Below are 57,671 nucleotides of genomic sequence, written 5' to 3'. Positions count from 1 at the left end.
CTTCCCGGATGGCGCTGCTGCTGCGGGCTAAAGCGGCTTGCAGGCTGTAGCGCTCTAAATACCTGTCTCTGGCTACGCTTAATTCTACGTTTTTTTCTACCCGGTAAATATGGCCTCCGGCTTCAAACTGAGTAGTGGCTCGGGGGTCAAGAATGACCGGGTAAAGGGCCTGATCTTCTTCGGGCTGTTGCGTGTTCGTGTCCATGGGTACTGTGCTGTTTAGTTGGTGGGTGTCTGTGCTGCTGCTGAGGGTGCCTGCGTTGCGGTTTCAGCGGCCAATTGGCTGAAGTGGGTCAGGTCTTCACGCTCCGGCGCAATCCGGCCACGGCCGCGGCTGGTGGGTGTCTGCCACTGAAAGCGCGGGTTCTTATACAGGTGGTCAGCATCTACGCTCCCGTAGCCGGACCTGCCCGCTGCCAGGGTTAGCCGGAACGCTGACCAGGGGCAAAGCAGCCGGAAAAAGCGCGGGTAGACTCTGATCCGGATCACCGTATCAAGCGGCTGATCGGATAGGTTGTGAAAGGAGAAGAAGTAGCGGAACTTGCCCGGTGCTACCTTCTTGACAATAGTTGAGGTAATCAGGATGTCCCGCTGAGAAGCGGCTTTTTGGTCCCGATGGGGGACCGGATTGGATGTTGCCATACCTTGTTTTGGGGTTTTGGTTTCGGTACCGCGTTTGCAGTACGGCTCTTGCCCGTTGCGGCTGGGCTTGCCAAAATTCCCGGTACGGCTGGGAGGCCAAAGATTGGAAGGGGGTACGGCTGGCCGGTAGGGTTAGCCATTATTGATAATCTGGTTCTGGGCGTTGTTGACCTGAAGGGTTAGCTTCAAGTTACGCACTTTAGCCAGGGTTCCCAACGCACGGCTATAGCGTTTGCCGGCCAGGGTTACGCGTTTCTCCCAGTAGATTCCAACGGCTATATCATGGGGCTGCGAAAGGGCATTGCTATAGCTTAGCTCTGTCAGGTGAAGATTCAGCCAGCAAAGAACAATTTGTTCGATAGCCAGGCGCTCCAGCGGATTACCGGCCAGGTAGCCTAGTTCCTCCTTTAGCTGAATACACTTGAATAACAGCATCTCTCTCATAAAATCAGCCTGGGTGTAAAGGTTTATCCGCTGATTCAGGGCCATATCGTATAGCCCATCCATCTGCTTCATTACCTCCTTAGCCATACCCTCTCTGCTGATTAGTCGGTTCAGTTCTTCGCGGGCCTGAGGATCGGGTTTTTCTGGATTGCCACATCGTCGCATCAGGTCGGATAGCTGTTCTCTAACCTTTCGCTCATCAGTCTGAACCGGCGTGTTTACCGCTTGCGTTTTTTTCTCCATTGTCGTTTCGGTTGGTGATAGCCATTGGCTAAGGCTACGGTGGTAAATAACTCCTTTAAAGTGCGCTCCAGGCTTATTAATTCCTGATCGGCTTTACGGTCGGCTTCTCGCTGCCGCTGTAGCCTTTCCCGCCGGGTTTGGTTTTCGGCCTGGTCTGCCTCATCCATTACGGCGGCATATTCGGCAACAAAGCCGCTGCCTACATACTCAGAGGTGCTTTTACCGTCTCTTCGGACCTTGCGGTAATAATAGGGTCGGCTGTTTCTAATTTCCAGTCCCATCGTGTTACGGTCGGTTTTTGTGCTACATCAATTGTAATGCCCCACTTTATCGGCATTTTCCTTGTTGGTCAATCGGGCGGTTTATCAAGTTAGCAAATAGTTTATCTGCTCAGTTGATATTAGCAGAGCGGTATAACCCGCTCCGGATCGGGTCTGACTGGCTGCCATCGCAATATGACGGGCTGAGGGCTGGTCTTTCTGGTCCCATTCAGCCGGGTAGGTGTCGGGTACCTCCACTGCTGAGCGGCTGGCTACTGGTCGGCTGATGGGTGCGGAGTGTACAGTTAGCGGTAAGGTATCCTGATAGCTGATACCGGCTTGCTGGCAGTAGTGAAAGAAAGTACCCAGCGTAGCCCTTGAATCCCATTTCAGGCAGTGCGTGAATTGAGCGTCAGGACTGATCCGCTGCGTTCCTTCGTAGACGCTGCTAAGCTGTAGAAAGTATTCCCGGCCGGACTCTCCGAACGCCTTAGCCAGGCTGCATCCAATTTGGAACCAGTCATCATAACCGGGGGCAATGTTGGTGCTCCGGCTGATAATTTCACCAATGCAGTATTCGACCCTTGCTCGTTCCTGATCGGCATCAGGTGTAAACGTGAACGTTCGGACGGGCGCTGGTTTAGGTTCATCGTATTGATGGAAGATAACGGCCTGCTCATTGAAATACCCTTCCGGATCGTACGAGTAACCGCGTAGGCTGGCCACGTTGCTAGGGGCATCATCAATGTTGATCTTTAACCTGCTAAATGCTTTTTGCAAAGCGTTAAAGTGCTGTTTATGCCGTTCAGGGTGTGCAATCCGAACTAAACCCCAATAGCCCGTACCGGATACAGACAGGCCGCAATACACCACACAGGTAATGTTACAAATGTGCTGCTTTAGTTGGCCATAGTTGCCAATGTGCTTATTCTCTTTCCAGTCGATATCAAATTGAAGAAAGCCGGAATGCCGTATCAGGTCTTTTTCGGCCCGGTAGGCAAACAAGCCACTCGGAGTAATAGCCGGTAGTTTCCCCTTGAGTGCGTCCCGCTGGTCTTTGTCGCTGATCTGCCTGATCTGCTCTACCTGTTGCCAATATTTAGCGGAGGTAAGCCAGGTAAGCAGTTTGACCGGCCTGGGATTGTCGGTTATGTTATACCCGGCAAAGCAGGAAACCTCAACATCTAATAGGCTGCTCATGGCACATCTAACAGGGTTGGCCGAAAGGGTTGTTTTTTCCATGCTGCTAACTGCTAAACAATGGTGCTAAGATGTTTTTAGCAGGGTTGTTTTGATGGTGCTAACTGCTAAATGCCTTATAGGGGGTCTTAGCAGTTAGCAGGATAAAATCACCCAATTGGGACCAGGCGGTAAAATTGGTTCTTGCCCTGGTTGTAGTCGGCTAATCGAACGGCGCGGCCCTCCTCATCGTACATCTCCGGCGGGTCAGTCATTATCGCTTTCAGACGGTTTCGGATCGTTGCGTTCTTTGCTTTGAACTCAGACTCCAAGATGGTCCATACTTCGCCCTTTGGCATTGCTCCCTCGGATAGCAGGCTAATCAGGCGGTCGGCAACGTCTTCGGTATCGGCTTTGTGCTTTCGGTAGTTGACCTGAGCGGCTATCTGTTCAGCATCTGCCAGGGCTAAGCCCTTTGCCTCTTCGGAGTATTGCAGGTAAACGGGTTCTGGACGCTTGCCCCGCCGTAGCTTCAAAAACTTCAGCCTGATCATATCGGTATCATTACCGCTGGTGTCTTTCTCAAAACCAATCTGCATAACCGTATTGGCTTTGTTAGCGGCCTCGGTTCCGGTGTGACCTCTGGCTTTGTCGGTTCCTGGGTTCTGGTGAATAACCAGTAAGAACGTAGCGTTGTAGTGGTCGCACAGGTTGCCGATAAAGTCATACAAACGCATAGATTCTTTAGCGTCGTTAAAGTCCCCTACGGCATCGGTAACGACATCAATCAGGCAGAAGAGGTGTAAGGCGGTTTGCTCTCGAACGTGGCTGATAAATGCTTCAATGGCTTCAAATCGATCCTTTCGCTCAACACTTTTTATAGATGTAACCCGAAAATCAGCGGGTATATCCTCCAAGCTGTAACCGGCTCTGGTTTTGATACCCTGAATGGCAAAAGGCAATTCCTCTCCCTGATTTCGTTCGGTGTCAATGTAGCAGACGCAAAAGCGTTCCAGGGCTATCCGTTTGAACTCCAGGAATTGCGGATCATCGGTGCTGTTGGTTGTCAGCATCAGCGCGGCCAATAATTCAGCCATTCGGGACTTATGCGACCCGTATGCACCCTGAATGATGTTTAGAGTAGAACGACCAATAATACCGACATCCCCTCTGCTGATAATGGGCTGGCTAAATACAACGGGCTTTGTAGCGGCTTCACAAAGGACCTGTTCCCGCTCCAAAAGCTTTGCAAGTAGCTTTTCTTTCAGGTTGTCAACCGGCTTTTTCTTCGAAGCGCCCCGCTTAGGCTGCGATTCTTTTTTTACCGGCTGAGGCTGGGTTGAATCCTCGTTGACAGTAGCGGCTACTTCGTTCAGGTCGGTACCAGGGGCAATGTGAACGGTAACAGATGTTTTCGTATCTTCGCTCTGTTCCAACGCTCCAGGGGGGTCGTTCAGTGGGTAATTTCGGTTGCTCATTGGGCGGCCTCTTCTTTTTGGGTTACGGGGGTCTGATCCGGAGCTCGCTGCCGGTCGAGCGCGGCAAGCTGCCGCCGGAGCCGGGTGGCCTGAGCCGGTGGTACGCGGGGGTCACTGGCCAGGATGCGAAGGGCATCAGCGGGCAAGTGCCAACGCCGGTCGGCAGGATCCCAGCGGCTGTAGCAATTCAGAATCTCCCGGAAGTCGCTGTCTGACCACGTGGGTAATGGTTGTAGTTCAGCCAGGCGCTTAGCCTGAATACCGGCAAAGCGTTCCAGACCGGCGGGCGTGGGATTGATCGGTAGTGGCAGGGTTTTCACGGCCGGCCTCCTTTCCGTTTGAAGCCGCTGCCGTGGGTGGCTCGAAATTCGAACTTTGGGCGGGGCGCTGGTTTGGCCTGGGCCTTTAGGACCTGATCTCCAATATCGGCATACTCTGGATAGGTTTCGTACGCACGGATAAGCAGGCATTTGGCGAAGTGCCGGTCATCCGGCGTTGGCTGCTCAAAGGCCAGGCGAAACAGTACGCTGTAAAGTTCTATGGTTTCAGCGTGGGAAAACTGAATGCCGTTGGCATCGATGAAGGTTAGGGGCTTGCTCATGCTACCTTGCCCTCTCCAGCGTTGAGGTATTCCAGTAGTTCAGATTTGAAGAAGAACAAGCGGCCGAACCGCTTCCGGTGCGGGATCTTATCAATGTTCTGATAAACCGTCTGAGGGGCAATACCTAGAAATTCGGCGGCTTCTTTGACCGATAGCGGGCGTTCGTCGGCATCAGGATTGGCCGGATTGGCTGAGGTGTTAGCCAGTAATTGTTTTAGTTCGCTTACCTCCTGTCGGAGAAGGTAAACGGCGGCCGGTAAGGCATCATGGGTAATTGGTACGTTTTCCATCGTGTCTTGTGATGTTTGACACGAAGGTGATAAGGAGAAGAGGCAGTATCCGGGTATACCCGGATACCAATTTTATAACTTTTTGATTTTTGCTGCTTTTAAGTCTACCTCTGCTGTGTCTTTAGCGCTGCCTGTCAGCGTAGGAATAACTTTCAATATGTCCTTCACTGCATCTCGGCCGCAACTGGTGCGTTGTTCTGAAGTTTCCAATCCTTTATAATGGTCTAAAAGTTTGTTGCCGCTCTTCTTGCCTGTGAATCCTGCATTTCGGGCTATCTCTTCTTTCTTAAGCTCATTGATTACCTTGCCTTCGTAGCGGTACTTATAAGCTATTTGGCGCAAACTTAGTTGTACTTGTCCATCAGTGTTTATATGCTGATCTCTCTTACCACTATTCTCATCACTGGCTGCCAATGCCGGCGGCTCCAGCGGGCCGGTAATCTGTCTAGTGGGTAACGGTATTTGCAGATGTTTGCCGGTTTCGTAAGCTACCAACCAATCTTTCAGGTGTGCTTCATATTCTACGATGTCCCAATCTTCAGCTAGATTGCAGACTTTTACGTGTGGTTGGTACTCATTAAGGAATGCAAAGTCGTAAGGGTGGTTTGTCTCCCAATGGTAGCGTAATTCCCCAATTTCGGCCGTTGGCCCTGCGATACCGCTATCAATATCGTGTGTGATTTTCTTCAGTTCAGCGCGTAGTAGATCAACCGGGCGCGTTGCCGTGGACAGTCTGATTTCTAGCCCTGCCTTACGGCCATCGAAAAGTTTTACAAAGCCCTTCTCTGCACATTCAATCCGGTGAAAGTCCAACGTAGCGCGGTAAAGCAATCGCCGGTCATCAACGGTTTTCGGGGTTAGTTCAAAACGAAAACTCCCATTTGGCCCGCCTTTAAAAACAGTAGGATCAATTATGATTACCTGCGGGGCCAATGGGTAATGACCTATGTGCTCTGTCCAATACTGTAGCTTTTCGGAGAAGGTATCCAGTTTTTGAAACTGCTGAAAATGGTGCCAGGCGGCATCAACCTGTTTTTCGTATGGCTCTGACTTCATATCGGCTAATCTCTTTTGGTATTCCATCGCTCCAGATGTTTAAGCCGGTACTGTTCCAGGGTACCAGCGGGGGTAAAAAAGGTATGACCAATAACAGGTTTTACAAGGCACTCAAGAAAGCCTTAGCTTCCTCATCATCAAATGAGCCTAAGTAACTCTCCGTAGTTTTCAGGTTAGTATGACCTAACGACTTGGAGATAAAGGCAAGCGGGGCTTTGCTCTTTAGCAGGCTGGTGGCGAAACTATGCCGGGCGCTATAGGTGTCGGTGTCTCCCTCAATGCCTAATGTTTCGGCAATCTTGCTCATCCATTTGTTGGTCAGCTTGACAACCTGCTTAACGGTTAGCTTCTTTCGGCGTTCAGTCATATCGGCGCTGAGGAACGGGAAAACGTAGCTATTCGGCCGTTTGTCGGCGGTTCCCCACCGCTGAATGATAGCGGTCGTTTCGGGCCTGAGGTGTGCCACAATAGGCGTTTGATTCTGCTTTTTACTACGGGCGGTCTTTTGCCGTATAAAGGTAATCTTGCCCTCTTTCAAATCGACCTGATTCCAGGTCAAGCGGCAAATGTCGGTCATGTTGGCTCCGTTGCAGAAGTACGAGAACAGCCATAAATCATGGCTCCGCTGCTCAGTAGTTCCCGGCGTTGGCTCGTAGGCTTTGATCTTGTCAATGTCGGCTTTAGGCAGCGCCTTCTTTACATTGGCTCCGGCGGGTATAACGTACTTGGTACGGCCGAACGGGTAAGCATCGCGGCTCATCAAACCGTTTTCAATGGCATCATTGACCACAGAGCGAACGTGCCGTAGGTAAATGCCGACGGTGGTCAGCGTGGCTCCGGTCGGCTGCTTTTTCTCGGTCTTTGGCAGTTTGCCAAAGTGTTGCATCCATTGTTCATAGGTGGTCAGAAACTCCGGTGTAAGGTGTTCGTAGCGCAAAGTAGCAGCGGGGCGCGGCTGGCTGGTCCGGCGGGGTATCGGTATATTCAGAAACTCCTTACGCTCTTCATCAGAGAACGAGTCGACAAACCGGCGCAATGACTTTGCAGCCAGTTCGTAGTTAAGCGCGTTACCAATGCGTCCGGCGCTGTCCATGCTGGCCGCTTTAGCCAGTAGAGCCGCCAATAGGTCGGTTTGTTCGGCCGGCTTTTCGGGCTGCTTTCCATAGCCGGCCAGGGCCTCAGCAAAGCCTTCAAAGGTGAACTTGTCGGCTAGCTGGTCGACAATGACCTGAGCCCGCCTGAGGTAGCCGTCCTGCTTTTTGCCTGATCCGTCCCGGTACTGGCCATACACCCGCTGCCAGAGCTGCCGGCGCTGCTCATCCTTGACCGTACCAGGCAAGCCGCCTTTGGTGCGTTCCAGGAATTTCCATTCGTCCGGCGTTATCTTTTCGCCGGTAGAAAACAGCCGCTGCCGGCGCTCATGGTAGACCGACAGCCGGATAAACGATAAATTGCCGGACACCCGGCGCGTATCGTAAAACAGGGTAACGGTTGCGGGTTGCATAATCAGGCGTTGGCTTTGGTGGCTACCCAGTTAATAAGGCTTTCTGCCTGCCTGAGTCCGGCCTGGGCAACGTCGGCACTTGGGTTGCCATCGTAGGACATGGATAGGTGAAGCGTATCATAAGCCGCCACAAATTGCCCTAACTGCTTGCGGTCAACTCCGGCCAACTGCTGTTTATACCAGTCCACATCTTTACGGCCTTTGCCTTTCTTGCCGAACAAACCATCTAACGCAACCAGTATGCCCGTGTAGGCGGCATGACCGGCTAGCTTGACATACTTGGTATCCTGATAGATTCCGTCCTCTTTACCCGCTTTCTCGCTCAGGAGTTGACGGGCGTTTTCTACGTAGCGTTTGGCTTCTTCTATATGGTTCATTGTGCATTGCACATTGCCGGTATGTGCAATGCAATGTGCAATGCGAATATACAAAATCAACGCATAAGAGCAATAAAGACCGATAAAAGAGTATCAGATAACTATCTGATTTACAGAGCTATTAATAAGAAAATAAAGTAGGCCGATAAATAGCAAAAAGGGGGTGGGGTATGACTACGGATCAGGAGGTTTGGGGTTCGAATCCCTACGGGTCCGCTTTCATTATCAGCCACTTACAGTAAAATGTGAGTGGCTTTTTTGTTGAGGTTGCATTGAATATGGTGGAAATGTTCAATGAAGTGTGTCAGATACGAGTAATTCATCACCTCGTTGAGAAACCGAAAGCCATCAAGCAAAAGCATTTCCGCATTCCGAAAGCATGATTAAGCGAATAACGCTGCAAAACGATTTTGCCGATTCGTATCTGAAACTATACCTCACTCAAACACTACCGGCAGCAGCAGCCAGCAGAAGAGGGTAATCAGGATGACGGAGATAATGTTCATGACAAAGCCCACGCGGGTCATGTCTTTGAGCTTGATGTAGCCGCTGGAAAACGCAATGGCGTTGGGCGGGGTGCCCATGGGTAACATGCTGGCGCAGGAGGCCGCCAGCGTCATGGGTATACCGAGGAGTAAGGGATTCATGTGCATGGCTTCGGCCAGACCCGTCACCACCGGAGCAAACACAATCACCTGCGCTACATTGCTCATCACCTCTGAAATAAACAGCGATACCAGCGTTACCAGAAAGATCAGCAGCAGTGGGTTGAGGCCGAAGCCGGCAAACCACTGGCCCAGTTGCTCGATCAGGCCGGCTTTTTCCAGCGCCCCGGCCAGGGCAATGCCGCCCCCAAACAGCAGCAAAATACCCCAGGCCATGTTTTTGGTGTCGGCCCAGTCCAGCAGGGGCTTATCGGCCTGGCCGCTGGGGATAATGAATAAACTGGTGCCGGCCAGAATGGCAATCATGTTGTCGTCCAGCTTCACCAGGCCCAGCCGGTTCACCAGATCTTTGGTCATCCACAGGGTTGCCGTGCAGAGAAAAACCGCAAACACCCGTTTTTCGGGTGTGGTATAGGCCCCCAGTGCCGTAATCTCCCGGTTGATAACGCCCTGGGTGGTTTCGTCGCTCTTCATCCCGTTCGGATACAGCCATTTCACCATCACCAGATACAAGAAGTACAGCAGTAAACCTGACAGGGGCGCACAGACCAGAAACCAGTCGGCAAACGGAATAGTGGTGCCGTATTTTTTATTGATGAACCCGGCATAAGCTACGTTGGGCGGGGTACCAATCAGCGTAGCGATGCCGCCAAAATTGGAAGCCAGGGCTATGGCGATCATGATAGACATGGCAAAGTGGCTCACCCCCTGTTTATTCGAATGGTTCTCTCCGATCACCTTCACCACCGACAGCGCAATCGGAAACATCATCATGGTGGTGGCGGTATTGCTGAGCCACATACTGATGAGGCCCGTGGCAATAATAAAGCCCAGAATAATGCGGTCGCCACTGGTGCCGGTTGCCCGCACAATGTTCAGCGCGATCCGGCGGTGCAGGTTCCATTTCTCAATGGCCAGGCCCAGCATAAAGCCGCCCATGAAAAGAAAAACTACCGGATTGGCGTACGACGAAGCCGTGACATCGATAGGGGCTACCCCAACCAGCGGAAACAGCACCAGCGGCAGCAGCGCCACCGCCGGCATGGGCATGGCTTCGGTAACCCAAAGGCCGATCATGAGCACCGCAATGGCAATCACTTTGGCGGCTTCGGGCTTTATCCCCAGCGGATTCAGGAAGAAAGTGGCCAGTGCCAGCGCCACGCAGATAAGGGCAACAAGCTGTTTGGAGAGCTGTATGTTCTTCAAGGTCTGTTCAACTAAGCTACGGATACGATCGGTCTCAAATGCGATTCCTACGGAAGGAGCGTCGGGCATAATCGCGCCAGACCGGAGCTGGCCCTACGTACACAAACATACAAAATTCAGCTTCGTATGAAACAGCCTTGATGCAGGAATATATTCAGGCCCTCCGGCAAGGCAACGAATCGCGGTACGGGAACGTTAGAACCGCCCGGTTTGGTCCTTATAGTACTGAGCACAGTATTAGACATTAGATTTTAGACTTTGGACGTTAGACACAATACATTACCGTAGAGACGTATAGCCTCAACGGCGGACCGTGTCCAATGTCTAGTATCTAATGTCCAGTACTGAGAGTGCTGTGTACGTTTCCCTCTGGCCTGTAATGCATAAAAACACGCTTCGCCTGGTTACCCGCTACCTGTTTATCGCCCTGCTGGCGGGGTGCGCCCTGCTGCCGTCAGCCGCCTGTGGCACCGAAAAGCCGGGCATCGGCAAAACCGAGTTGCGGATAGCGCACGATGAGCAGGCCGGTACGATTTCGGTATACCGCACGGGTGAAAAAGAACCGATTCTGACCCAGCACGCCCGGCCCGATACCCGGCCGTATATCCACCCCATTGTGGCCCCCGACGGCAAAGGCGTTCTCACGGAATACCGGCCGAAACACCATCTGCACCAGACCGGGCTGTACTGGGGGCTGAAAGAGGTAAACGGCCGCGACTATTTTATGAACTGGCAGGGCGATTACTGGCGACGCGTTTCGGCAACGGTAACTCGGAAAAAAGGGCAGGCCGTCAACTGGCAGACCGTGTACGACCTGATCGACGCGCAGGGCAATACCATCCTGACCGAAACCCAGAACTGGTCTATGCAGGAGCAGGCCGGTAAATACCTGCTGGATCTGGAATGGAACGGGAACGCCAAAACTACCGTCAACCTGGGCAAATTCTACGTCGGCGGACTGTTTATCCGGATGCCCTGGCAGCCGGGCGTCAATGGCGAGGTGGTCAATGCCGTCGGGCAAACGAATAAGCAGGCCGAGGGGCAACGCGCCATCTGGACGGATGTGGGTATACAGGTCGAAGGGCGAAATGACCTGGCACATATTGCCATCTTCGATCATCCGGATAACCGGGCGTTTCCTACCCCCTGGCGGGTGGATAATGAACTGGGCGTGGGGCCGTCTGTCCAGATCCTGGGCAACTGGCGCATTGAGCCCGGCCAAACGGAAGTGATCCGCTACCGATTGCTGGCGTATACCGGCGACCTGAAAAATGCCGTTCTTACCCAGCACTGGAAAGAATTTATCCGGACGTACTGATAACCGCCGGCACCCGGCCTATTGCAAATCAGCCTATTACTTATGAAAGCATTGGCGTACCTCGTTTTGGTTGTTCCCGTTCTGTACGTATCTTCCCATCAGGCACCGGCACCTACGACGTTGGCGTTTGAACGGGATTCAATTCCGAAAAGCCGGCAAACAGACAGGTACGACAACTTTACCGACTGGGCTATCTACCGGGGTGATAAAAAAGCCAATCAGTACGCCGAGCTGGCGCAGATCAATGCCACCAATGTACACCAGCTCCGGAAAGTCTGGGAATACCATACCGGCGATCCCAAGGGGCCGTCTATGTACAGCAATCCCATTATCGTGAACGGCCTGCTGTATTTTACCACGCCCAGGCTTCATGCCGTGGCCCTGAACGCCGTTACAGGTAAGCAGGTTTGGGTGTTTGACCCGGCCCGGTATAGTGCAGATAAGAAAGAGTTCCGGGGGCGTAGCCGGGGAGTGACGTATTGGGAAGACGCCGGCGGCAAAAAGCAGCGGATCTTTACCTTCGTGAAGGACCGGGTATATGCGCTGGATGCCGGAACCGGGGCGCTGATCGAGTCGTTCGGGGAGAAGGGCTTTATCGATTTACGGAAGAATCTCCCGGTTGATCCGGCCAAGGCAGACATTGAGGTTACCACGCCGGGAATCGTATACAAAAACTTCCTGATTGTCGGCTCGCGGGTGCCCGAAGGCGAAGACTCGACCCCAGGCGACATCCGGGCCTACGACACCGAAACCGGGGCCTTCAGGTGGATCTTTCATACCGTACCGCAGAAAGGAGAGTTCGGGTATGATACCTGGAAACGGGTAGAGGGGGTAACCTACGGCGGGGCTAACCCCTGGGGAGGGTTTTCGCTGGACGAAGAACGCGGGTGGGTTTTCTGCGCTACCGGTTCACCGGCCGCCGATTTCATCTACGGCGGAGACCGCCAGGGCACTAATCTGTTCGGCAACTGTGTGCTGGCCCTTGATGCAACCACCGGTAAGCGCAAGTGGCATTACCAGACCATTCACCACGACATTTTTGACTACGACAATCCGCCGGCCCCCATGCTGACCACCATCACCGCCAACGGAAAATCCAGCGATGCGGTGGTCCAGTTTACCAAAATGGGACTGACCTTCGTGCTGGACCGGGACACGGGTAAGCCCCTGTTTCCGGTGGTCGAAATGCCCGTGCCACCTTCGGAAGTACCAGGTGAAACTGCCTGGCCTACGCAGCCGTTTCCGCTGAAGCCGGCCCCGCTCAACCGCCTGATCCTGACGGAGGCCGATCTGACCAACATCACCCCGGAATCCCGTGCGTCGGCCCTGAAGCAATTCCGGAAATACAAAACCGGCTATCTGTACACTCCCGCTTCTCAGCAGGGCACCATCACGCTGCCCGGTCACCAGGGCGGTATGGAATGGGGTGGCGGCTCGTATGATCCTTATGCCGGCGTGGTCTACGTTAACGTGAACGAAGCGCCCACCATCAATCAACTGGTTCCCTACCAGGATAAGGGGGACCTCGCCCTGGCGACTGCCGCCGAGCGGGGGGCCATGCTCTACAACAGAAACTGCACGTCGTGCCACGGGGCTAACCGGCAGGGAAATCCACCAGCGTTTCCGGCGCTTACCAACCTCAAGCTGAGCAGCGCCGAAATCCGCACCGTGTTGCATGCCGGTCGGGGTATGATGCCGGCGTTTTCGCAGTTTACCAACCAACAGGTAAACGACCTGGTCGCTTTTCTGGAGAGCCGCCCGCAGGAGGTAAAGCCGGAAAAAGTTGTCTCTTCGCGGGTACGGTACGCCAACGAAGCCCCCTTTTTTGTAGACCCCTACGGCTATCCGGCCATTGCCCCGCCCTGGGGCACACTCAACGCCGTTGACCTGACCACGGGCGACATCCGCTGGAAAGTGCCCCTGGGCGAATACCCCGAACTGGTTGCCAAAGGTATCCGCAACACCGGCTCCAAGAGTTTCGGCGGACCGGTTGCCACGGCCGGCGATGTGATCTTTATGGCCGGTACCCCCGACGAAAAGATTCGGGCCTTCAGTAAACATACCGGCGAGGGACTGTGGGAGTACCAGTTGCCGGCGGGAGGCTACGCTACCCCAAGCGTTTACATGATCGACGGCAAACAATACGTGGTGATTGCCGCCGGGGGGGGCGGTAAAAACGGCACCAGATACGGCGACTCCATCCTTGCCTTTGCCCTGCCCGACGCCGATGACCGGCCCTCGAACCAAACAAAAACCGGAACCGACTGGATCGACCTTTTCGATGGTGCTACCCTAAATGGCTGGGTGCAGCTCAACGGTGCCCATACCTATGCGGTGGAAGATGGCGCTATCGTTGGGCGGACCCAAGAAGGCAGCCCCAACTCGTTTCTCTGCACAAAGCAAACGTTTGATGATTTCGAGCTGGAACTCGACGTCACGGTCGACAGCGTAACCAACTCAGGTATTCAGATCCGCTCCAGGGCCAGGCCCGTGACGGTCGGCAAAGGCCATGATCTGCGGGCCGGACGGGTATATGGCCCGCAGGTAGAAATGCAGCGCAACCACCGGCCGGGTACGCCCACCACGGGTCTCATTTATGGCGAAGCGCTCGGCACAGGCTGGCTCTCCTCGCCCGATAAAATCCAGAACGGCCACCATCTGCTGAACAACGAGGGCTGGAACCGGCTGCGCATCGTTGCCAAAGGGCCGCGCATTCAGACTTGGCTCAATGGCCAACCAATTGAAGATCTCACACATGAAGGCGTTTACAAGTCGAACCCCAGCGGGTTTATCGGCCTGCAAATGCACGGCATCAACGGCAAAGGCCCCTACGTTATGCGCTGGAAGAATATCCGACTCCGGCGGCTTTGATTAGTGGTATGGTTTTGACTAATCCAAAGCCTTGATGGATTGACCATGAATAAAGGATAATACAGCTATACCTGAAACTTACGCCGACCCACAGCAACCAGCGAGCGTAAAACATAGGGCGGGTTTGCCAGAACAGCAGCACCACCCCGGCCATGTAAAACGCCGACAAGGTGGCCTGGTGCACATCAAAGGCCGTGGCCGACATAAATCCACGCCAGTCGGCAGGCGGAGGAAATCCGGCCAGGAACTGACCACTGCAATGGGCCACAATAATCCCGATGAGGGAAAAACCCCGGAGGGAGTCAATGACCTCCAGCCGCTCTTCCTGCCTGCGAGTACCAGTTTCCATACTAGATGAGGTTTGATGGATTGACCCAGGCAAGGCACTAACCCACTGGCAACTCGCCTACTGATTTTGGGTAATCGGTCGCTTCTGCTGCGTAGCCAGCCGAACGTTTTAAGTGAACGAAAAAATGAGCGCTTTAGCAGCCATTCCACTTGATAAAAAATTAATTTTTTATCAACTTTTAATCTGCTGCCTGAAAAGCATTTAACTTATACCCAATTTGCGACCCTTAATGCTTCCCCCAATCATGAAACACTTTACTTACTCACCTCCCCCATTCCGACTACAATGGAGTCTTTTTTTGCTTTTTGCGCTGTGGATTACCAGGCTTCCGGTAAACGCCCAGTCAAAGCTGCTGGCTTCGGCCGGTAAGATGCCACCTGCGGCCAGTAGCCCCCGGCAAATAGCTCCGGCCGAGCTGACCGTAAAGGGACGTGTACTGGATGGCGTTACCAAAGAACCCCTCACCGGTTGCACGGTCGTTATTAAAGGCACCATGAAAGGCACCAGTACCGATGCCAACGGCGCCTATACTATTGTAGTGCCAGACGGCAACGCCGTGCTGGTCTTTGGCTTCATTGGCTACGAAAAGGCAGAGGTACCCGTCAACGGGCGAACCAACCTTGATGTCACACTCAAAGCCCTGGCATCTGAGCTGGATCAGGTCGTTGTGATCGGCTACGGTACTACCACTAAAAAAGACGCCACCGGGGCGCTGAAGACCGTCAAAAGTTCTGAATTCAACCGGGGTATCATCAACTCGCCGGAGCAACTGCTGCAGGGGCGCGTGGCCGGGGTCAACGTGACCTCAGCGAGTGGAGAGCCAGGTGGCCGGCAAAACATCACCATTCGCGGACCGGGTGGGGTTCGTACGGGCAGTACGCCCCTGTTTGTCCTCGACGGTATTCCGCTGGACAACTCCAGTTCGAACGGGGCCACCTCCAACCCGCTGAACTTCCTGAATCCGCAGGACATCGAAGCCATCGACGTGCTGAAAGATGCCTCGGCCACAGCAATCTACGGTGCCCGGGGTGCTAATGGGGTTATTCTGATCACCACCAAGAAAGGGAAGGCAGGCGCAGGAAACCTGACCGTGTCGGCCAACGTGGGTATCTCCAACGTAGCCCGGCCGCTGCCGCTTTTCTCCGCCGACGAGTATCGGCGGCAGGTAGTAGCCGTGGGCGGGGTGGTGGAAGACCAGCGGGCCAATACCGACTGGCAGCGCGAAATCAGCCGGACAGCCATCACCCAGGATTATAACGTAGCCTTCAGCGGAGGTGCCGAGAAACTGACGTATTACGGCTCAATTGGTATGCAAAACCAGGAGGGCGTGCTGAAAAACAGCAAACTCAACCGCTACACCGGCCGTTTCAACGCGTCTCAGAGGTTTATGGAAGACCGGCTGACGCTGGATGTCAACCTGACGGCTTCGCAGACCGTCAACGAGCGCCCACCCATCGACGGTGTTCTGGGTGCGGCCCTTTCGGCTAACCCCACCTTCCCCGCCTACGATCCCGCTACAGGTACCCCGGCACGATACCAGGCCTTTACCAATCCGCTGATTACACTGGCCCTGCAAAAAGACCTGATGACCATTAACCGGGTAGTGGCCAGCATTTCACCGTCTTTCAAGGTCACGAAAGACCTCGTTTACAAGCTGAACCTGGGCGTCGACAATGCCAGTTCGACCCGCGATCTGCAGTCGCTGGCCAGTGCCGTGCCGCAGCAGGATGGCCGGCTCGAAAGCATTTACGGTACCAACCAGAACGTGCTGATCGAAAACTACTTTACCCACACGCTGGCGCTGAACGACCATAATCTGACATCGCTGGTAGGTCATTCCTATCAGAAATTTGTAATTCGGGGCCGGAACTGGAGCATCAACCGCTTCCCGATTACGCCCATTGAGCCGATCAACAATCCGAGTCTGGGTCAGGAACTGGCACTGGCTACCAACCGGCCGGGGGGCTTTGCCATCGAAAATGAATTGCAGTCGTTCTTTGCCCGAGCCAATTACCAGTACAAGAACCGCTACCTCCTCACGGCCACGGTACGGGCCGACGGATCGAGCAAGTTCGGAGCCAATAACAAGTATGGGGTGTTCCCTTCTTTCTCGGCCGGCTGGCGGTTGTCTGAAGAAGCCTTTATGCAATCGGGTCCCTTCTCGGATCTGAAACTCCGGGCCGGCTGGGGGCAGACGGGTAACCAGGAGATCCCGTCCAAAATCACCCAGGCGCTGTTTACCTCGAGTACCTCGGCAACAACCAGTTACCCGCTCGACAACTCGACCAATTACCCGGCCGGTACCACCTACACCCGCCTGGCCAACCCGGATATTCAGTGGGAGGTATCAACTCAAACCGACATTGGGCTGGATTTTGGTCTGTTCAATGGGGCGTTGACCGGGGCGGTTGATTATTTTCGGAAGGTGTCGGGCAAAATTCTGCTTGAAGTCATTCCCGCCGATCCCATTCAGCCGGCCGCTACTTACTGGACCAACGTGCCGGACATGACCATCACCAACCAGGGTCTGGAGCTGGATTTGAACTACCGCTATGTCAGTCAGGGAGGTCTCCGGCTCGATGTGGGCGGAAATGTGACGTTCATCAAAAACGTAGTGAACAACTCGCCGTACACGGTGATCACGTCGGGTTCGGCGCAGGGTCCGGGGCTTACCTCCGCTACCGTCAACGGCTACGTGAACGGTCAGCCCATTGGTACGTTCTTCCTGCGCGAGTACATCGGCATCGACGAAAAAGGCGTGAGCAAATACCGCGACATAGACGGCGACGGCATCGGCGGAACCGACAAAGACCGGATTGCCGCCGGCAGTGCCTTACCCACGCGGCAGTTTAACGTCAACACCAGCGTTGGCTACAAGGGCTTTGACCTATTGGCCAATTTCAACGGGGTGTCGGGCAACAAACTATACGACAACACAGCCAACGCCTTTTTTTACAGAGCGCGGCTGGTAAAAGGGCTGAATGGTACGCCCGAGGCTATCGGCGAGGCCAACGAGTCGATCAACAACGCGGCTCCGGTATCGACCCGCTTCCTGAAGGATGGGGCTTTCTTCCGGCTGAACAACCTCACGCTGGGCTATACCCTCAATCCCCGCCTGATCGGCATGAACCGGTGGATCAACAACATCCGGCTCTCGGCTACTGGCCAGAACCTGTTCGTGATTACGAAATACAACGGCTTCGATCCGGAGGTAAACACCGACCGGACCGTCAACGGCATCTCTTCGTACGGCATCGATTACCTGAGCTACCCCAGAGCGCGTTCGTTTGTATTCGGCATAAATATGACGTTCTAAAATGTTCCAGGTTTCAAGTTCCAGATTGCTGACGCAGTTAACATGAAACCTGAAACTTGAAACCTGGAACCTGACACTTAAAAACATGAAAAAGACCTATATAACCTCCCTCATTCTGACCGGGCTGATTAGTGTAACCAGTTGTACGAACCTGGTCGAGAACGTGCTGGACGAAGCGTCGGTAAGCGGACAGACCGACAAACAGATTGCCGACGGCAACATTGCTCCGGTATACGCCCGCCTGCCGGACATCTTCCTGCACACCAATTATTTTGCCATTCAGGAGATCTCCAGCGATGAGGCCATTCTGCCGTACCGGGGTGGTACCGACTGGGGCGACAATGGTATTTACATTGCCCTGCACCAGCATACATCTACCAGTACAGACCCCAACCTGCGCAACACCTGGAATCTGCTGACGCAGAGCATTTCGCGCTCCGTATCGGCCCTGAGTGCGCTGCCGACCGTAAACGACCCCAACGTAAAAACCTATATGGCCGAAGCACGGGGTATGCGGGCGTACTACAACATGTTGCTGCTCGACCTGTTCGGGCTGGTCTTTGTCAAGGAAAGTCCGCAGGCCATCTCGGAGATCCGCCGGGGTGAGCAGGCGCTGGAGTACGTAAGAAGCGAGTTTCTGGCCGCCGAGCCGGACCTGCTGACCACCGTTGGTCCCGGTCGCCTGACCAAGGCCGCCGTGTGGGGTCTGCTGGCCCGGCTGCACCTGAACGCGGCCGTCTACCGGGATCGATACGCCACACAGTTTACGTTTAAGCCCGAGGACATGGATAAGGTGCTTGAATACACCGACAAGATCATCAGCTCCGGTCAGTACCAGTTGGCGCGGGATTATTTCTCGATCTTCAACTCCGACAACCATGATAACAAGGAGTTGATCTTTGCCGTTGACCAGCGTGCCGAACTGAACGGACATAACCGGATGGCCTACTTCTCGCTCTCGGGCGACCAGTTTCCGCTACCGGCTTTTCCGGCCGCCAACGGTACCGACGGTCCGGGCATCACGCCTGATTATTACCAGACCTGGACAGCCGCCTACACCGACCCGACCGTTGATCCGCGTTTTTACAAGCAGAACATGGTCATCCCGGCCGACTCCTGCGTATCGGCCGACAATTTCAACATGAACCGGGGTATTTTGCGGGGGCAGCAATATGGTCTGCTTCGGCCAACCGGCACGTTTATCCGGTGCGGCAACAACTACCGGATCGGGCGGCTGACAAACGTGACCCGCAACCGGCCTACCCTGCCGGTAAACTTCACCGAGCGGATTGATTTTACCGTACCGGGCAGCGATTATAACACCGGCTACCGGGTGCTGAAGTACGAGTTCAGCAAAAAGTCATCGTCGGGCCGGAACCTGGGCGATGCCGATATTTCGATTTTGCGACTGGCCGATGTGTACCTGATGCGGGCCGAAGCCAAACTGCGCAAGAGCAATGATGCCGCCGGTGCCCTGGCCGACGTAAACACTATACGGGCCGCCCGGACCGCCACCACACCCGCCCCGACGCTAACCAGCATGAACCTTGACCTGCTGTATCGCGAGCGTGGTTTTGAACTGTACTGGGAAAACCTGCGCCGGACCGACCAGATCCGGTTTGGTAAGTACGAGGATCGCTGGACCGAAAAGACCAACAACGATCCAAAGAAGCGACTCTTCCCCATTCCGCAAAATGCCATCGATGGAGCCTCTAACCTGCCGGGCTATCTGAAGCAGAACGATAGCTACTAACCGCGCCCAACAACGTAAAAAGCCCTTCAGCATCTATGCTGAAGGGCTTTTTGTTTATGCAGTTGCCGGCCTCTTTTTCGGGCTAATCCCTTAGCGGGTCACCACCTTGAGCAACGCGCCCCGCGTAACGCGGTCGCCGGCTTTCATGCTGTTAAGTACCCCCAGCTCTTCGACCCGGCTGGCGGGCATGCCCATGGCGGTAATTACCTCCTGGAATGTGCCATCACGCGGAGCCTGCTGGATACGAACCCGCTCCGGCTGACGGTTCAGCTTGTCGGGGTCGGTGAGCGGACGGAAGTTCTCGGCCACGGTCCGAAACGTGGGAAAGGCCGCGTTGAAGTTGGCCGCGTAGGTAAGGCCGTGCATGACAAAAATGCTGTTGCCCATCTGGTACAGCCAGGAGGCAATCTGTAGCGTATTCTGGGCGGTCTGTTGCTGTTGTTGTCCTTCCTGCGGGAGTTGCTGCGAGACAAGAACAGCCGCCGGGATGCCGTTGATGGTTGTTTTGGTGCTCTCCAGCACACGTAGGTTCAGTTGCTTCACCATGTTCTGGGCGGCCTCGTCCAGCGAATTACCCTGGGCACCCATCAGGATCATGGCCAGATTGCCCTGCTGGGGAGCCATCTGGAACTGAATGGGCGAATTCTGGTGCTGCCAGCCGCTGGGTACCGGAAACTGGAACCGCAGTTCGGGATGGTAGAACATGTTAGTCTCCACAAAGCCCTGCTTGGGGTCTTCGCCGTACAAAATACCATCGATCATCCGCAGGTACGATTCGCGATTGATCTGGAAATTGGCAGGATTCTTGGCCTGATACTCCGACGCCAGTTCGTGAACCCGGCTGAAGCGGTTACCCGGATCGGGGTGCGTCGACAGGATATTCGGCACCAGCTGACCCGACTTTTCGGAGATGCGTTTGATGGTCGCAAAAAAGTTGGCCATTTGGTGCGCGTCGTAGCCGATCTTGCTGGAATACTCCACGCCCAGTTTATCGGACTCCGACTCGTGGTCGCGGCTGTATTTAAGCATCAGCAGCCCGAGGCCCTGCTGAGCCTGCTCGGCAAACTGCGCAAACGTGGGTGAAATAACCGCCCCGGCAATAATCCCGATGGTGCTCAGAATCTGGCTGCTCTGCTGCCGCGCCGAATGCTGGGCCGTAATATGCCCGATCTCGTGGCCCAATACGCCGGCAAACTCGGCTTCGTTGTTGAAGTGGGCCATGATGCCCCGCGTAAAATACACGTACCCACCGGGTACCGCAAAGGCATTGACGACCGGCGAGTCGACAATGTAAAATTGGTAAGGCAGGTCGGGCCGGTGCGAGATCTGGGCCATGGCCTTGCCCTTCTGGTTGATAAAATCGGTTAGCTTTTTGTCTTCATAGAGGCCCATGGTCGCTACTACCGAGGGGTGGGCCTGCTGGCCCATCGCAATCTCCTGCTCCTTAGACATAAATACCACCTGACGCTTACCGGTAACCGGGTTCCGCGTGCAGGCCTGCAGACCAATAAAGGCGGTCAGCAAAACCAATCTGGCTATTTGTGTTGTGCGCATTTTCAGACGATTAGATAATCCCTTAACCTCCTGAGGGGTGTTTAACCAACCAGTGCCCGGGAGGTCTATATACGCGGGCACTTATCACGTAAACTAAAAATGATGTATGTTTTGTTTTTTCGTTTACGCACAGGTTAGACCCGACTGCACCCATTACGTTTAATTGGCTTTATTTTTCGGCCAGGGGATGCACCGCCATGCTCAACCGGCGCAGAAAATTATTCAGCGTTTGCGCGTGGCCACCGGGTGGATTCCCGTCGTTGCCCAGCCGGACAATGACCATATCCCACTCCGGAATAACTATGCAGAGGTTATGGTTCAGACCGGCGGCAAAATAAGTACCCGCCGGCGCGTCGGGCATACTCCGGCGACCGTCTTTGTGAACGCCGTTGACCCACCAGTTGAACCCATACACGCCCAGGCCGTCGGCCCCGCGCCGGTCGGTGTCGGCTACGCGAATGGTTGTCGGCACCTGAGGGCGGGTAGCCATGCGCACCCAGTCGGCCGGAACGACTTGCTGATTACCCCAACGCCCCTGGTTCAGAAACAGGTGCCCAAACCGGGCAAAGTCCAGCGCGTTGATGGTAAAACCCGTGCAGCCGTTCCGGATGGGTGTAGTGCCCAACTGACCTTCTGTACCCCATTTGGTAACAGTAAAGCCGATTGGCGCAAAAATACGTTTATTCGCCAGATCCAGCAGATCCCGGCCGGCAACCCGCGTCAGTACCCGCCCAAACATCATCTGGGCTTCGTCCCAGTAGGCATACTGCGAGCCCGGCGCAAACAGGGGTTCGTCTGGCAGGTAGGGATTGGGTGACCAGTCTTCGCTGGGTTCGTTCCAGCGGCTTTTGCCCTGAGCGCTGTAGCCGCTGGTCATGGTGGTAAAATCGCGCAATGTTACGTGGGGGTATTTTTCCTGCAATACCGGTTCAATGCCGGCGGCTTTGGTATCCAGCGCCACCTTACCGTTGGCGATGAGCAGGCCCAGCAGCGTACTGGTCACCGATTTGGTGGCCGACCGGACATCGACCGGCTTTTCGGCTTTGGCCCCTTTGTAGATGACCACCCCCCGGCGCACAATAACCACGTGCTCTACGCCATCGACGCCCGTGTGCATTCGCCAGTAGTTCAGCGCGTGCTGCATGCCTACCGGATCAACGCCTACGTCGTCGGGCGTCCCCTCCCGCCATTGCGCCGTCGGGAAAGCCATCGCGGTGACAGTTTCGGGTAGTTTCCGGACCACGGCGACCCAGTCTTTCGAGGTCTCCGACGGGGGCCAGCCGGTCCAGGTCAGGCCGGGGCCGCGCACCTGTCTGATGGTGCCAGGGCGCAGGTCGCCACCGGTGCGGGGATTGAACCAGTTGATTTCGTACCGACCCGGATTATCGCCCAGATCGAAGCGGGTGCCGCCCCCGTTCGGCAGGTATAAAGCATAAACTTCGTCGGGGGCGGCCAGCCCATATATTCCCTGCCCTACAATCTCCTCCGCCATGGGCTGCATCCGGTAAAAAGGCAGCTGTTTCTGAAAGAAATCCAGTGCAATACGACCCTGCCGGTACATGGCCTCGCGGGTGCGCCAGTTCTGGCTCGACAGATCACTGTTGGGGCTGTTGTTCTGCCAGCCGAAATACCATTCGGCACCGGCACCACCAGCCATGAGCGTCCCCCACAGCCCAAACCGGCGGGGGTCGTTATGCTCCGGATCATCGGCATCGGGCAGCGTGCCGAAGTTGGCTCCGCCCAGTTCGTCGGCCGACACCACCCACGGATGTCCGCTCTGCTCGCTGGCCCGGACAAAATGCCGTACGTGGGTGGGCACATCATTCCAGAAAAAATCCTGGATGGCCGTACCGGTAAACGGTTCAAAACCCAGCAGCGGCTCAAACGTCTCGCGCAGGTTTTTGGCGTGCCAGTGGTCGTTGTGGATGACAATGTTCTGCCGGTAGGGATTCAGCCGGCGCAGCCAGGCCATGCTCTCCTTCTGATGCTGTACCGGCTGCACGTTTTCCTCCCCAAAATTCCAGGTAATGGCCGGGTGGTGTGCAAACCGGGCTACCAGTTCGCGCAGGTACAGTTTACGCTCCGGACCCAGACTACCCCGGTCGAGCAGGTGATCGTTTTCGGTCTCCTGCAATACAATGTGCAGCATCATGCCCCGGCGGGTCATATGGCCGAATACCACCTCCCACTGATCCAGCCTGGAGCAGTCGAAACGGTCTCGGGTCCATGGTTCGGTCCAGGGCCAGACGTTCCGGCCGTCGCCGTTGACGTTCATCGTCAGAAAATACATGGCGTTGATCCCCTGATCGGCCAGGTAGTTGATACCGCCGATCAGGCCTTTCCCCTTGCCGTTCTGCCAGGCAGGATCGCCCGGTCGCCAGTCGGGCACATGGGGTTCGTACCGCATCAGTCCGTCTTTCAGCGCGGGTAAGGCGATTATGCCGTTGGGAGCCGGGGGCCTATGGTCGGTGCTGACATCGCGGAACGTACCGTCGAAATCGGCATAGCCCAGCAGCGTTTCGGGGCTGCCCACTCCGCTTTTCAGAAACCAGGTGCTGTCGCCGGCAAAGCGCAGATACCGCTTGCCGACGTACTCCAGCGCTCCCCTACCGCGCAGGTCAGGGGCTTTTTTATCGGTTGCGCTAACGCTAAACCGACCCGCCTGTCCGTGCAGCGGCTGCCAGGGCCGGCCCGCGTTTTCGTCGTCGGCGACGGTCACATCGGTTCCCGTGCGGAAGGATACGCTCCAGCGCCATTCGCCCGGCCGGTTGGGGGCGAAGTATACGCGCCATTTATTGCCGCCGGTCGCCGAGGTTTCGCCGGCCCGGCCGTCGGCCGCGTAAAAACCGGCTACCCGGCGGGCTTCTCCGGTGGCGGCATGAACAAACGTCACATCGAGCCGGTAGTCGCGGAACGGATTCGGTTGGGCGGTTTCGCTGGTCTCCGGCCCGTCGAAAGTAAGTGCCACCCGATGCCACAGCTTGAGTTCCCCGCTTAAGTCGGCCGCAGCCGCTGGTGGGGTCTGAACGCTTGTCTGACGATCAGTTGATTTTGCCCGATGGCCCGGCGATGAATAGCCCGTTATGGCCAGACCGGCAGCAAGGGCAACGGAGAAAAGGAGGTGCGTATACATGGCAGGTAGTAAAGGAATCTTAGGATGTCTGCTGATTATAAATAGTTTCCTGCACGGCCAGATTGAGCAGGTAATCGGGGCCGCTGGTTTCAAAAACCTGACCGGCACGTAGCTGGTCCACAAAATGTTGCTGGCAGGCCCGTACGCAGTCACCGGCAAAGCCCCGGTTTTCGTGGGCATAGCGATGTTCATACGCCGGTTTCCCCAGCGGCTGTACAAACAGGGTGCCGTCGCCGGTCAGCCGGAGACTCCCCCCGGCAGCATCGATCCGGAGGTCGTCGGCAAAGGTATAACGGGGATTGGCATACTGGCTCTCGTTGTAGCGGCTCATGTCCAGAATGACCTGAGTACGGCCGTCGACCTCCAGCACTACTACGCCACTATCCTCCCCGGCAATGGCCTCGTTACGCCGGGCAAGACGGGCAAAAACGCCGGTAACCCGGCCACCCAGCAGATAGCGTACGGTATCGATCAGATGAATACCGGTTTCGTAGATCAGCAGCCGGGGGTACGTCCGGAAATACGGTTGCCGGGCCAGGTAGGCATCGGGTTGCCAGCCGTCGCCCATGCGCATCCGCCAGTAGACGGCGTACACGGCATCGCCCACCACCCCGCCGGTAAGCAGTTTCTTCAGCTCGCGGTGCCAGGGCTGGAACCGGAAGTTCTCGTGGACCATGAACGGAATGCCGCACTGCTCCGTGAGGGCCACCAGCGCCTGAGCCTCCGGTAGAGAAGGGGCCAGCGGTTTCTGGCAGATAACCGCCACCCCCCGCCGGGCGGCTATTTCTACCAGCGCCCGGTGTGTATCGGGTGGGGTAACAATGTCGACAAAATCAGGCTTCTCGCTTTCTATTGCTTCATCCGGATCGGTATACACCGTCGGCAGGTTCCATTCGGCAGCGTACGTGTTGGCCCGTTCGCTATCTACGTCGCAGACAGCCGTGATCTGCACCTCCGGAATCCGCTGCCAGGCATCCATATGAAACCGGCTGAAATACCCGGCCCCAATTAGTACCCCTTTCAGTTTTCCTTCGCTCATATGGCCGTGAGGTGAGGTTGGTGGTCGTAAAAATGTTTGCGCAGCCAGAAGAAGATGGCCAGCACATTCAGCGCGGCTCCCAGAAAGAAGAAGGGTGTGACGCTCCCGGTCCAGGTTTTCAGGTAGGGAAACGCCAGACTGGTCAGAAACGAGCCTATATTGCCCGCCATATTCATGGTACCGGATACCATGCCCGCATTGATCTTGCCAATATCGACGCAGAACGCCCAGGACGGCGGCAGCGTCATATCGGCCCCAAAGATGGCGATGGACAAAAAGAAAATGGCACCACCCACCTCCGTCTGCCCCACACTGAACAGCAGCCCAATGGCCGACAGCCCAAAGCCCGTTACAGCAGGAATCAGCCGCGACCGGCGCAGGCTACTCCGCCGGTACAGCCGGTCGATCCACCAGCCGGCAAACCAGTTACCCACCGCCCCTGCCAGCAACGGTGCCGACGCCCACCAGCCCGTATCGACCGCACTCAGATTGTATTTCTCCTGCAAATGCGGATACAGCCAGGTGAGTGCAAAAAAGAACGTGAAATTGGAGCAGAAATACTGCGCCATCGCCAGCCGGACGTTGGGGTCCTTCAGGTAGTGCCCCAGCGGCTTTGCGGTAGTGCCCGGCGCTACGGCCGGCCGGTTTGCCCGGATAAAGTCCCGCTCCGGCTCCGACAGGGCTGAGTGCTGCTCCGGCTCATCGCGAAACACCAGCCACCAGGCCACCGCCCATATAAGGCCGATGCCCCCCAGCACGGCAAAGGCCAGGCGCCAGCCCTGCACCTGAATCAGCCAGGCCACCGCCGGTAACGCAAAGGCCGCCCCCAGCCGTGAACCGGAAAAATTGATGCCGGTCACCACCCCCCGCTCCTGCATGGGTATCCAGGAGAACGTAGCCCTGGCCATACCGGGAAACGCACCGGCCTCCCCCGCTCCGAACAGGAAACGGACTACCAGTAAGGACACAAAATTCCAGCAAAGTCCGGTCAGGGCCGTCAGCGCCGACCAGAAGGTAACGATGCCCGCCAGCACCCGGCGGGGGCCCAACTGGTCGACAAGCCGGCCGGCGGAGGCCTGGAGCAGGGCATAGCCCAGCGCAAAGCCAGACAGCACCCAGCCCATCTGGGTATCGGTCAGGTTCAGGTCGCCCACGATGGGGCCTTTTGCCACCGAAATGCAGATCCGGTCGATGTACAGCAGCAGGGCCAGCAGAAAGGTACCCAGTATGATGATGTAGCGAAACATAAGGTTCAGGGGAACGGCTGCTTACGAAGTCAGCAGCCGGTTATCGTTTTCCAGCGCAATGACCCTGGCCGGAGCGCCATCGCCCCGGTGGTACTTGATCGGTAAGGCAATAAGGGTGACAGCATCCGCCTGAATCTGCTCCAGGTTGCAAAGCCCTTCGATGATGACCACATTCCCGCCCAGCAGGATACGATGGATATGCGTTACCTCATCCAGATTGGTCACATCGGCCACTGAAGGCGGCTCTACGCCCAGCATCCGCACCGACCGGGCTACCAGCCACCGGGCAAGCTCCTCACCAATGCGCGGGAGTTCCAGCCGGAAGGCGGGCTCGCTGATGCGCCGGCTCCAGCCGGTCTGGATTAGCAGACTGTCGCCCGGCTGAATCTGGTCGGCCAGGGTGCCGAGGTCCGCTACCGTGTGGATGGCTTTGGGTGGCGTATCGGGCAACCGCAACACCCACGCCCGGCCGATGCACTGTTCCAGGGGTAACTGGTCGATGGTCTGGTCGCTGACGCCGAAATGCAGGGGCGCGTCCATATGCGTACCGGCATGGGAGTACAGATGCAGGGTGGTGGCGTTCCAGCCGTCCCGGTCGAGGGTGCGGGCGGGCTCCCAGTCAACCCCCGGCATATTACGCTGATACGTGCGCGTGAGATCGATGTACCGCATGGTTTCTGAGTTCGGCGCAGATAGCCTCTCCTACCTGCTGGGTGGTGGCGGTGCCGCCCATATCGGCGGTGCGGAGGCCCTGAGCCGTTACAGCATTGATGGCGCTGAGTACTGCCCCGGCCGCTTCGGTCTCACCCAGATGCTCCAGCATCAGGGCCCCCGACCAGATCTGGCCAATGGGGTTGGCAATGCCCTTTCCGGCAATATCGGGAGCCGAGCCGTGAATCGGCTCGAACATCGACGGAAACGTCCGTTCCGGATTGATGTTGCCGCTGGGACCGTAACCCAGGCTTCCCATGATGGCCCCGCCCAGATCGGACAGAATATCGCCGATCATGTTGGTGGTCAGCACCACATCGAAAATTTCGGGACGTAGCACGAAGTTGGCCGAAGCCGCATCGACGTACATCTTGCGGTAGGTAACATCGGGGTACTGAGCCGCCACTTCGCCAATGACCCGGTCCCAGTACGCCAGTGAGTGAATCAGCGTGTTGGATTTGGTCACGTTGGTCACGTGTTTACGCCGACGGCGGGCCAGTTGAAACGAGTAGTGCGCAATGCGTTCGATACCGAAGCGGGTAAACACGCTGGTGTCCGTGGCTACCCCGTACGGACTGTCGCCGTGTACGATCTTGCCGTTCTGGACAAACTCGCCCTCGTTGTTTTCGCGGATCACCACAAAGTCGATGTCCTGCCCGGTCTTGTTCCGCAGCGGGCCTTCGATACCCGCCAGCAGCTTTACCGGCCGGTAGTTGACATACTGCTGAAAATTCGTCCGCACTTTAAACGTGTAGAGCATCGCGGGCAGGGTGTCGTCTACGTCCGGCAAACCCACTGCACCGAAATAAATCGCGTCGAACTGTCGGAGCGTATCCAGTCCGTCGGCCGGCATAAAATCACCGTGCTCCCGGTAGTAGCCGGCACCCCAGGGGAAGTGGGTGACCTCCAGTTGAAACCCGAAGCGGTCGGCAACGGTATTCAACACCTGTAGGCCTACCGGAACAATTTCGTGGCCGATACCGTCGCCGTTGACGGCAGCAATTTTATAACGATTCATGAAGCTAAGGGTATGATTGACTACTGTCTTTTAGATTTTTTCGGGAAACCTGGAAAAAGCTCCCGTTGCGGAAGGGGCTCCCGGAAAGTAAGCACTAAAAGAATAGCTGCTTTTCCAAACAAGCCTTCGAAAATAGTTCTGCAAACGCTTGCGAAAACCGTTGCAGAACCGTGAACAAGCTGGCGCTGCCGGCAAAAATTGCGTTTCTTTACTGTCGGCCAATGCTTATCGGCAACCGCCCGACTTGTATTTTTTCTGTATGGAGGAAATTAGCCTGAAAACCATCGCGCAGCAACTGGGCTTGTCTATTTCGACCGTTTCGCGGGCGCTGCGAAACCACCCGGACATTAAGGTAGTCCACCAAAAAAGCGGTGCTGGCGCTGGCGGAGCAATGGGAATACGAGCCCAATCAGCTCGCCCATCAGCTCCTGAACCGGCGCAGCAATACCATAGGCGTAATTGTGCCGAAGATCAGCTACCCTCTTTACTCGCAGGCCATCACCGGCATTGAAACGGTAGTTGAGCGGGAAGGCTACCAACTACTCATCTGCCAGTCGGGCGCTGTATACGAAAAAGAAGTCCGGCAGGTGCAAAGCCTGCTAAGCTTCCGCGTGGCCGGCCAATCTGCAGATTGGTCAGAAACGGCTGGACGGGTACTACCAGGCCCTGCGGGATCATAATCTGGCCATCTGATTGCCCGCGATTCTATCTAGAACCTACCCGCCCTTCATATACCGTCACACTCACCGGCGGCAGACTCAGCGTCTGGCCGGCTCCGGTCTGCGCCGGCAACGGATTACCGGTCGGTTCGCCGGCATCCAGCCACTGCGCATCGCCGGCATCCAGCAGTTTCTCCCAAGTTTCCGCCCAGACCGGCATCGTATGTGAAATGGCCTGGTCAGACAGGTTGAAGAGGCAGACCAGGTGCTGCTGCCCGTCGGCGCTCTGCCGGTGCAGGGAAAAGCCCTCCTGCCCGATGGTGTTGACATGTACATCGCTTTTGTTGACGTTCAGCAGCACGGGATGCGTCCGCCGTAGCGTAATCAGCGCTTTGTGCCACTGCCGCATCAACTCGTGTTTACCTTGATTGCGCACCTCCCACCGTAGTTTCGACTGATTGAAGGTATCCTCAGCCTGCGGGTCAGGCGGCTCCACGTCAAAGCCGAAAGCCGCAAATTCTTCTTTCCGGCCTTCCTGTACCGCCTTCACCAGATCCTTGTCGGAGTGGCTGACGAAGTAGAAGAACGGCGACTCATCGGCGTACTCCTCGCCCATGAACAGCATCGGTACATAAGGCGACAGCAGCACGGCCGCAGCCGCTACCTTCAGTCGCCCAAAATCGACCAGCAGGCACAGCCGCTCGCCCCTGACCCGGTTACCTACCTGATCGTGGTTCATGTTGAACACCACAAAGCGGTCGCCCGACACACCCGCCGACGAAGCGCCGTACCGCCGTTTCCGGAACTTAACCCACTCTCCGCTGTGAACAAAGCCGTCGGTGTAGGCCTTGGCCAATTGCTCTATCCGCCCGAAATCGGCGTAGCGTTCTTTGCCTTTTTCGTCGATGAGCACGTACAGCGCGTGGTGAAAATCGTCGAGCCACTGGGCCGTAAAGCCAAAACCACCGGCTTCGGGGTGTTTGACCACTTTCGGACTGTTCAGGTCACTCTCGGCAATCAGGTAAAGCGGTCGGCCCAGTTGCTGTTCCAGCAGGCTTTTCTTCTCGTGCAGCAAATCCCAGAAGCTGATCGCGCCACTGTCGAAAATAGTATGAATGGCATCCAGCCGAAGGCCATCGATATGATACTGCTCAAACCAGTGCAGGGCGTTGTTCGTGAAGTACTCCCGGACGCCATCGGACCAGTCGCGGTCGAAGTTAAGCGCATCGCCCCAGGGCGTGCAATACTGATCGGTGAAGTAAGGGCCAAAATGCCCCAGGTAATTACCCTCCGGTCCCAGGTGGTTGTACACGACATCCAGAAACACCGCAATACCGCGCTGGTGGCAGGCATCAACCAGTTTTTTAAACTGGGCGGGACCGCCGTAGGAGTGCTGGACGGCGTACGGAAACACGCCATCGTAGCCCCAGTTGCGGTTGCCGGGAAACTGCGCTACCGGCATCAGCTCCAGGGCGTTGATACCCGTTTCGGCCAGCTCGTCCAGCCGGGGAATAATGGCCTCAAAGGTACCCTCGGGCGTAAACGTTCCAACGTGGAGTTCGTACAGCACCAGATCTTTGAAGGGCAAGCCCCGCCAGTTGCTGTCCTGCCAGGCATACGCGCTATGATCGACCACTTCAGAAGGGCCGTGAACGCCCTCCGGTTGAAAATGGGAGGCCGGGTCCGGGTAGTCCTTTTCGTTGTCGGGCCGAAAAAAATAACGGGTGCCGGGTGCTATGTCTTCGGCTTCTGCCTGAAAATAGCCGAACTCATCCAATTCCATATCGATGATTTGCTCCCTGGGATGAACCAGGTGCAGGACCATCTTCTCTTTCTCAGGTGCCCAAACGGCAAAGGTGCAGCGGTTGTCGCCCGCGTAGTTCGCACCGATATTCTTCATAACGTTCTATGTCAATCTTTTTGAGAGAAAGAGTCGGCCGGGCCTTTATGTTTATCCACAGCCGCCTTTTTGAGTAAAAGGCACAACATCCCGGATGCGATTGCTTTTGTTAGTCCAGCCGGATAAGGAGTCCTTCATCGCCGGCCAAATCCAGCACATCGGCCACCGCAATGCCTTCCCGCTCCGGAATAGTCGCGACGGCTACGGTACCTTTCAGGGACATAGCTCCGGGTTTGAACACGGCTGTTTTATGGCCCAGGTTCAGCACAACGAGAAAGCTGGCGTGACCCTGGGCTTCCCGCAGAAAAGCCAGTACCTGTCCGTCGGCCTGAACGGTCTTATAATCACCGCTATGCAGGGCCGGTTCCTGCTGGCGCAGGCGGATCAGGCGCTGGTGCAGTGAGAGCATGGAGGCCGGGTCGTCCTGCTGTTGTTTTACGTTTACTCGTGGAAAATCGACCGCTATCCGCAGCCAGGGCGTTCCGGTGGTAAATCCGGCATTGTCGCTATCGTCCCACTGCATGGGTGTACGGGCCGGGTCACGGCTTTTACCCATATTGATGCCCTGCGGGTCCTGAAACTCTTCTTTCGGAATCGGCACGTCGCGCATACCAATTTCTTCACCGTAATAAATAGTCGGCGTGCCGCGCAGGGTCAGCAGCAGCATGGCCGCAACCCTGGCCTGCTCTCTGCCCACCCGGCTACCGATGCGGGGTTGATCGTGGTTGCCCAGCACCCAGTTGGGCCAGTCGCCCGGCTTCAGCAGCTTTTCGTAGTGGTCAATGGCGTCGGCCAGTGGTTTAGCCTCCCAGGGCAGAAAAAACAACTGGTTGTTAAACGCCAGGTGTACCCCCTGCCCGTCTTCGCCGTGGTAATCTACCGCTTCCTCCACGGGCAGGTAAATCTCCCCAATCATCATCCGCTCCGGATACTGGTCGAGCACATCCCGCATCTGCGCGACAATATCGTGCACTTCCGGCCGGTCCGACGAGTAAATGGGCTTGAGTTTCTGGTCTTCGTTCATGCCCTCTTTGTAATCCGGATTTGGAGGGTTGTCGCGAAACTGATCATCCTTAATCATCAGCCACATGGCATCCACCCGAAAGCCGTCGACGCCCTTATCGAGCCAGAACCGCATGACGTCAAACATAGCCGTGGCTACCTCGGGGTTGCGCCAGTTGAGGTCGGGCTGCGATTTCAGGAAGGAGTGGTAGTAAAACTGCTGCGTGGCTTCGTCCCATTCCCAGGCGCTGCCGCCGAAAACGCTCAGCCAGTTGTTGGGCGGTTCGCCCCCCTCCTTGCCGTCGTGCCAGAGATACCAGTCGCGTTTTGGATTGTCGCGGGACGAGCGGGACTCCTGAAACCAGGGGTGCTGGTCGGAGGTGTGGTTGGGCACCAGGTCCAGCAGCAGTTTCATGCCCCGGTTATGCGTTTCGCGCAGCAACTCGTCGAAATCACCCATAGTTCCGAATAGTTCGTGAACGCCCCGGTAGTCGGAGATGTCGTAGCCAAAGTCGGCCATCGGCGACGGGTAGATGGGCGATACCCAGACGGCATCGACACCCAGCGTCTGCAGGTGATCGAGCCGGCTCAGGACACCCCGCAGATCGCCGGTGCCGTTGCCAGTACTATCCTGAAACGAACGGGGATAGATCTGGTAGATGATCCTCCTCTGCCACCAAAGGGGGTTGTGCTGTACTGGGGTCATTTATACGTTGAGTTTAACTGTTTCAGGTTTCAAGTTCCAAGTTGAGAAGGACTTGTCCAACTTGAAACCTGGAACTTGAAACCTGAAACCTCGTTCAATCCAACCTAACAATAATGCCTTCGTCACCACCCAGGCTGATGGAATCCTCTATCCGGCTGCCTTCAAACTCGGGGAAGGTGGCGAGCTCGACGGTACCCGCCAGTGGGCCGTGCTTCGGCTTGACATAGCAGGGGCGGTGGCTCAGATTGAGCACCACCAGAAAACCCGGATGTCCGTCGGCCTGCCGCATAAACGCCAGCACCTGGTTGTCGGAATAAACCGGCACGTAGTTACCAACCATCAGCGAAGGCTGCTGCTGCCGTAACGCAATCAGTCGCCGGTACAGCGACAACATAGAGTACGGGTCGTTTTTCTGAGCCTGCACATTTTCGCGGGCAAAATTCCGGGCGAGCCGCAGCCAGGGTTTGGCATTGGTAAATCCGGCATATTCGCTGTTATCCCATTGCATGGGCGTGCGGGATGGGTCGCGGCTCAGGTTCTTGTCGGGCATATTCAGGCCCTGCGGGTCCTGCACTTCCTCAAACGGAATGGGAACATCGCGCATCCCGATTTCATCGCCGTAGTAAATGGTTGGCGTGCCGCGCAGGGTCAGCAGCAGCATAGCGGCCACACGGGCCTGCTGCACCCCCACCCGGCTGGTGATGCGCGGCTGGTCATGGTTGCCCAATACCCAGTTGGGCCAGCCCGTTGGCGGCAAGGCCGCTTCGTACTGGTCAATGGCTCCCGCAATCAGCCGGGCATCCCAGGACAGCGAGAGGAGCTGAAAATTGAACGGCAGGTGAGCGCCTTTTCCGTCGATACCGTAGTACGTCATCAGTTTCTGGATGGGCAGGTAAATCTCCCCGATCATCATCCGCTCGTTGTACTGGTCGAGCACCTCCCGCATTTTCCGGACAATATCGTGTACCTCCGCCTGATCGGTCGAATACACCGGGTACAACTGCTCATAGGTAGCCATGTGCGGCTGGTAGTCGGGGTTGACCGGATTATCGCGAAACTGATCGTCTTTGATCATGTGCCACATCACATCCACCCGAAAACCGTCGACGCCCTTATCGAGCCAGAAGCGCATCACATCCAGCATGGCCTGCTGCACCTCCGGATTGCGCCAGTTGAGGTCGGGCTGCTCTTTCAGAAAAGCGTGGTAGTAGTATTGCCCGGTTTGTTCGTCCCACTCCCAGCCGGAGCCACCAAATACGCTGAGCCAGTTATTGGGCGGGGAGCCGTCGGGCAGCGCATCTTTCCAGATATACCAGTCGCGTTTGGGGTTGTCGCGGGAGGAGCGGGACTCCAGAAACCAGGGGTGCTGATCGGAAGTATGGTTAGGCACCAGATCCAGAATCAGCTTCATGCCCCGGCTGTGAATTTCGTTCAGCAGTTGGTCGAAGTCGTCGAGGGTGCCGAACAGGGGGTGAATGCCGGTATAATCGGCAATATCGTACCCAAAATCAGCCATCGGCGACGGATAAATGGGCGAGAGCCAGACGGCATTGATGCCTAACCACTTCAGGTGGTCGAGCCGGCGGATAATGCCCTGTAAATCACCGATACCGTCGCCGTTGCTATCCTGATACGAGCGGGGGTAAATTTGGTAAATAACGTCGGTTTGCCACCAGAGATGGGGTTGCGGTTGTTCCTCCATTATGAATCTGTTTTTCCGGCCGGATACCCGGCCATTCGCGGATTACGCTGAGAGCGCGAAATAAACGGAATAACAGCGAGACCACGCAGCCGGCCCGGTTTTCTTATCCTATAACCCAAACAGCTTAACCCCATTTCGGATTAGGGACTTCGGATTGGGGATTGTATACCCGCCCGTCTCGCGTTACAAACGCGGATGAACCAGCGAACGTCCGTTCACCGGCTCCAGCGCCGGAGTTTATGGCCGTATAGTGCATAAAAGGCCAGGTAGCCATAGCAGGGCAGCAACACCCAGTAGGCGAGCCGATGGTCGAGCGCATCAGCATAATAGCCGTACACCAGTGGCATGATGGCGTTGCCGCACAGGCCCATAATCAGCACCGACGCTCCCACTTTGGTAAAACGGCCCAGGCCCGTCAGCGCCAGCGGCCAGATACCCGCCCACACCAGCGAGTTGGGCAACCCCAGCGCCACCACAAACCAGAGCGATACGTCTGACGTATGGCCCAGCAATCGGACCTGCCCGCTGAACAGCAGGATACCCAGGCTGAACCCCAGCCCCAGGAAGGTGCAGATGCGCAGGGCGTTCACCTGCCGTATCCAGCGCGGAATGGTAATGATGCCGATGATGTAGCCGCAGATGGTGGCCGTCAGGATGTACGACGGAAACACTTTGGCCTCCAGCAGCGAAATACCCATGGACCCGGCATAGCCGATCACCGTATCGATGGCGATCACCTGCGAACCCACATGCAGAAAAATAGCCAGTGCCCCCAGAATCAGGTGCGGAAACTGCAGGATGCTGGTCTTGTCGGAATTGGCCACGGCCACCTCCTCCGTTTCCCGCTCCGTATCAATTTCGGGTAGTTTGGAGAAGCGGACCATCAGCCCCAGACCCAGCAGCACCACGCTCACGCAGGCGTACGGGGTAATCACCCGCTGGACCAGTTCGTCCAGGGCGGCATCTTTCATGGCCGGCGACATACTGGGCAGTTGTTTGAACAGGTCGCTGTCGGTAGCCCGCAGGATTACGGCCGCAAACAGCAGGGGAGCCAGAATACCGGCCGCTTTGTTGCAGATCCCCATGATGCTGATCCGCTGGGCCGCCCGCTCGATCGGTCCCAGAATGGTAATGTACGGATTGGCGGCCGTTTGCAGGATGGCCAGTCCGGTACCGATGGTAAACAGACCGGTGAGGAAGGTGAGATAGGTGCGGGTCAGGGCGGCCGGCACAAAGATCAGGGCACCCAGCGCCATCACAAAAAAACCGTACATCATCCCCTGCTTAAAACCCACCCGCTTCAGCAACCGCGACGCCGGCACCGACATCACCAGGTAGGAGATGTAAAAGGCGAATGCCACCAGGTACGACTGGAAGTTGGTCAGCTCGCAGGCAATCTTGAAATACGGGATCAGGATGGCGTTGATCCAGGTAACGAAGCCGAACACAAAGAACAGCACCGCGATTATGGCAATGGAGATCGTGGTGTCCCGCCGGCTGAGGGTATTGGTATTTTCGACTTTGGTGGCAATCATGATTAAGAGGGTTTAGGAAAAGCCGGCGTGTACTCAGGCAATCACCCCTGCCACACACACTCACCCGCTTTATACGTCTCTAAAAGCGCTAAGGTGGGGTCATTATACCGAAACAAAACCAGATCGGCCGGGGCACCCGCCTGCAAACCGGCTTTCTGCGGCCGCTTCAGCAGCCGGTTGGGGTACAGCGAGGCCATATCCCAGGCCTGCGGCAACGGCACAATCTCTTGCCGAAGCAGGTGCTGCACCCCCCAGAGCAACGACTGCGCCGAACCCGCCAGCACCTTCGGCTTACCGGCTATGTGCAGTTTCCCCTCCTCCGTGAGTACCACCTTTCCACCCACCGGCGACTCATACGCACCCGGCGGCATACCGGCCAGCACGGTGCTGTCACTCACCAGTATGGCTTTCTGCCGCTTGACACGAAAGATGATCTTCAGTACCGAATCGGGCAGGTGAAAGCCGTCGGCAATAACACTGGCTGTCAGCTTGTCCTGCGCGAGCTGCTCCCAGATGTAGTTGGGATGGCGCGGCAGCATCTGATGCGTGGCGTTGCCCAGGTGCGTCGACAGGGTGGTGCCGGCCTGTACAGCTTCTTGTATCTGCTCCGACGTAGCAGCCGTATGCCCAATGGAGACAAGCAGCCCTTTTTTGACACACTGCCGGATAAAGGCCGGTGCCCCTGACCACTCCGGCGATAAGGTCAAAAGTTTAATTAGTCCACCCGCTGCCTCCTGAAACGATTGCAGCAGAGTCTCATCAGGCGCGCTCACGTACTCGACGGGGTGAGCGCCCACGGGTCCTTCTTCCATTGAAATAAACGGCCCCTCCAGGTGTATACCCGCCACTGCTTGCCGAACGAGCTCCGACCGTTCACAGGCCTTGTGGATAGCCACCAAAGCTGACCGCATCCGCTCGTAATCGTTGGTAATAACCGTGGGACACAAGGCCGTGACGCCCTGCGCCCACAACGCCCGCACCAGCGCTTCTATATCCGCATCCGACAAGCCCGGCCGGTTGAAGTCGATGCCCTGAAAGCCGTTAACCTGCAAATCCGTAAGACCAGGAGCGATATACGGCAGCTCCTGAGCCTTTTGAACGGGCAGCGGGCGAATCTCCGTAATCAGGCCATTGTCAATGCGCACCTCAATGGGTGCCCGGCTTTTGTAATGCAGGCCCGTCAGGCGACGCTCATCTCTACTCCCGTTCACCGCTCCTCCTTTCCTCCTTGCTCCCACCCATACGAATCCGTATCGACATACAATGTGCAAACCGGATGAGTGCGCAGAATGGAAGCCGGGCAGGCGGTAGTAATGGGTCCGTTGAGTACCTGATAAACAGCTTCCGTTTTGGTCTTACCCGGTACCACACAGAACAGGTGATGCCCCGCCATCAGCGTCGGTATCGTTAGCGTCAGGGCCTCTTTCGGAACAGCATCAAATGCCGGAAAGCAGCCGTCGTTGACCTGCTGCTGCCGGCACATAGCGTCCAGCGCTACCCGCTTGATTACGTTAGAATCGTTGAAATCGGCCACGGGCGGGTCATTGAAGGCAATATGCCCGTTCTCGCCGATACCCAGGCAGACGATGTCGATGGGTGCCTGTTGAAGCAGTTTCGTATAAGCCTCGCAGGCGGCATCAGCATCCGAAGCCGAACCGTCTATCAGGTACACGTTGCGGGGAGCCACCCGGTCGAACAGCTTATGACGCAGGAACAGGGCGAAACGCTGGGGCGCGTTTTCGGGCAGGCCCACGTACTCATCCATGTGGAAGACATCAATACGTGACCAGTCGATGCCGGGGGCCGATACCAGGTAATCCAGCAGTTCGTTTTGCGAAGGCGCAGCGGCAAAGATCATGCGCACAATGTCCTGCTGCGCCAGCAGTACCAGTATTTTGGCGGCCACATCCCGGCCGGCTGCGGCTCCCATCGCCTGCCGGGTTTGGTAAACCTGGACCCGGAGCGAATCCACCGTTTCAGTTTTAAGCAGTTGGTTCATGTGGTTAGCGGGCTTTGGCTACGGAGCGGGCTTTGACCATAACGCTTTCCAGGGTAACGGGTACACCACTCCGCCGTTTGCTTTCGTCGGCGGCTTCCATAAAGGCGTAGATCTCCAGCGTTTCTTCCGGGCTCACCGGGGGCGTGCCGGTGTCGAAAAAGCGGATGATCTGAACCAGCAACGGCCGGTAGCCTTCGTACGGCCCCATTTTGGCAATACCTGTTTCGCCATACACCGTTCCTCCGTAATCGCTCTTGCCCCCGCGCATTCCCCGGAACGTACCAACCCGACCATCGGCCCAGGTACCCACCACCACATCGGTCTTGTCGGTATGCGCCCGCACCACCTGCCGGCAGCCGGTACCCATCACCGTATACAGCGTTTCGACGCCGTGGATACCGTACCAGAACAGATCGGGATGCGTCTTTTCGAGGTGCGCCGGACTATAGGCCTCCGCGCCCAGCACCTTACCCACCACTTTGCCCTGACCAATCTCCTGGGCCGTGGTCATATACCGCAATGACGATGAGCTGAAAACGGGAACATTGTACCGTTTGGCAGCTTCGAAAATGGCGATAGCATCGGCCAGGGTACCGGCAACGGGTTTATCGATGAACAGCCGCTTCCCGGCTTTCAGCACCGGCAGGGCCTGCTCCAGATGCGGACGGCCGTCGTTCGTCTCCAACAGCACCACATCCACTTTGGTCAGCAGATCGGCAATGGAGCTGACGATCTCTACGCCTAGTTTTTTCACCTCTTCGGTATAGCCCGGCACACGGCTGACGCTGGATTCGATATCCGGGCTGCCTTTCGGGTAAGCCGCTACCACGCGGTAACCGCCCAGATCCAGGGCTGCGTTAGGTTCGTTCAGCAGTTTGGTAAAGGCCGGACTGTGCGAGGTATCCAGCCCGATGATACCTACCCGACGACCGGGCGGCACATCACCTACAGGCTGCGGTTTGGCTATATGCGGCAGGGCCAGGCCAATGCCGGCCGCCCCGGTTAGTTGAATGAATGTACGGCGGTTATAGGGGTGATGCATAGCTTTATGAATGATTAATGATGAATGATGAATGATAAACGATGAGCCTGGCAGGCAGCTCGCGGCAGCCCATTAATCGTTCATCGTTTATCATTCCCCGGCGGCCCGGATTATTCGTTTCCTACACCGCCGGCTCCCAGCCTTTTGCATACTCCCGGCCCCAGAGCTTCATCGCATCCGGATCATTCAGGATCTTTCCGGTTACCGGGTCGCAATTGAGAACCCGGCCCGTGCGGTGGGCAATGTTGCCGAGGTGACACAACAACACACTCTTGTTGGCCTCTTCAATAGAGGAATTTGGTCGTTTGCCCAGGCGAATGGCATCCCGAAAGTTGGTCAGGTGATCCACGTCCAGATCAAAGCCGGGGCCCGTCGCATTGAGCGGGTTCGTCTGATCGCCTGAGACTTTCTTCAGCTCTTTGTTTTTGTTATCGTAAATCGTATACCCATTACCGTTAATAATCAGGGTGCCTTTTTCTCCGTAAAAAGCCACACCGCCCGATATGCTTTCTACGTTGCGGCCGTTGCAGCTCCGGCCTTCCCACGACATCGACTTACGGTCGGCAAAATCCCAGTTGGTCAGTTGGGTGTCGGGCGTTTCCCAATCGTCGTCAAAGGCGTAGCGGCCACCCTGGGAGCTGACGCGGGTGGGATAGTCGACCTCCAGGCCCCACCGGCAGAGGTCGATAAAATGGGTACCGTTGTTGAGCAGTTCGCCGGTGCCCCAGTGCCAGAACCAGTGCCAGTTGTAGTGGATCAGATTGTCGCGGTAATCCCGGCGCGGGGCCGGTCCCTGCCAGAGGTCATAATCCAGCCCGGCCGGTATCGGAGCCGGTTTGCCCTTGCCGATAGACTGCCGGGTGTTGGCATACCAGGCTTTGGCGTAGTAGGCCCGCCCGATTACCCCATTCTTTACAGCCTGAATTCCCTCGACCACATAGGGCCACGACCGGCGCTGGTTACCCATATTGACCACTTTATTGTACCGCCGGGCAGCATCGAGCAGCACCTCCCCTTCGCGGGGGTTGTGGCTGCATGGCTTCTCAACGTACACATGCTTGCCGGCCTTCAGGGCCAGAATAGAGGCCGGTGCATGCCAGTGATCCGGGGCGGCAATCACCAGCACATCCACGGCCTTATCGTCCAGCGCCCGGCGGAAGTCTTTCACGCCTTTGGGGGTTGTTTTTTGCCCACCCTGCTGCACCGCTTTCAGCCCTTTGGCCATCGCCTGGTCATCAACATCGCACACGTAGGCCACCTCGGCACCGGGGAGTTTGGCAAAGCCTTCGCACAGGGCCGCTCCGCGCGAGTTGGTGCCCATGATGGCCACCACCAGTTTCTCGTTGGCCGAACCGTTGGCCAGCAGGGCGGGCATACCGGCAATGCCGGCACCAGCCAATGCAGCTTTTCTGATAAAATCTCTGCGTTGAATTGGGTCTGTCATGGTAGGGGTTTAGTCTGATTATACCACTAATAGACACAAAACCAAAAAACTACTCATAAGATAGCGATAACCGAAAACAGGGCTTTAGTAACAACAGCCTACTACGCATTCATAAAACGACTACTTAATTGACCGCATAATAAAGTAAGCAAAAATATCAGCCGGACCGTGTCGATACTACTTATCTTGCTGATACTTTTCTTACTCAATTAAATATTATTTTATGAAAAAAGTATACAATTCTCAACCATTCTGGCTGTTTCTGATCACTGTGCTGCTGAGTGCCGGCAGCGCGTTTAGCCAGACTATTACCATCGTGAATATTTCGGTTCCTGTAAATGGAACAGTCTGCGAAGGATCACCCATCAGCGGTACCTTCACGGTAGCCGGCATTCCAGCCGGTTATCAGATGACCGGCTACACCATCCGCCACAAACCCGGACCACCGTCTAACTGTGATGAGATTAACAATGGCTCGAATGGTGGTAATCCAATGAATGTAAATATTACTCCCACTTCTACGGGCGGGACTTATAGTTTTACTTATACCAGCGCTCCGGCCGGCATCCGACGGCTGAACATCATCGTCACCACTACAGCGTCAAAATCGAAGAGTACCGCTCTGTACAAAAACGTTTGTACCAGTGTCTTCCAGGTAAATCAATCCGCAACGGTGAGTAATGTCAGCAGCACTTCGGTTGCCTGTTATGGCGAGTCTACCGGTTCGATAAGCTTTGATGCAACAGCCGGATACCCCGCTACGTTTACGGCAACGTTGTCGGGAGCCTCTTCTAACCAACTGGTTGCCAGCACGTCAGGCACCTACTCGTTTACGGGACTCCCGGCCGGCAATTATACTGTAACGGTAGACAACGGTACCAGTTGCCCTGGTCCCAGTTCACAAACCATCAGCATTGCTCAGCCGGCAGCCGCCCTGGTTGCTGCGTCCGGCGGCAAAACCGATCCAACCTGCGACACGCCCTTTGGCGGTAGTTTCACCATCACTGCTACGGGAGGCACCGGAGCCTACACCTACAATGCCGTCGATGAAAACAGTAATTCTTATTCATCTCCTGATGGTGTATTCAGCGGTTTCGGATTTGGTGTTTATACGGCAACGGTCACCGACGCCAATAACTGCGTATCGAATACCGTGAGTGTAACTCTTACCGAACCCACGAACTGTACAACTACGCCACCTGGTTCAGGCTCTATAAGCTGCGCCCTGGTTGACGGTAAGCTCGTGCTGACGGCTACTGGTTTTACCGGCAGTAACTGTGGCTGGTATTACATCCGGGGCAACCAAATGAGGGCCGTCACGAATCCGGATGCTTTTGGAAACGTAGATGGTGTTCCTAATGGAACTACGCTGACGCTGTCACCAAAGTCTACGTCTAATGATGGTTTTAACCCTATCAAAAACATCTGCTTCGTGTACATGTGTACCAACGGCGAAACGGCTAAAATCTGTAACTTACCCTGTGCAAGCCCGGCCCGTATAGGCATATCGGCCGAAACATCGGCGCTGAAACTCAGCATCCAGTCGTCGCCGAACCCCACCAATGGGCTTATTCAGGTGACTATCACAGGTGCCGGTAGCCAGAAGGCCATTCCGCTGAAGCTGTATGACCTGAGCCAGCGCCTGGGCGGTAGCTGGTCGGTGCCGCTGACCAACGGGCAGGGCCAGGCCACGATCGACATTCACGGCAAAGCGGATGGCGTATACATCCTCACGGCTGAGGGCGAGCAGGGCAAAGCCAGCCAGCGGATTATCAAAGGCGGCAACTGATCATTTGAATAAGCAGATTGAAAAGCCGGGGCTGAAAGGTTCCGGCTTTTTTGTGCCTATATAAACCGATTTTTGAACAATTCGAAGAAAACACACAAGGCGCAGGACCAGTAGTATATCGGCCGGTCGGCCCCCGGTTAAGTTACCGATCCTTATTTTCGGTGATGTAAGCCCTCTATCCGGAAAGGGCTCCCCCATGCCATTAAAATAGTTTTTAATCTCGGCTCTTAAAATCGGCCGATCAATTTTTTAGTAGCGCTCCCCATTTAGACACATTAAATCCATAATATAAACCTTTGTACTAGGTTTATATATAACTTTTTCAAAAAAGTCACCTAAATCGTATTACTACTTAGTAGTCATTCCTTCTCCATTTGTTTAGTTATTAATTTAATTTTAAAATTAAATTAATAACTATTTAATGTAAAAGGCTTTTGACCAACTAAACTTTACAAACATATGACCAGTAGAAGTCCAGCGGTTTTTAAGTAAAAAACCTTAGTTACCGCCATCGAAAGCTGTTTGTATTTTACCAAGGGGCTTAGCTTAATAAGCATCATTTTTATTCACTCTTAAAAACAATTACTGTATGTACCGTTTCTACACAAGTCAACCATTCTGGCTCACCTGTCTGGCGATGCTGCTGGGCATCAGTGCCGCTTTTGCGCAGCCGGCAAACTCATTATCAGCAAATGGAGTTGCGGGTAATGGAATCAAGTATATTGCTATAAATGTTACAAATGTCAGCCCTGGCCTTAATGGAGGAATTGTTTGCACACCCCCGACTGGTGTAACCATTACGGGAACAATCAGCGTATCAGGGATTCAAAACGGCTATTCCTGGACCAGCATCACTATGCGGAACAAACCAGCAACTGGTAATTGTGATGAGAATAATTACGGCTCGAATGGTGGTAATCCCCAAAAACAATCGTTATCAAAACCATCTTATCCCAGCTCCACGACCGGAGTTATTACCGAGGCATTTACGTATGTCATTCCGGCTTCACAACTTGGCCCCAGAAGGGTTAATGTGATCGTTAACCTTGACCCTTTGAGTAAAAGTTCGACGGCCCTGGCTCCCAATGTCTGTAGCGGTGCCTTCAACATCAACCAGGCTCCTACCCTCAGCAGTGTTACCAATACATCGGTTACTTGTAACGGGCAATCAACCGGCACTATTAGCTTTACAGCAGTAGCTGGATTTCCTGCTGCTTATACAGCAACGGTCTCCGGCCCGGTGACCAGAACTGCCGCTCTCAGTTCAACGACTTACACGTTTAACAATCTTCCGGCCGGGGCTTACAACGTCTCCTTATCCAATGGTTGTACCTCAAATGTCATTTCAACAACTATTACTCAGCCTAAACCGTTAACGGCGGTTGTAAGCAGCAAGACAGATCCAAAATGCTCGTATAGCGCTGACGGCAGTGTGGTGGTTACTGCTTCAGAAGGAACAGGTCCGTATTCACTTGTATCATCGGCAGGAACCGTCAGCGGCACTAATCCATTCACCATATCGGGGTTGGGAGATGGACCGGTGAGCTACACGGTTACGGATAATTGTTCGGCAACGGTTACTGGAATGGCCACGCTGACCGCGCCGGAGGCCTTAAATGCAATGACCGAAAGTATTAACGCAACCTGTCCCCTTCCGGCTAACAATGGTGCCATTAGCGTTACCGCTACAGGCGGTACAGCCCCTTACACTATTAGCATAACCGGCCAAACGGCTCAATCGGATAATCCGGCTTCATTTACGGGATTATCAGCGGGTATTTATACAGTTAGCATAACCGATGCAAATAGCTGTACCTACACTAGCCCCACATCTGTCACAATAGAAGCTCCGGCCACCTGCGACAATACTACGATTGATTGTGCATATAGTCGGGATGGTACTACCCGGACAATTGTCCTTACTGTAACCGGGCTTCCGGCTGGTGGTACCTGGTATTACCGTGAAAACGCCAATACATCGAATTTAAAATTGCTAAGCTCAGGGATAGCGAATGTTAGCGTTACAGGTACCAACACCACTTCCATTACGCTTGTAACTACCTCAAACAGCAATTTTAATAATATCAAAAATAAGTGCTTTAGATATGTAGTGTCGAGCACCCAGGCTGTTGGCTTGTGCGGAGTATGCGGGCCGGACGATGCCAATACGGAAAGTCTTCGTATAGGCGTTTCCGCCGAAACATCGGCGCTTAAGCTAAGCATTCAGTCGTCGCCGAACCCCACCAGCGGTATCCTTCAGGTGACCATCACAGGTGCCGGCAGCCAGAAGGCCATTCCGCTGAAGTTGTATGATCTGAGCCAGCGCCTGGGTGGTAGCTGGTCGGTGCCCCTCACCAACGGTCAGGGCAAAGCCACAATCGACATACACGGCAAAGCAGATGGCGTATACATCCTCTCGGCCGAGGGTGAGCAGGGCAAAGCCAGCCAGCGGGTAATCAAAGGCGGCAACTGATAGCCTACACAAGCCGATTGAAAAGCCGGGGCCGAAAAGCTCCGGCTTTTTTGTGCCTATACTTTTTTGTGCCTATATATATTACGGAGTTAAGCCAAGGGGCTTAACTATTACAGATTTACCCTTATTAAACGAGTTGCCACTATACCATTAAATAAATACACGCTAAAAAAGTAGGTAAATTTACCGCTATCAAAGTTTATGCCAACACGTACTTACCAGCAAACTGAATTAGTAAACGGCAATGTAGAGGTATAACCAGATAATTATGCTTTAAACTATTCAGCATATATATATCATTATACAGAACACTTTGCTGCATAAATTATTAAGTAAATCTTTAGTATACTTTAAATTATCATTTAGGTAACATAATCATATAAATGTGCCCTAATCTTTCCTTAATAATTTTCTAATAATTTTTATTTGATTAAAATTCAATTAATTCTAATCTTTGCCTCAGTACGATAAGTAATTCTTACTAGCTATTTTAGTTACTCATCATTTTCAACGACAACCCCTTGTTATAGTGGGAAGTTCAACATCTGGTAAGAATTGGGTCCACCAAATTTCACATTACCATATAATCGCTCTAATTAACTTAATCACTTATTATCATGAAAACCAAACATTATCTCAGTCTCTTTTTTACCCTCGCCGTTTCGGTGCTGATGTTCCAGAACTGCCAGCCAACGCAGGAGTTGCAGCCGACACGGACTCAGAAGACAAATGCGAATGCGAACGTTTCTTTGTGTATGAGTGCTAATACAGGTGCTTATACCATTCAATTTATAAGTGCCGCTCCAACGGTAGACCAGTTAGGTACCATTTTCACCTATACAATTGCAGAAAACCCTCAAAGTCAGGGATCAAAAGGGCAATTGATATTTGACCTCGGTTGTGCCAAATTCAGTGATTTAACTTCTGTATTAATTGGCGATGAAGAAGCAGTTAAAAATAACACAAAAGATAATGCCGGAGGGTGTTCAAATCAGCAGGCGCTTGTAAATTTTGTTCGGTTACCGGGTGTTGCCGGCTTTGTGCCTAATGATGGATCTGCGGTAACTGTTCAATTCGTTTTTGCAGCTTTACCCGGTCTTATGCCTGCAAACGGAAATGTTTATAACTCAGCCGGCGCAAATTGCACCCCAACTTGTCTGGCAATTCCGGCCGGTTGTGGTACTTCCATGGGTTGTTCTTACTCGCAGGGCTTCTACTTCTCTTCTCCGGTTGGCAAAGCAGCTTCAGCAAGCAAATACCTGCTAGCTGTTCCGAGCAGTAGCACCTTCACTTATTCTCAAGCCCAAGCTATTACTATCTTTAATGGTCGTTCAGGTGGTAGTGCTAATTTATCTAACATGTTCACACAATTGGCAACTATTTATCTGAGCCAGCAATTAGGGTATCTTACCATAGATCCCTCTAGTGACCTGGCTGGTTATGTTCAAACACTAGAGGCCTTTTTAACAGCCTACGGGAAGAAGTTAGATGGTACTAAACTTGAGACCAATAAACAACTAAAAGCTTCTTACGGTGGTGTATCAACAGCAGCAGCTGTTGCAGCAGCAAATGGCATCTCAGCTTGGATTAATGATTGTCCGAACCACTGCGGAAAGGATCCATTTATGCCTCCTGCATGTGGTGAATAATAAATGGCTAAAGTACAACAAAAAAGCACCTCTACAAGGGTGCTTTTTTGTTGTACTTTAGCCTTGCCGGTTAAGCAAAATCTACCACATACCAATAAATAGGTCACCGGGGTTTTGCCCCACCGCCAATCCCGTTAGGGGTAATCGATTTTGTAGCCCGTAAATCTATTACAAGATTGCCCAATCCATGACTCCACTATAATCCCGTCAGGGATGACCGCTACCAGGCTTAGACCACCGGTCCGTTATATCATGCCCTGCTACATGATCCGGCAAATAGCTGCTAACCAACAGCTTAGGCATTTCTTCTATTGTACTTTTCCCCTAAATACCACTATCCAGTAAACGTTTCTTCAAAGTATATTTCAGAAGGATACGCAACCAAAATATCACGGACTTTAATTTTTTTCTAATTTTCTTTTAATCAATATTGTAATAGTCATTAAAATAGATACCTGAATATTTGCGTAGAATTACCAGAGTAGATTAACACGGTAACTTTTAAGTGAGTATTTGTACATTTTATAAATAACGTTAGTACTCTACTTCCAATGCTGAGAGGTTGCCTCTGTTCATTCTGCTGTTTGGTATTTTTTTAATATTTGCCATTTTAAATCATTATCTTTCAACACATTACGTCTATCTATGAAGATTAAACATTTCTTTCGCTTAGCTTCCCTGCTAAGCCTCTCAGTCTTACTTTTTGAGCGTTGCCAGCCGGCTCAGGAGCTGACTCCCGGCTCCACGCCTGACCACTCCTCAGCCCGTGTTGCCAACACAGCGTACACCAAAACCATTGGTGCCTATGAAATTACCTTCAAAGGCGCTACCTACAACGAAGAGCAAAGCACCTGGACGTATAGTGTGAAGCGTACCGGCCCGGCTAAGGGTAATGGCCTCAGCCACCTGATTTTCAGCCTGGGCGAATGTGCTTCGTTCAGCAATGTGGTCGCGTCTACCGTCAATGGTGTTAGCTGGATGGACAAAACGCTGAACAGCGAAGGCTCCGGCACCGGCTGCGCCCCCACCGGCGTTTTCCTGAAGCTGAACAGCCTGCCGGCTCAACTGTCGGACGGCAACGCTTATGATGTATCGTTTACCCTGAATGTAGCCGTTGATCCGGCTGTGGGTACGTCCTGGGTTAAGTTTGGCAACAACTGCCAGTCGGGCACCATGATTACCCCCGGCTGCTACCACATCAGCGGCCACGTAAGCAAAAACGAGTGTGTTAGCGGCACCCCTACCGAGAGCAATTACGCCAACGTAACCGTTCAACTGGCCAATGGCGGCACAAAGACCGTTACAACCGGGGCCAACGGCAGCTACTCGTTCGATGACGTAAAGCCGGGCTCCTACACCATTACGCTGACCGGCCTGCCCGAATCCTATGTGGTTAATCCGGAAAATTACGTGGTAACCACCGGCCCCACTTCGTCGGAAGGTAATGACTTCGTAGTCGAGACCTTTACCACCTGTGGCGCTACCTGTATCAAAACGGTTGCTCAGTTCCCGGCTAGCTGGGGACCGATCACCATCGGTAACTACACGTACACACAGGAGGAAGCTGAAGCAATCATCAACTCCAGCGATCCGGCTACCAACCTGACCCGCACAGCCTTTACCGATCTGGTACGGATTCAACTGAGTGGTCTTTCCATTAGCGGCTATACAGCCGTTATCAACTGGTTCAACGCCCGGCCGAAAGTGACCGCTGCCAACATACCCGCCAACAAAGATGTGACGGTGAACCCGCAAATGGCCGCGCTGAAAAACTATGTAAAGCAGAATAGCTGTACAGAATAAGGCGACTGCCGGCATATACGATTCCACCAAAAAGCCCCTGCTTCACCGGCAGGGGCTTTTTGGTGTAGTAATTAAAATATTTTTTTGTTTCACTTAACCACCAATCGCTTGGCCGTAATCCCATTCGGTGTGGTAACGTTGAACATATAGTTACCGCTGGGTAAGGCGCTGGCATCGAAATTGACCTGATAGTCGCCGGCGGGTTTCTGCTCGTTCACCAGTGTTCTGATCTTCCGGCCCATCACGTCATGTACCTCTACCGTAACCGGCCCTTCCTGCGGCAGGCTGTAGCGGATGGTGGTGCTGCCCACAAAAGGGTTCGGATATGCCATAGCCTCCTTCATCTGAAATTCGGGAGCAGCTACACGGGCGGTTGGGGTGGTGGCGGCTTCCCACTGCGTAAAGGTGCGGGTAACCACCACAGCAAACTCGGCACGGGTCACCACCTGCTTCGGCTTAAAGGTAGCCCGCAGCGTCGGCCGCAGATCGAATGGTCCCTGCGTCAGCGTGTAGAAGGCATTGATCAGGTTCAGATCCAGGGCCAGGCTTACATAGCCTTCAAAGCCGGCGGGTATCTGGGCGGCATCGTCGATAGGGATCTTTTTGCCGTCGACCGTCACGGTTACTGGTTTGCCGTTCCGCTCCAGGGCAAACGGCTCATAACCCAGCGCCTGCACCAGCGAGTAGGCCAGGGCGGTACGGTCTACATTGCCGTTCGGGGCAAATTTACCGTCGGCACCCGGCAGCATTACGCCTTTGTACACATGCGCCCGGTCGCGCAGAGCCGCGCCTTTCGCCAGCACTGATTCGGCCAGCAGCAGCTCGGTACCCGATACATCCGTGACGGTTTTCTGGCCGTTGGTCGGCAGGTACTGCCGGATGGCCTGCCCCATCAGCAGATAATCGGCGAGGTGGATACGCTTCAGGGCGTCTTCGGGCTTGTACAAGCCGTTCAGGCCGTCGACCAGCCGGTTGCTCACGGCCAGTTTGATGGAAGCCTCCGCCGGGTGGCCGGCAATGTCGTTTAGTCCTGTGGTGCCGCTGGCGGTCAGAAAGGTAATGGAACCCCGCACCGTTTCGGGAATGGCTACCCCGTTGAGGCCATCAACCCGCAAGGTCCACGTACCCGCTGGTGGTGAGGCCACGGCCAGACTACGATCCTGGTATAGAGCAAAGGCCACCGGAATACCCGAGCGGTACTGCCTGCCCGTCGGGTCAAACAGGATCAGGTTGATGGTGTTACCGGTCTCACCCGATACGCCCCCGGCAATGATCCTGGCTTCGAGGCTGTTGGTACCCGGCTCTACGGAGAAGGTAAACTGGTTACCAGCCGTCAGCAGCGGGTTGAAGTTGACGGAGAAGTTCTGCACCGTACTCCGCGAGTTAAGGCTGCTGGTAAATGTCCGCGTGCTGTTGACGGTAGCCCCAAAGACAGAAGACCGGAATGCGTGATCCACGGCCGCATAGGCGTTGACGTATCCGGCACCAACCTCCCAGGCCTGCCGGCCCGGCATGTTGGTGGCAGTCTTCTGGATAATATCCTTCACCTGCGCAGCCGACAGCGTCGGTCTGGCTTCCAGCATTAGCGCGACAACACCCGCTACATGCGGTGTAGCCATAGAGGTACCACTGCTATGGGTGTAGAAGGGTATATGAGCCGGCTCCAGTTCCGTTGCGTCCTGATCGATACCTAACGAAGAAACCGGCGCAACGGCACGGGTTGAAATAATATCTACCCCCGGCGCTACAATCGTGGGCTCGTTTTTAAAGGTCCAGGTTTCGCCGTCGATAGTGAACGTTCCTTCCTGCCCTCTGACGCCACGCGATGAGAAGTTGGCGAGTTTACCGTTCTTGTCGCCGGCACCCACCGAGATCACCCAGGGCGCAATGGCATAGGGGTTATGCGTATCGGCACCGGGTCCTTCGTTACCCGCGGCAAAGACAATGACCACGTTCCGGTCGTAGAGTTTTTTGGTGGCTACGTTGATGGGGTGCGCCGGGTTGAACGTACCGCTCGATCCGAACGAGTTGCTCACCACCCGGATGTTGTATTGAAACTGGTGCGTCAGGGCGTAGTCGAAGCCGCCGATAGCATCGAGTACAAACAACGCGGCCCCGGAACCATAGCCGAGCAGCGACGCACCGGGGGCCACTCCCTCGTATTTGCCGCCCGATTTGGCCCCGGTACCACCCACCGTACCGGCGCAGTGCGTGCCGTGGCCGGAATTGGAGTCGGTATTAGGTACGCCCTCCACGTAAGTAATCGGCAACAGGTCAGACACCGCGTTGAGGTTGGTCGACCCCAGCACGTTCTGGACCAGGTGCGGACCAAACTTCAGGTCATCGTGCGTGCCGTCGACCCCGCTGTCGTTGACAAGTACACTAACCCCTTTGCCGGAAACGGGCAGCCCTTTGTTGCGGGCCGTCATCTCCTGGTCGGTGCGCAGCCGCCGTACACCCGTCAGGCTGTTGCCGTCGAAGTTGTAATACGTCAGTCGTTTGTTGAGGAAAATGGATTTGACTTCCGGGCGCTGCGCCAGGGCATCGACCTGAGCGGCCGTAGCCAGTACACCGGCCATAGGCAGGGATTTGAGGGTAATTCCTTTACGGATACCTATTTGTTGCAGAAGTGTTAGTTGAGTCGGCGTCGGGGCTCCGTCGCCGTAAAAGGTTACCACGACCTGCGCAACAGGCGTGGTTTTCAGGGCGTCTCTCAATTCGGCATCTACAACCACCTGAGCCAGTACACGTTGAGTAAACAGGCAAAGCAGAAAAAAAAGGGTTAAAGCTTTTTTCATAAAGTTGTTTTCAAAAAGAATGGGTAAACGTTTAAAAGAAAAAACGAAGGATGTCGGGCCCAACACCCTTTGATTCGCATACCTACGACATTTTTTAAAGATTAGTTTTAACAAAACGAGGAAATGGGACAAATTTTTAGCCAAACGGATCAACTACAGCTCGTCGGGCCGGCCTGTAAACCAGCAAGGCTCCTCATCCGCCGGCGGCAGAGAGGAGCCTTGCAAAATCGATTGGCACACCGCCAATAGATTACTTCATACTCGCCAGCGACGGCTTATACAATTTCTGGTGAATCTCCTTTAACCGGTTTACCGGCATCTTTATCACCTTCCGGTCGTAGGTCATCAGTCCGTTGGTTTCCACTTCCACATCCGTTGTCTGGGTGTATACAGCCGCCGACAGGCCTTTCCGGATCAGGTTTTCGAAACGGTCGATGAATGTCGCATACCGCTCATACAGGGCGTCGGCCGTTTTGAAGCTCTGGTAGCCCCAGTTGTTTTTATCCTGCCAGGTATGGCCTTCCAGCGGCAGCCCCAGCCCGCCATATTCGCCCAGCACCAGCACCTGTTTGGTGCCGAAAAGCTCCGGGCTGGGCATGGCCGGTTCGGGGTAGTTGTGCAGGTCGATCATGTGGCCCACCGGCACAAAATTCCCCCCGCTGGCGCTGTTCACCAGCCGGGACGGATCGTAGGCCATGGTCCACCGGGTAATGTCTTCCGTCTTGAACTGCCCCCAGGCTTCGTTGAACGGCACCCACACCACAATGGACGGGAAGTTGTAGGTAGCATCCATAATGGCCTGCCACTCAGTGCGGAAGATCTGCTCAGATTCGGGGGTGCGGTCACGGTCGGTTTCCAGGCCGGTCACACCCGGACGCGCGTTCCAGCGGTTGCCCAGATCCCCGCTGGGCATATCCTGCCAGACCAGCATTCCCAGTTTGTCGCAATGGTAATACCAGCGGGCCGGTTCCACTTTCACGTGCTTCCGGATCATATTGAAGCCCATCTCTTTGGTCTTTTCTACATCAAAGCGCAGAGCTTCGTCGGTGGGTGCCGTGTAGAGACCATCCGGCCACCAGCCCTGGTCGAGCGGCCCAAACTGAAAGACAAACTGGTTGTTGAGCAACATGCGCAGGATACCGTTGTTGTCGGGCTGCACGGAGATTTTGCGCATGGCGAAATAGCTCTTCACTTCATCGACTACCTTGCCGTTACGCACCACGGCTACACTGAGGTCGTACAGGAAGGGGTTCTCTGGCGACCATAGTTTAGGCTCGGTAATGGGCAATGTCGCAGTGGCTCCGGCATCTACTTCCTGCTCGGCTACCTTGCGGGTACCGTCAAGGGCCGTAATGCGCAGCCGGTCGGTGGGTTGCACGTTTTGTAGCTGAGCCGTTATGGTAAGGGTCTGCTTGTCGAGATCAGGCGTTTGTCGGGTCGATGCAATATAGGTTTTCGGGACAGCCTCCAGCCAGACTGTCTGCCAGATACCTGTAACGGGCGTGTACCAGATGCCGTGCGGATTTTTGATCTGTTTGCCACGGGGCTGCGGGCCCTCGCTGGTCGGGTCCCACACGCGCACGGTAATTTCCTGCTGGTTGCCTTTTTTCAGGTACGGGGTAATATTGAACGAAAACGGATCGTAACCGCCCTGGTGCGAGCCCACCTTCTGCCCGTTTACGTACACATCCGACTTCCAGTCGACGGCCCCGAAGTGCAGCAGTACGTTACCGGAGCGGTAATTGGCGGGCAGCGTCACCGTCCGTTTATACCACAGTACCGTATCTTTACCAACGGTCTTGCCCACGCCCGACAAAGCCGACTCGATGGCGTAAGGCACCAGAATCTTGCCGGCAAAAGCCGCCGGTGGCGTTTCAGTCTGAGTACCCGGCTGTAAGGCATACTCCCACAGGCCGTTCAGGTTCAGCCAGTTGCCTCGCACCAGTTGCGGACGGGGATATTCGGGCAATACGTTGGTCGGATCAACTTTTTCGGCCCAGGGGCTCATGATTTTACCCGTCACCGGTTTCCAGGCGGGTTGCTGGGCGTAGGTAAAGGGAATGATCAGGAGGAACAGATAGAGCAGGCAACGGAATCGTCTCATATTAGCTTATTTTTACGAAAAAGGCGTCCTGTTGGCTTTACTACTAAACTTTCTTACTTTTCGGCCTTAGCTTGGGGCCGTTAAACACCCCGACTAAAACTATCTGTTCACTGGTTATCCTACCATTCTATGCCATCCCGTTTTCCTTTATCCCGTCTTCTTCTACTCTCCTGTCTCATTCTCCTCCCTACCCTCATCTGCGCTCAAATGCTTTCCGGTACCGTGCGCGATCAGCAAACGCAGCGCCCGCTGGCCGGTGTAACGGTTCGCATCCCCGCAACCACGTTTGGCACCATTACCGACGAAGAAGGCCGGTTTGAATTCCAAAAGCTACCGTCTGGTCGTTACTCCCTTCAAATCCGTTCCGTAGGTTACCAGACGCAGGAGCAGGTTATCGAGCCCAGTCAGAATTCAGTAGCGATTGATCTGTCACCCGCCATCATCCAGCTTAACCAACAGACCGTGGTCACGGCGCAGCGCACGGAAACGCCGGATTTTCTGCGGCCGGAAATGACGACGGTGCTCACGGCACGGGACTTGCGGCAACGGGCACCCCGCACGGTGCCGGAAGCACTGCTGGGCGCTACAGGCGTCTGGCTGCAAAAAACCAACCAGGGTGGGGGCTCGCCCTTTGTGCGGGGCCTGACCGGCCAGCAGACCCTCCTGCTGGTAGACGGTATCCGGCTAAATAACGCCACGTTCCGCTCCGGTCCCAATCAGTACCTGAACACCATTGACCCGCAGAGTGTGGAGCAGATTGAAGTCGTTCGCAGCAGTGGTTCGGTCGCTTACGGCAGCGACGCTATCGGTGGGGTAATCAATGTGCTGACCAAAACGCCCCAGTTCTCAGACGAAGGGCGGTTTTCCGGTAATACCTTTTTTAAGGCTATGACGCACGGCATGGAGCTGACTAACCGGACGGAGCTGGGCTACTCTTCGCAGGCCGTGGCCGTGCAGGGCGGACTGGCTTACCGGATGTTTGGTGATCTGGTTGCCGGGAAGGGGCTGGGACGCCAGTCGCCTACGGGCTATAACCAGCTCTCCGGCGATGTGAAGGCCCGCTTCCGCCTGTCGGACCGCTACGTGCTGACGGCCGCCTACCAGGATCTGCGGCAGGATAGCGTACCGGTGTACCACAAAGTCAGGCTGGAAAACTTCCGCTATAATCAGTTCAACCCGCAGCGCCGGCAGTTGGGCTACCTGCGGCTGGAAGGCTTTTACAATTACCGCTGGCTACAGTCGGTCCAGGTCACGGCTTCCTGGCAGCGCCAGACCGAAGGCCGGGAGAGCCAGAAAAACGACAGCCCCACCGCCGTGCTGGAGCGCGACGAAACGACCACCCAGGGCCTGACGGTGCTGGCCCTGTCTGCACCAACACTATTCTGGCAGATCCGCTCGGGTATTGAGGTGTACGGCGATTTTGTGCGCAGCAGCCGCACCGACCGCAACACCCGGACCGGAGCAGAAACCGCTAAACGCGGCCTCTACCCCGACCGGGCTACCATGAACAGCGTGGCCGCCTTTACCCTGCACACGCTGACGTTTGACCGGCTGACGCTGACCGGCGGAGGCCGTTATAATACCTACCAGATTACGATTCCGGAACAGACGCTGGGCAAGGCTACCATCAGCCCCTCGGCGCTGGTGGGTAACGTAGGCGTTTCCTATGCTGTGATACCTCAGGTGCGGGTAGTGGCGTCGGTGCAGTCGGCGTTCCGGGCACCCAATATCGACGATATGGGTACGCTGGGTATTGTCGACTTCCGGTACGAAACGCCCAACAACAACCTGGAACCTGAACGCTCGCTGAATACCGAAGCGGGCGTAAAAGTGCGTACCGGTCGCTTTTCGGCGTCGGTGCTGGGCTATCACAATCAACTGACCAATTTTATCAGCCGGGTGCGCATGGGCCGCGACTCCATTCAGGGCTATCCGGTATATCTGAAGCAAAACAGCGCGGAAGCCTTTATCCGGGGCCTGGAGGCCGAAGCGGAGTGGGAGTTTGCCCGTAACTGGCTGGCCTACGGCAGTCTGGTGTATACCTACGGGCAGAACGTTACGGCCAACGAACCTTTCCGGCGCATTCCCCCGCTGAACAGCCGGCTGGGTATTACGTATCAAGCTCCGGCTTCGTTCTGGCTGCGGGCGGAGGTATTGCTGGCCGGTGCCCAAACCCGGCTGGCTAAAGGAGACATTGATGATAACCGGATTGGTAAGAACGGCACACCCGGCTGGCAGCTTGTCAACCTAAACGGCGGCTACCAGTGGCGTTCGCTCCTGTTCAGCGCCGAGTTGCACAATCTTTTTAACGAAGCGTATCGCACCCACGGCTCGGGCGTCAACGGCACCGGCCGCAGTGCGTGGCTGGCCGTGCAGTATCGCTTTTGAAAGAAGCCGCCCCGGTTATAAACCGCTGGCTCCTAAGGAGTAATAATCTGGTTACCTCCTTGGTTTATGCTCCACAGGAGCCAGCGGTTTATAGAATATCCTGTTGCGTTGCTTACCCGCTGCCTCGGAGAGGCAAGCCTAAGCACGAAAGATCGAACGTCAGGGTATAAGAAGCACAAAATTCACTCTCTATAACATAAACCACAATCACCCACAAACGTCGTTAGAAACAATGGTCACCTGGTTTGGCAAATTCGTAACTGTAGTCATTACCCTCCTGTTTGTAACGGCCTGGATTAATCCCGTTCAGGATACGCCACCCGATGAAAGCCGCTTTACCAAAGTGGTGCTGGATAATGACCTTAACGAGCCGATGGAACTGGACATTGCTGCCGACGGCCGCATCTACTTTATCGAACGAAACGGTGGCTTTTTTCGGTATGACCCGAAAACCGGCCAGAAGAAAAAGCTTAAGGATCTCGACGTCCGGTTTATGGGAGAAGACGGGCTGCTGGGTCTGGCGCTCGACCCGAATTTCGGCAAAAACCACTGGGTTTATCTTTATTACAGCAATCCGCAGCAAGTCAACAGCCAGTGGGTGAATCAGTTGTCGCGCTTCGAGGTCAGCGAAGATAGTCTGCTGACGTCTACCGAAAAGGTGATGATTCAGATACCGGTGCTGCACGAAGGCGTCAGCCACTCGGCCGGATCGCTGGCGTTTGATAAGCAGGGTAATCTGTACCTGTCGACCGGCGATAACACCAATCCCTTTGAGTCCGACGGCTACAGCCCTTCCGACGACCGGCCGGGCCGCATCCGCTTCGATGCCCAGAAATCCTCGGCCAACACCAACGACTTGCGGGGTAAGATCATCCGCATTCATCCCACAACGGACGTTGCGGAACCTGACGGCAGTTATACCATCCCAGCCGGTAACCTGTTCCCAAAAAATACGTCGAATACCCGGCCGGAGATCTATACCATGGGCCACCGTAACCCGTTCCGCATCTCTATTGACTCGAAGACTGGTTATTTGTACTGGGGTGAAGTGGGACCCGATGCCGGTACCGACAGCCTGATGCGCGGTCCGCGAGGCCACGACGAAATAGGTCAGGCCCGGCAGGCCGGTAACTTTGGCTGGCCGTATTTCGTCGGCGACAACAAACCCTACTACTACTACGATTTTGACGCCAAAAAATCGGGCGAGCCGTTCAACCCACAGGCCCCCATAAACCGCTCCCGCAACAATACCGGCCTGAGGATTCTGCCGCCGGCCCAGCCCGCCTTTATCTGGTACCCCTACACCGAATCGCCTGAGTTCCCGATGCTGGGCACCGGTGGCCGCAACGCCATGGCCGGGCCGGTCTACCACGCCGAAGACTATGCGGCCTCGGCCTGGAAGTTTCCGTCGTACTTCGACAACAAACTGTTTATCTACGACTGGATGCGGAACTGGATCTTTACGGTGACCATGAACCCCAACGGCAATTTGCAGCGGCTCGAATCATTCATGCCGTCGACGGAATTTAACAAACCCGTCGACATGGCGTTTGGGCCGGACGGGGCCTTGTATATGCTGGAATACGGCACCTACTGGCGGGCCAAAAACCTGGATGCCCGGCTGGTACGCATCGAATACCACCGGGGCAACCGCAAACCTGTAGCCCGGCTGTCGGCCGACAAAACCGTGGGCGGTAGTCCGCTGACGGTGAAATTCTCGGCAGCCGCTTCGTTCGATTACGACAAAGGTGACAAGCTGCGCTACGAATGGTATTTCACCAACAGCCCCAAACCGCAGGCTACGGGAGCCGAAGCCACATTTACCTTTGCCAAACCCGGTAAACATACGCCACGGGTCAAGGTCATCGATTCGGAAGGGAACAGTTCCGAAGCACGTCTGGCCGTTCAGGTAGGTAACGAGCCGCCGAAAGTCGCTATCCAGCTCAACGGCAACCGGTCATTCTACTGGGGTACCCAGCCGCTTCAGTATACGGTGTCGGTGCAGGACCGGGAAGACGGAATGCTGAACAAGGGTATCGCCCCCGCCAGTGTCCGCGTCACCTTCGACTACCTCGACCAGGGGTACGACCAAATCCAACTGGCCGCCAATGCCGAGGAAGAACCCGCGCTGAAAGGAAAAACCCTCATCGAGCGCAGCGACTGCATGGCCTGCCACGCCAAAGAAAAGCAATCGGTAGGGCCAAGCTACGTGGCCATTGCCCGCCGGTACGGGACCGATGAAGCGGCTGTGGGCAAACTGGCATCCAAGATTATTACCGGCGGGGGCGGCAACTGGGACAGCGAACACGTGATGTCGGCGCACCCGCAACTGTCACCCGCCGACGCCGGTGAGATGGTCAGGTACATTCTGTCGCTGGGCAGGGAACAGGCAACCATCCCCGTGCAGGGTACGGTACAGACCAA

41 protein-coding genes (2 of these 41 running past the window's edge) are annotated in these 57,671 nt (G+C 55.2%); 11 read left to right on the top strand and 30 right to left on the bottom strand.

The window, feature by feature from the left end; translation table 11 throughout:
• From ABD931_RS06185 to ABD931_RS06125, 13 genes are all read right to left on the bottom strand, one after another.
• Positions 1-205 carry the start of a hypothetical protein gene (locus ABD931_RS06185; protein WP_345265030.1) on the bottom strand. It extends 365 nt beyond the left edge of the window, so only the first 205 of its 570 coding nucleotides appear in the window; its start codon is at positions 203-205; the stop codon falls past the left edge of the window.
• Between the two features lie 14 nt (positions 206-219).
• The gene (locus ABD931_RS06180) at positions 220-642 is read right to left on the bottom strand and encodes a hypothetical protein (protein WP_345265028.1); all 423 of its coding nucleotides are present in this window, start codon (positions 640-642) and stop codon (positions 220-222) included.
• A gap of 132 nt (positions 643-774) precedes the next feature.
• Positions 775-1,329 carry a hypothetical protein gene (locus ABD931_RS06175; protein ID WP_345265026.1) on the bottom strand — a complete coding sequence of 185 codons (555 nt, stop codon included), beginning with the start codon at positions 1,327-1,329 and terminating at the stop codon, positions 775-777.
• Positions 1,305-1,610, bottom strand: a complete 306-nt coding sequence (locus tag ABD931_RS06170; RefSeq protein ID WP_345265024.1) for a hypothetical protein — start codon at positions 1,608-1,610, stop codon at positions 1,305-1,307. Before ABD931_RS06170 ends, ABD931_RS06175 begins: the two co-directional genes overlap by 25 nt.
• 84 nt (positions 1,611-1,694) lie before the next feature.
• Positions 1,695-2,789: a BT4734/BF3469 family protein gene (locus ABD931_RS06165; protein ID WP_345265022.1), complete on the bottom strand. Its 1,095-nt coding sequence runs from the start codon at positions 2,787-2,789 to the stop codon at positions 1,695-1,697.
• A gap of 149 nt (positions 2,790-2,938) precedes the next feature.
• Positions 2,939-4,246 (bottom strand): AAA family ATPase, encoded by a 1,308-nt coding sequence (locus ABD931_RS06160; protein ID WP_345265020.1) that lies wholly within the window; start codon positions 4,244-4,246, stop codon positions 2,939-2,941.
• Positions 4,243-4,566 carry a hypothetical protein gene (locus ABD931_RS06155; protein WP_345265018.1) on the bottom strand — a complete coding sequence of 108 codons (324 nt, stop codon included), beginning with the start codon at positions 4,564-4,566 and terminating at the stop codon, positions 4,243-4,245. Before ABD931_RS06155 ends, ABD931_RS06160 begins: the two co-directional genes overlap by 4 nt.
• Complete coding sequence (locus ABD931_RS06150; protein ID WP_345265017.1) at positions 4,563-4,847, bottom strand: hypothetical protein; 285 nt, start codon at positions 4,845-4,847, stop codon at positions 4,563-4,565. Before ABD931_RS06150 ends, ABD931_RS06155 begins: the two co-directional genes overlap by 4 nt.
• Positions 4,844-5,137 (bottom strand): helix-turn-helix domain-containing protein, encoded by a 294-nt coding sequence (locus ABD931_RS06145; protein WP_345265015.1) that lies wholly within the window; start codon positions 5,135-5,137, stop codon positions 4,844-4,846. Before ABD931_RS06145 ends, ABD931_RS06150 begins: the two co-directional genes overlap by 4 nt.
• 72 nt (positions 5,138-5,209) lie before the next feature.
• Positions 5,210-6,220: a hypothetical protein gene (locus ABD931_RS06140; RefSeq protein WP_345265013.1), complete on the bottom strand. Its 1,011-nt coding sequence runs from the start codon at positions 6,218-6,220 to the stop codon at positions 5,210-5,212.
• 73 nt (positions 6,221-6,293) lie between these two features.
• Positions 6,294-7,697 (bottom strand): tyrosine-type recombinase/integrase, encoded by a 1,404-nt coding sequence (locus ABD931_RS06135; RefSeq protein WP_345265011.1) that lies wholly within the window; start codon positions 7,695-7,697, stop codon positions 6,294-6,296.
• Between the two features lie 2 nt (positions 7,698-7,699).
• The gene (locus ABD931_RS06130) at positions 7,700-8,074 is read right to left on the bottom strand and encodes a DUF5618 family protein (RefSeq protein ID WP_345265009.1); all 375 of its coding nucleotides are present in this window, start codon (positions 8,072-8,074) and stop codon (positions 7,700-7,702) included.
• A 437-nt stretch (positions 8,075-8,511) separates the two neighbouring features.
• Positions 8,512-9,945 (bottom strand): SLC13 family permease, encoded by a 1,434-nt coding sequence (locus ABD931_RS06125; RefSeq protein WP_345265007.1) that lies wholly within the window; start codon positions 9,943-9,945, stop codon positions 8,512-8,514.
• Between the two features lie 379 nt (positions 9,946-10,324).
• Between ABD931_RS06125 and ABD931_RS06120 the strand changes: the two genes are divergently transcribed.
• A complete protein-coding gene (locus tag ABD931_RS06120) occupies positions 10,325-11,263 on the top strand; it encodes a DUF6807 domain-containing protein (RefSeq protein ID WP_345265005.1) in 939 nt (312 codons plus the stop codon).
• Positions 11,264-11,305: 42 nt separating this feature from the next.
• Positions 11,306-14,134 (top strand): 3-keto-alpha-glucoside-1,2-lyase-like domain-containing protein, encoded by a 2,829-nt coding sequence (locus ABD931_RS06115; RefSeq protein ID WP_345265003.1) that lies wholly within the window; start codon positions 11,306-11,308, stop codon positions 14,132-14,134.
• On the opposite strand, the gene ABD931_RS06110 is transcribed toward ABD931_RS06115, so the two are convergent.
• Positions 14,097-14,483 (bottom strand): hypothetical protein, encoded by a 387-nt coding sequence (locus tag ABD931_RS06110; RefSeq protein ID WP_345265001.1) that lies wholly within the window; start codon positions 14,481-14,483, stop codon positions 14,097-14,099. The two genes, ABD931_RS06115 and ABD931_RS06110, sit on opposite strands and share 38 nt — an antisense overlap.
• Positions 14,484-14,853: 370 nt before the next feature.
• On the opposite strand from ABD931_RS06110, the gene ABD931_RS06105 reads away from it, so the two are divergent.
• Positions 14,854-17,799, top strand: coding sequence for a SusC/RagA family TonB-linked outer membrane protein (locus ABD931_RS06105; protein ID WP_345265970.1), 2,946 nt, complete (start codon positions 14,854-14,856; stop codon positions 17,797-17,799).
• An 85-nt stretch (positions 17,800-17,884) separates the two neighbouring features.
• The gene (locus ABD931_RS06100) at positions 17,885-19,552 is read left to right on the top strand and encodes a RagB/SusD family nutrient uptake outer membrane protein (RefSeq protein ID WP_345264999.1); all 1,668 of its coding nucleotides are present in this window, start codon (positions 17,885-17,887) and stop codon (positions 19,550-19,552) included.
• Positions 19,553-19,642: 90 nt separating this feature from the next.
• On the opposite strand, the gene ABD931_RS06095 is transcribed toward ABD931_RS06100, so the two are convergent.
• The 6 genes from ABD931_RS06095 to ABD931_RS06070 all read right to left on the bottom strand — a co-directional run bounded on the left by ABD931_RS06095 (position 19,643) and on the right by ABD931_RS06070 (position 28,254).
• Entirely contained in the window at positions 19,643-21,106 is a 1,464-nt protein-coding gene (locus ABD931_RS06095; protein WP_345264997.1) for a M48 family metalloprotease, read from the bottom strand.
• Between the two features lie 169 nt (positions 21,107-21,275).
• Positions 21,276-24,239 (bottom strand): serine hydrolase, encoded by a 2,964-nt coding sequence (locus ABD931_RS06090; protein ID WP_345264995.1) that lies wholly within the window; start codon positions 24,237-24,239, stop codon positions 21,276-21,278.
• A 19-nt stretch (positions 24,240-24,258) separates the two neighbouring features.
• Positions 24,259-25,278, bottom strand: coding sequence for a Gfo/Idh/MocA family protein (locus tag ABD931_RS06085; protein ID WP_345264993.1), 1,020 nt, complete (start codon positions 25,276-25,278; stop codon positions 24,259-24,261).
• Positions 25,275-26,525, bottom strand: coding sequence for an MFS transporter (locus ABD931_RS06080; protein WP_345264991.1), 1,251 nt, complete (start codon positions 26,523-26,525; stop codon positions 25,275-25,277). Before ABD931_RS06080 ends, ABD931_RS06085 begins: the two co-directional genes overlap by 4 nt.
• 21 nt (positions 26,526-26,546) lie before the next feature.
• Entirely contained in the window at positions 26,547-27,197 is a 651-nt protein-coding gene (locus tag ABD931_RS06075; protein WP_345264989.1) for a cyclase family protein, read from the bottom strand.
• Entirely contained in the window at positions 27,160-28,254 is a 1,095-nt protein-coding gene (locus ABD931_RS06070; RefSeq protein WP_345264987.1) for a tartrate dehydrogenase, read from the bottom strand. Before ABD931_RS06070 ends, ABD931_RS06075 begins: the two co-directional genes overlap by 38 nt.
• Positions 28,255-28,625: 371 nt before the next feature.
• Here ABD931_RS06070 and ABD931_RS06065 point away from each other — a divergent pair, with 371 nt between their 5' ends.
• Positions 28,626-28,934 (top strand): LacI family DNA-binding transcriptional regulator, encoded by a 309-nt coding sequence (locus ABD931_RS06065; RefSeq protein ID WP_345264985.1) that lies wholly within the window; start codon positions 28,626-28,628, stop codon positions 28,932-28,934.
• A gap of 25 nt (positions 28,935-28,959) precedes the next feature.
• Here ABD931_RS06065 and treZ read toward each other — a convergent pair whose 3' ends face one another.
• From treZ to ABD931_RS06025, 8 genes are all read right to left on the bottom strand, one after another.
• Complete coding sequence (treZ, locus tag ABD931_RS06060; RefSeq protein ID WP_345264983.1) at positions 28,960-30,813, bottom strand: malto-oligosyltrehalose trehalohydrolase; 1,854 nt, start codon at positions 30,811-30,813, stop codon at positions 28,960-28,962.
• A 109-nt stretch (positions 30,814-30,922) separates the two neighbouring features.
• Complete coding sequence (locus ABD931_RS06055; RefSeq protein WP_345264981.1) at positions 30,923-32,521, bottom strand: alpha-amylase family glycosyl hydrolase; 1,599 nt, start codon at positions 32,519-32,521, stop codon at positions 30,923-30,925.
• Positions 32,522-32,615: 94 nt separating this feature from the next.
• Entirely contained in the window at positions 32,616-34,223 is a 1,608-nt protein-coding gene (locus ABD931_RS06050) for an alpha-amylase family glycosyl hydrolase (protein WP_345264979.1), read from the bottom strand.
• A 215-nt stretch (positions 34,224-34,438) separates the two neighbouring features.
• Entirely contained in the window at positions 34,439-35,758 is a 1,320-nt protein-coding gene (locus ABD931_RS06045) for a sugar MFS transporter (RefSeq protein ID WP_345264977.1), read from the bottom strand.
• A gap of 41 nt (positions 35,759-35,799) precedes the next feature.
• A complete protein-coding gene (locus ABD931_RS06040; protein ID WP_345264975.1) occupies positions 35,800-36,969 on the bottom strand; it encodes an N-acetylglucosamine-6-phosphate deacetylase in 1,170 nt (389 codons plus the stop codon).
• The gene (locus tag ABD931_RS06035) at positions 36,966-37,757 is read right to left on the bottom strand and encodes a glucosamine-6-phosphate deaminase (protein WP_345264973.1); all 792 of its coding nucleotides are present in this window, start codon (positions 37,755-37,757) and stop codon (positions 36,966-36,968) included. The genes ABD931_RS06040 and ABD931_RS06035 overlap by 4 nt, the downstream gene beginning before the upstream one ends.
• A gap of 4 nt (positions 37,758-37,761) precedes the next feature.
• Positions 37,762-38,799 (bottom strand): Gfo/Idh/MocA family protein, encoded by a 1,038-nt coding sequence (locus ABD931_RS06030; RefSeq protein WP_345264971.1) that lies wholly within the window; start codon positions 38,797-38,799, stop codon positions 37,762-37,764.
• Between the two features lie 121 nt (positions 38,800-38,920).
• A complete protein-coding gene (locus tag ABD931_RS06025; protein WP_345264969.1) occupies positions 38,921-40,243 on the bottom strand; it encodes a Gfo/Idh/MocA family protein in 1,323 nt (440 codons plus the stop codon).
• 223 nt (positions 40,244-40,466) lie between these two features.
• On the opposite strand from ABD931_RS06025, the gene ABD931_RS06020 reads away from it, so the two are divergent.
• From ABD931_RS06020 to ABD931_RS06005, 4 genes are all read left to right on the top strand, one after another.
• Positions 40,467-42,032: a T9SS type A sorting domain-containing protein gene (locus tag ABD931_RS06020; protein ID WP_345264967.1), complete on the top strand. Its 1,566-nt coding sequence runs from the start codon at positions 40,467-40,469 to the stop codon at positions 42,030-42,032.
• A 589-nt stretch (positions 42,033-42,621) separates the two neighbouring features.
• Positions 42,622-44,505: a T9SS type A sorting domain-containing protein gene (locus ABD931_RS06015; protein ID WP_345264965.1), complete on the top strand. Its 1,884-nt coding sequence runs from the start codon at positions 42,622-42,624 to the stop codon at positions 44,503-44,505.
• Positions 44,506-45,122: 617 nt separating this feature from the next.
• Positions 45,123-46,154: a hypothetical protein gene (locus tag ABD931_RS06010; protein WP_345264963.1), complete on the top strand. Its 1,032-nt coding sequence runs from the start codon at positions 45,123-45,125 to the stop codon at positions 46,152-46,154.
• Positions 46,155-46,799: 645 nt separating this feature from the next.
• Positions 46,800-47,957: a SpaA isopeptide-forming pilin-related protein gene (locus ABD931_RS06005; protein ID WP_345264961.1), complete on the top strand. Its 1,158-nt coding sequence runs from the start codon at positions 46,800-46,802 to the stop codon at positions 47,955-47,957.
• 89 nt (positions 47,958-48,046) lie between these two features.
• Here the strand turns inward: ABD931_RS06005 and ABD931_RS06000 are convergent, their stop codons facing one another.
• Positions 48,047-50,755: a S8 family peptidase gene (locus tag ABD931_RS06000; protein ID WP_345264959.1), complete on the bottom strand. Its 2,709-nt coding sequence runs from the start codon at positions 50,753-50,755 to the stop codon at positions 48,047-48,049.
• Between the two features lie 250 nt (positions 50,756-51,005).
• Complete coding sequence (locus ABD931_RS05995) at positions 51,006-52,859, bottom strand: glycoside hydrolase family 2 protein (RefSeq protein ID WP_345264957.1); 1,854 nt, start codon at positions 52,857-52,859, stop codon at positions 51,006-51,008.
• Between the two features lie 207 nt (positions 52,860-53,066).
• Between ABD931_RS05995 and ABD931_RS05990 the strand changes: the two genes are divergently transcribed.
• Both ABD931_RS05990 and ABD931_RS05985 read left to right on the top strand, forming a co-directional pair.
• Positions 53,067-55,247: a TonB-dependent receptor gene (locus ABD931_RS05990; RefSeq protein WP_345264955.1), complete on the top strand. Its 2,181-nt coding sequence runs from the start codon at positions 53,067-53,069 to the stop codon at positions 55,245-55,247.
• Positions 55,248-55,479: 232 nt separating this feature from the next.
• Positions 55,480-57,671: the 5' portion of a PQQ-dependent sugar dehydrogenase gene (locus tag ABD931_RS05985; protein WP_345264953.1), read on the top strand. It continues 505 nt past the right edge of the window; 2,192 of the gene's 2,697 nt are visible here — the first part of the coding sequence; its start codon is at positions 55,480-55,482; its stop codon lies beyond the right edge, outside the window.

It is taken from the genome of Nibrella viscosa (assembly GCF_039541875.1).
GTDB classification, from domain to species: Bacteria; Bacteroidota; Bacteroidia; order Cytophagales; family Spirosomataceae; genus Nibrella; species Nibrella viscosa.
This window is presented reverse-complemented; position numbering and strand designations above follow the sequence as displayed.

Coding starts and splice junctions, on each gene's coding strand:
- ABD931_RS06120 (WP_345265005.1), top strand. CDS start 10,325: ATGCATAAAAACACGCTTCGCCTGGTTACCCGCTACCTGTTTATCGCC.
- ABD931_RS06130 (WP_345265009.1), bottom strand. CDS start 8,074: ATGAACCATATAGAAGAAGCCAAACGCTACGTAGAAAACGCCCGTCAA.
- ABD931_RS06150 (WP_345265017.1), bottom strand. CDS start 4,847: ATGAGCAAGCCCCTAACCTTCATCGATGCCAACGGCATTCAGTTTTCC.
- ABD931_RS06045 (WP_345264977.1), bottom strand. CDS start 35,758: ATGATTGCCACCAAAGTCGAAAATACCAATACCCTCAGCCGGCGGGAC.
- ABD931_RS06135 (WP_345265011.1), bottom strand. CDS start 7,697: ATGCAACCCGCAACCGTTACCCTGTTTTACGATACGCGCCGGGTGTCC.
- ABD931_RS06095 (WP_345264997.1), bottom strand. CDS start 21,106: ATGCGCACAACACAAATAGCCAGATTGGTTTTGCTGACCGCCTTTATT.
- ABD931_RS06010 (WP_345264963.1), top strand. CDS start 45,123: ATGAAAACCAAACATTATCTCAGTCTCTTTTTTACCCTCGCCGTTTCG.
- ABD931_RS06030 (WP_345264971.1), bottom strand. CDS start 38,799: ATGCATCACCCCTATAACCGCCGTACATTCATTCAACTAACCGGGGCG.
- ABD931_RS06050 (WP_345264979.1), bottom strand. CDS start 34,223: ATGGAGGAACAACCGCAACCCCATCTCTGGTGGCAAACCGACGTTATT.
- ABD931_RS06035 (WP_345264973.1), bottom strand. CDS start 37,757: ATGAACCAACTGCTTAAAACTGAAACGGTGGATTCGCTCCGGGTCCAG.
- ABD931_RS06025 (WP_345264969.1), bottom strand. CDS start 40,243: ATGACAGACCCAATTCAACGCAGAGATTTTATCAGAAAAGCTGCATTG.
- ABD931_RS06085 (WP_345264993.1), bottom strand. CDS start 25,278: ATGAGCGAAGGAAAACTGAAAGGGGTACTAATTGGGGCCGGGTATTTC.
- ABD931_RS06170 (WP_345265024.1), bottom strand. CDS start 1,610: ATGGGACTGGAAATTAGAAACAGCCGACCCTATTATTACCGCAAGGTC.
- ABD931_RS06075 (WP_345264989.1), bottom strand. CDS start 27,197: ATGCGGTACATCGATCTCACGCGCACGTATCAGCGTAATATGCCGGGG.
- ABD931_RS06090 (WP_345264995.1), bottom strand. CDS start 24,239: ATGTATACGCACCTCCTTTTCTCCGTTGCCCTTGCTGCCGGTCTGGCC.
- ABD931_RS06080 (WP_345264991.1), bottom strand. CDS start 26,525: ATGTTTCGCTACATCATCATACTGGGTACCTTTCTGCTGGCCCTGCTG.
- ABD931_RS06145 (WP_345265015.1), bottom strand. CDS start 5,137: ATGGAAAACGTACCAATTACCCATGATGCCTTACCGGCCGCCGTTTAC.
- ABD931_RS06070 (WP_345264987.1), bottom strand. CDS start 28,254: ATGAATCGTTATAAAATTGCTGCCGTCAACGGCGACGGTATCGGCCAC.
- ABD931_RS06160 (WP_345265020.1), bottom strand. CDS start 4,246: ATGAGCAACCGAAATTACCCACTGAACGACCCCCCTGGAGCGTTGGAA.
- ABD931_RS06105 (WP_345265970.1), top strand. CDS start 14,854: ATGCCACCTGCGGCCAGTAGCCCCCGGCAAATAGCTCCGGCCGAGCTG.
- ABD931_RS05995 (WP_345264957.1), bottom strand. CDS start 52,859: ATGAGACGATTCCGTTGCCTGCTCTATCTGTTCCTCCTGATCATTCCC.
- ABD931_RS06110 (WP_345265001.1), bottom strand. CDS start 14,483: ATGGAAACTGGTACTCGCAGGCAGGAAGAGCGGCTGGAGGTCATTGAC.
- ABD931_RS06165 (WP_345265022.1), bottom strand. CDS start 2,789: ATGAGCAGCCTATTAGATGTTGAGGTTTCCTGCTTTGCCGGGTATAAC.
- ABD931_RS06180 (WP_345265028.1), bottom strand. CDS start 642: ATGGCAACATCCAATCCGGTCCCCCATCGGGACCAAAAAGCCGCTTCT.
- treZ (WP_345264983.1), bottom strand. CDS start 30,813: ATGAAGAATATCGGTGCGAACTACGCGGGCGACAACCGCTGCACCTTT.
- ABD931_RS06015 (WP_345264965.1), top strand. CDS start 42,622: ATGTACCGTTTCTACACAAGTCAACCATTCTGGCTCACCTGTCTGGCG.
- ABD931_RS06020 (WP_345264967.1), top strand. CDS start 40,467: ATGAAAAAAGTATACAATTCTCAACCATTCTGGCTGTTTCTGATCACT.
- ABD931_RS06055 (WP_345264981.1), bottom strand. CDS start 32,521: ATGACCCCAGTACAGCACAACCCCCTTTGGTGGCAGAGGAGGATCATC.
- ABD931_RS06005 (WP_345264961.1), top strand. CDS start 46,800: ATGAAGATTAAACATTTCTTTCGCTTAGCTTCCCTGCTAAGCCTCTCA.
- ABD931_RS06115 (WP_345265003.1), top strand. CDS start 11,306: ATGAAAGCATTGGCGTACCTCGTTTTGGTTGTTCCCGTTCTGTACGTA.
- ABD931_RS06000 (WP_345264959.1), bottom strand. CDS start 50,755: ATGAAAAAAGCTTTAACCCTTTTTTTTCTGCTTTGCCTGTTTACTCAA.
- ABD931_RS05990 (WP_345264955.1), top strand. CDS start 53,067: ATGCTTTCCGGTACCGTGCGCGATCAGCAAACGCAGCGCCCGCTGGCC.
- ABD931_RS06175 (WP_345265026.1), bottom strand. CDS start 1,329: ATGGAGAAAAAAACGCAAGCGGTAAACACGCCGGTTCAGACTGATGAG.
- ABD931_RS06140 (WP_345265013.1), bottom strand. CDS start 6,220: ATGGAATACCAAAAGAGATTAGCCGATATGAAGTCAGAGCCATACGAA.
- ABD931_RS06100 (WP_345264999.1), top strand. CDS start 17,885: ATGAAAAAGACCTATATAACCTCCCTCATTCTGACCGGGCTGATTAGT.